This window comes from Paenibacillus sp. ALE2 (assembly GCF_054113385.1).
This window is the reverse complement of sequence record NZ_CM134213.1, coordinates 3,848,255-3,905,925: the sequence shown is the minus strand read 5'-3', so window position 1 is coordinate 3,905,925 and position 57,671 is coordinate 3,848,255. Positions and strand designations below refer to the sequence as shown.

Below are 57,671 nucleotides of genomic sequence, written 5' to 3'. Positions count from 1 at the left end.
TACGCCCAATAATATCCTCAGGTGTATAAAACTTCGCAATTCCTGATACCACCTGCCGCTGCTCATAACCGAGATCGAGCTGGAGCTTTAACAGTTTATCGGCCTTCTTCACAGGCTCACAGGCGACAACCTGAGCAACGCGCAGTTCTACCTTGGCAAAATCCTCAATGCCAATCTCTTCTTTCGACTCTGGTGCTTCCTGGCTCGCCTCAGATGCATTCTGCGGTTGAGCTTGTGTCGCAGCTTTCTCCGGTTTCTTACCCCCAGTCATTGCTTCTACGATAAAAGCAACCTCTTGCTCAGAGTCCAGACGAGGGAAGATCGGATTACCTTTGACCAACTGCGTTCCTTCTGGAATACGTCCAAATTGCTTGCCGCTATCCCATGTAGTCAGCTCCCCTTGACGAATACCGAGTTGTTCCCAAATTTGATGAGGTGCACGCGTCAAGAAAGGCTGAAGTAAAATGGAAGCAATACGCAAGCTTTCTACCAAATGCACCATAACAGATGCCAATTCGCGACGTTTTGCCTCATCCTTAGCCAGATTCCAAGGTTGCGTCTCGTCAATATACTTGTTGCTACGGCTAATAAATTGGCTAATTGCCGTTAAAGCCACGGAAAATTCCATGTTTTCCATAGCTTCTTCAACTTTACTATAAGTCGATGTTGCCATATCTACCAAAGCTGCGTCGAATGAGGTTACATTGGCTTCATAAGCGGGAACTTTGCCGTCAAAATATTTGTCTACCATTGCTACCGTACGATTCAACAAGTTGCCCAGATCATTGGCTAAATCCGAATTTACACGATCTACAAAACTTTCAGGTGTGAATGTTCCATCCGCTCCAAATGGCACCTCGCGCAGCAAGTAGTACCGAAGTTGATCCAGACCATAACGGTCAATCAACGTTACCGGGTCTACCACATTGCCTTTAGATTTCGACATTTTGCCATCTTTCATGAGTAACCAACCATGTGCAAATACTTTTTTAGGCAACGGAAGGTCCAGTGCCATCAGCATGATTGGCCAATATATCGTGTGGAATCGTACAATCTCTTTACCTACGATATGCACATTTGCTGGCCAAAACTTATCGTACAGCTCAGTATTAGAAGAGCCATACCCCAAGGCAGTGATGTAGTTGGAAAGTGCGTCAATCCACACGTATACGACATGCTTCGGGTCCCCCTTGACCTTAACACCCCAGTCAAAAGTTGTACGGGAAACAGCCAGATCCTCTAACCCCGGCTTGATGAAGTTGTTAATCATTTCTTTTTTCCGGGATTCCGGTTGGATAAACTGCGGGTTCTCTTCATAAAATTGCAGCAACCGATCAGCATACTTGCTCATGCGGAAAAAGTAACTCTCTTCCTTGACCAGTTCTACAGGGTGTCCACTATCCGGGCTCTTACCTCCAGTTACATTACCTTCAGCGTCCTTCACAACATCAACGAGCTGAGTTTCTGTGTAGTAAGTCTCGTCAGGAATGCTGTACCAACCTTCGTATTCTCCCTTATAAATATCGCCTTGTTTTAATAAACGATCAAAGATTTCCTGTACGACAGTCTTATGACGTTCCTCCGTAGTACGGATAAAATCGTCATTGGAAATGTCGAGCTTCCGCCACAGGTCTTGAATACCTGCCACAATGTCATCTACGAAACGTTGCGGCGTTTTGCCAGCTGCACTTGCCTTTTGCTCAATCTTCTGGCCATGCTCATCCGTTCCTGTCAAATAACGAACCTCATAGCCCCGTAGCCTCTTGTAGCGAGCCATCGCATCACCCGCTACCGTCGTGTAGGCATGGCCTATATGGAGCTTGTCACTGGGATAATAGATCGGTGTTGTAATGTAAAATGTGTTCTCACTAGACATGTATATTCCTCCTGTTTTGTTCACGACAGCAAAAGATTTGCTATCATGATAGGTACTCCAATTCATGAATTCGACACAAATTGGGCACAAAAAAGACCCTCGTCCCTATGGGACGAGAGTCACCTCACGCGTTACCACCCAAATTCCCTGTACCCTCGCAGAATACAGGCTTCACCGGTCACATCTGACCGCCCATTAACGCTGGATCACGCCTCCTCCTTACGATTGCCTCCTGAACATAGCTTCACTGTGGCAAATACGCTCGAAAAAGGTTCCTCCAGGACCATATTCAGGCTTCACTCCAGACCGGTTTTCAGCTAACTCCGGCTCTCTGTACTGGACGACTTACCTTACTCATCCCTTCACAGGAAAACAATATTAACCAAAATATAACCAAATCGGCATGGCGCTGTCAAGTCAGACCCTTCTCAGTATGGGTAGCCAAACGATCTTTGTCAGACTGATCTAACCCCTTTTTTGCAGGAGGGACCAAATCTACACCGCCGGGATGAAATGGATGGCATTTAGCTATACGCTTTGCAGCTAGCCATGAGCCTCTGAGCGCACCATGCACTTCTACCGCTTCCAGCGCATACGCCGAACACGTCGGATAGAACCTGCAGGTAGCCGGCTTTAATGGTGAAATGTAAGCACGATAAAACTGAATCGGAGCCTGTACCACTCTGCGTGTGGTGATTTTCATTTCAGTAGCCCCCGTGGCTGTGAATGTGACTGCTCGTCTGTTTGAAACCCCCATCCGAATTACTCTCAGTATGCCCATTCTTCTGCTGACAGTCTTTGCAATAACCAAAAATTTCAAACTTATGCTCGACGATTTGGAATTGATCTGTTGTATCTGTCATTTGCATTGGACAAAAAGAAATCGGCAATGTTTTCTGACAGCTCAAGCAAATCATATGGTGGTGGTGATGATGTTCATTACAGCTCACCTTGAACTTCATCCCATCCTCAAAAGATACCTGCTCCAGTACACCCAATTCCTGCATTACACGCAGATTGCGATATACTGTATCAAAGCTAAGTCCGCTGTACTTCTTACCCATATATTCATAAACGTCTTTAGGGGACAGATACCCTTCATTCTCGGAAAATAACGTGGCCAACGTCTTGCGTTGATCTGTAATACGCAGCCCCTGAGCGGACATCGTTGCGATAATCTCATCCTTTGTCAGCATGCGTTTCACCCTCCCCTGTCTATAGTTTCAGGTTTTCTGATGCAGGCTTAGGCTTGCATCTATTCATTATACCACGATTAAAGTCAATATTATAAGAGATATTCACGCTACTCATAAGAAAAAGACGTTCTCCAGTGCTGCAACCAAGTTCGCAACGGGAGAACGCCTATATCCTGCAAGTGACATCGACTTTTAAAACGGTGAATGATGAGACTCAAGTGGTCTATACCGGTAAACAGCACCGATTATTTAAAATTAGTTTTTAATAGCTGGTAAAGGCATAACTACTACGGAAACCGGCAGATTACTACCAGCAGCTGCAGTGAAATACATCTCTACACTTTCCTCAATATGACCTGTACGATACAGTACACTCATTTCATTCGGAGCCCATACAGCACCATTTGTCGGTATGCCCACAACCTGATTGTTCACCATCGCATAGCCGGAATATTCGCCTCCACGCGGGTTGAACGCAATCAGTGAATACGGCGCTACATGGTCCAACTTAACCTTATATACAACACCAAAGTTACCAGCATTGGAAGCAGAGGAGCCGTCCAGACCGTCGGTACCAATCAGGTTCGGGTCTACCTTATTATCACCAAGAACGATACGTTGAGCTGTTTTACCAACTTCTTCGGTAAAATTGAGCGAGATATCCGAATTCGCGTATGTTCCACGGTTATGAATACCGTCCTTAGGCAGTTTTGCCAGTGTAGGCAGTACAGTCATTGGATCTGCATTTGCATCCACCATAATGACCGTATATTGGATTGGCTGATCCGTGTATAGATCGGACAAGAGAGAAATGACTTGTTTTTGTTTCATTTTTTTCTCATTCAAATCCTGCAAAATAATACGGCTTTCGCCTGGATTCAGAACCGTACTAGAACGTTTGCTTCCATCTATCATAGACTGAAAATATTTTTGAATTGAAACTTTTCCCGCAGCTGTAGCAAATTCAGATGGTCCAGCAAAACCTGAATTTTCGACATTAATATTGGTAGGCGTGATATTGTTGTTGGTCGCAATCACATACATCTTTACATCTCTACCCGTTTCATTCACATGATGGACAAGAATACGGGTACTGCCTGATCCGGTTTCCTGATATACGATACCATCCTGGAACACACGTTCCGGGCTGTTGGCACGAATCAGAAGACGTGGCGAAGATGTACTAGTCAAAGGAATGGTAGGCATTGTAGGCACCTGACTGCCATCTACACTGTATTTATCGCCATATGGCGTGAAAATTTTATTGAAATCATCTTCGTTGTACAGCAGTTCATTCGTAATTTTAATTGTTTCACTTTTGGTACCTGTTGCGCCATGCTTATCAGTCACGGTCAGTGTAATGGTTACATCACCTGGCTGGAAGAAGGCAAGTTTCTTGTTCTCCCAATCACGCTTAGTGATCGCATTCTCATCGTCAGTACTCAGGTCGGTAATGGTAATTTTTTCACCCATCTTGTACTCTTTTTTATCCGTTGTAAACAGAGCTACCGGCGGCTGGTTTGGCGGTCTTACTGTAATTGTTACTGAGTAAGGATCACTCCAGTTCCCAGCAGAGTCAAGAACGGAATAGGTAACTACATATGTACCCGGCTCCTGAAATACGTCCTGCTTACCTTCCCAACGTTGGTTCACAATCGGAAGACCTGTAGGAGAAGATTCCTTGGTCAAATACGTAACTTGAGTTTCACCCGCATAGATATCTTTTTGTTGAACCGTGAAAGAAGCTTTTGGCTTCTGATTCAAATCCATGATAACTTGTTTAGTTGTATTATTCACAGTATAAGGAATATTTAAGGCCTGCGTAATCGAGGTCAACGGTACCATAAATACGTTCTTTTGTTGGAAAGCCGGTCCCTTCATTTGTCTAGCTTCACCGTTAACCGTATAAACTTTGCTGTCTGTTTTGAAGCGTAGGACATTTGTTCCTTGGGTGATTACGGTTTCTTTGGTGGCAGTGTCATAACTAAACTGCAATCCGACACGGCTGACAAGAGAACGGATAGCTACATAGGAAACTCCGTCTTTGACTGTCATCGGCTGAGTTGCCGTATATACCTGTCCGTTTTGTTCCATTTTAGCACTGTTCAAATACAAAATCAGTTGATTCGCATTCATGGATGTTGGAGCTCCACCAGGATTGGTGATCGTTCCGTCTCCACCGTATACATCATTGGTTACGTTCGATCCGTTAGTGGTATCTGTAGGCAGCCCAGTCAATGGATCATTGGATACACCCGTGTTATCAGGTGTTACCGTATTAGCTGGTGTGCTTGTTCCATTTTGATCTCCGATACTATTCTGAACGCCGGAATCAGCAACATTGGTCGTCTGCTGGGCGCTAACCGAATCGGTGGATTGAACGCTTGTTGATGCTGCTTCTGCTCCTACAGGGGCTACTACAGCCACCTGAGCTACCGCCAAGGCGGTGAGCATGGTCCATTTCTTGAAATTCATTGTCTGTCTCCTTCTATCCCCAAATTATTATCATTCCCGTGAAAAGTCATACTATTAGACGCGACAGTTGTCAAAAAGTTTCTGGAAATTTTGACGATCATGAAAAAAAGGTAACTTTCTCCTGTGACTGCAATAAACGAAAAGAATTATCCCTTAATACATTAAAAATCTACTAAATAAATAGGCTATTAGATTTAAAGATTTGGCTTCCGATCTTGCTAATTTATTTCGTCATAAAAAGTCCTCTATTGGAATAATCTCTTTTTATTAAGCTAATTTTTGTTCATAGGTGCTTTATTTAAAACTCTCATCTTATCAACTTGTAACTATAGAGTATGGCATTTATGAATGACTGGAATATGAAAATTAACCATAAACAAAGTGAAACAATTACTTTATCGTTAGGTAGTAGTCCTCTCTTTGTGAAAAGAAAAGGTGCCCCAAGTCATCAAATCGACTTTGGGCACCCAATAAAAATGGTCATTAATCAAGGCCAAGTTAGAGAATAAGTTCCGTTATTATTATAAGTTTGAACACGAACTGTATGATAACCATATAAACCACTTACATGAAAACTAGATCCTTCACTAGGATTTCTATCACGCTGGTAGACATGTCTACCGTTACTATCATAAATATCAATACTATACAAATCTGAACTACTTGAGGCCGTATAAATCTGTACATCCAAAGACCCATTTAAATAAATAGATGCAGAAGTTTGACCCAGTTGATATGACCTTGATCCTTGAGGTGTAACTACACTTTCATTTGTTAATGTTTGTTCAATAACCGATTGTGAACTCGTGTTTGAGTTCATATTTTCTTTAGCATAGGTTAGTTGAGTAGGTACAAAACTTAAAGATAAAGTGAGAGCTGAGAGAGCAGTTAAACCTAGCAGCTTAGATTTTACCATGTTTCTTGTCTCCTTTTCTTTTATTATAATTTACAAATTCATAGTACAATAATTAGGTGAAAAAGTAAACATTTTTTTCCTTATTATTATATATATTGTTGTTTTATAATAAAAAATTCATAAAATATTGAAAATTTCAATAAAACAAGACTATTATGATTCTCTTCAGTTTCAGTAGCATAAATTTTATATTTATTTACTGTATATACTTCGACCGAAAGTTCGTGCTGTGAAATCTAAGTACATATTTTAGTAAATTTTCATTGTATCTATCAATGTTAATCAGGTACTGAAAATTACCTTTAAATACAAGAACTTAGATAACAATGAAACGTTTTTCTGAAAACTAAGAAGTGAGCAGAGCAAGAACAAGCCGATTCAAGTCGCAGCCTAAAAAAGTTTTTTTATCTTAAATATTTCAAGACAAATTAAAACAGCGTGCACCGTTTAATACTGGTGCACGCTGTATACTCATTTTTTGCTTTGCAAAACTTACTACAACATTATGATGGACGGCAAGCAGTATTCGTTCCTGCAGTCTCCAGACGACCCTCTTCAATGAGCCGGTAAGCACGTTGAACTTCTTCATCTGTAGGAGATGGAACTCCCTCCAGCGGATACGCCTTGCCGAGCATTTCCCATTTGTAAACACCCATTTGATGGTAAGGTAAAATTTCGAATTTCTCGACTCCGTTCAACGTTCCAATGAACCGTCCCAAATTGAGTAGATCTTGCTCGTCGTCATGGATACCCGGTACAAATACGTGTCTAATCCACATTTTGCGCCCTTGCTCAGACAACCAGCGGGCCGTACTTAGCATACGATCGTTGGATTTGCCTGTAAGCTTAATATGCTTGTCGTTATCAATGTGCTTAATATCTAGTAGTACCAAATCCGTTACGTCCAGTAGATCATGGATACGACCTGCATCATTAAAGCCGTTACTGTCCAATGTCGTGTGCAAATTCCAGCGACGTTTCACTTCTTTAAACAGCTCTGCTACAAAATGAGCTTGTAATGTCGGTTCTCCACCGGAAACTGTTAATCCGCCTCCCGAAGAACGGTAATAGGCTAAATATGGTTCAATCTCAGCCAATACTTCTTCTAACGTCATCGGATTACCTTCATTTAAGGCCCAAGTGTCCGGATTATGGCAATATTGACATTTCAACAAGCATCCTTGCATAAAGAGCACGAAGCGGATGCCGGGACCATCTACGGTCCCGAAGGTTTCCAATGAGTGTATGTGACCTTTCAACATGTTGCATCATCCTTCCCGCATCCGCTATGCGTGCGTCAGTGTATTATTTGATACGTAAAACTTATTTACATTGTACCGTGGAAAGTACGGTTAATAACATCCAATTGTTGCTCACGAGTCAGCTTGATAAAGTTAACGGCATAACCGGAAACACGAATCGTAAGTTGTGGATAGTTTTCTGGGTGTTCCATTGCATCCAACAGTTGTTCACGAGCAAACACATTGACATTCAGATGATGTGCGTGGCTTCCAAAGTAGCCATCCATCATCGAAACAAGGTTTGTTTTGCGTGTTTCTTCTTCTTTACCCAGTGCTTTAGGCACGATGGAGAAGGTATTCGAGATACCATCTAAGCTGTGTTCATAAGGCAATTTGGCTACGGAACTCAGAGATGCCAGAGCACCTTTTTTATCACGACCATGCATTGGGTTCGCACCTGGTGCGAACGGTTCGCCTGCTTTACGTCCATCAGGTGTTGTACCTGTTTTCTTACCGTATACCACGTTGGAAGTAATGGTCAGTACAGATTGAGTAGGAACCGCATTACGATAAGCTTTATGTTTGCGGATCATGCTCATGAAGCTTTCTACCAGTTCTACAGCGATAGTATCTACGCGGTCATCATTGTTACCGTAGCAAGGATATTCGCCTTCGATTTCAAAGTCAACAGCAATTCCTTTTTCGTTGCGAATTGGTTTAACTTTTGCATATTTAATGGCGCTCAAGGAGTCGGTAGCAACTGACAGACCCGCAATACCACAAGCCATGGTACGAAGAATATCACGGTCATGCAACGCCATTTCAATGCGTTCGTAGCTATATTTATCATGCATATAGTGAATAACATTCAAAGTGTTCATGTACAGTTTTGCCAGCCATTCCATCATAGGTTTGAAACGGCTCAACACTTCTTCGTAATCCAGCACTTCACTTGTAATGGCTGGGAACTCAGGTCCTACTTGAACGCCGGATTTTTCATCCTTACCGCCGTTAATGGCATACAGTAGAGCTTTTGCCAAGTTGGCACGAGCGCCAAAGAATTGCATTTGTTTACCGATTCTCATAGCGGATACACAACAAGCAATACCATAATCATCGCCGTAGATTGGACGCATCAAATCGTCATTTTCATATTGAATGGAGCTAGTTTCAATAGAAACTTTTGCACAATATTTTTTAAAGCCCTCAGGCAGTTTTTCTGACCACAGTACAGTCAAGTTAGGTTCTGGAGCAGGTCCTAAGTTGTACAGTGTGTGTAAGAAGCGGAAGCTGTTTTTGGTAACACGAGTTTCTCCAGTGACAGACATACCACCAATGGATTCTGTTACCCAAGTTGGGTCACCACTGAACAGTTCGTTGTAGTCAGGTGTACGCAGGAACTTAACAATACGCAGTTTCATAACAAAATGATCGACCAGTTCCTGAGCTTGTTCTTCGTTCATCGCACCTTCCTCAAGATCACGTTGAGTATAAATATCAAGGAATGAAGATACACGTCCCAAGGACATTGCTGCACCATTTTGTTCTTTAATCGCTGCAAGATATCCAAAATATACCCATTGGAAAGCTTCTTTTGCATTGTTAGCTGGTTTAGAAATATCAAAACCGTGCTCAGCAGCCATTTGTTTCAATTCATTCAAAGCACGAATTTGTTCAGAAATTTCTTCACGCAGACGGATTACGTCTTCTTCCATGGAATCAACTTCAAGGCTTTTCAATTGAAGTTTTTTATCTTGGATCAAGAAGTCTGCACCATACAGAGCTACGCGACGATAGTCACCGATTATACGACCACGACCGTATGCATCTGGCAGACCAGTAATGATGCCAGCTTTACGAGCTGCTCTCATTTCATCTGTATAAGCGTCAAATACACCTTGGTTGTGTGTTTTACGAATATGAGTGAAAATGTCAACAATGCTTTGTGGCACTTCAAAACCATAGGCTTTACAAGCATCGATCATCATCCGAATTCCACCAAACGGCTGCAAAGAACGTTTGAATGGAGCATCTGTTTGTACGCCGACAACTTGTTCTTTGTCCTTGTCCAAATAGCCTGGTTTATGTGAAATAATGGTGGATGGCGTATTTACGTCTACATCAAGAACGCCGCCGTTTGCCAACTCTTTTTTAGTAAGATCAGATACAATTTCCCACAATGCAGTTGTATTGGCGGTAGGACCAACCAAAAATTCTTCATTGCCCACATAAGGTGAGATATTTGTTTCAATAAAATCGTTGACGTTAACTTCTTTAGTCCATTTTCCTTTTTTAAAACCTCTCCAGCCAGATTGTTGCTCTTGTAATTCTCTCTCAATCACCGACATGTAAATCCCTCCAAATTGTTTGGTCTTCCGGACTTGTGATTTTTTTCACGTTTAAACTATTTCTTGAGCCCGGCCTTTTCACCGATGCCTTACGCTCAGTGTCGGGACCTTTCTTACACTCTTATTGTAGAATAATGATAGAGTGTAGTATGTGACAAAAATCACAATATGAGTGATTTTTGTCACTTTATTTTCCCTAGCTTCACGCATATACCTCTAGCCTTGCCGTTCACCTCCCTTCCCAAACCAAGAGGCTCTCTATATAGAGAGCCTGCATTGGTATTGTATAGGAAAATGCTTAGTTACAAGCCTCTTCATACTATTATATTATTGATCAAAGCGTCCGTAGAAGGCATTACGGTATACATCAGCCAATTCAGTAACCAGCGGCAGCTTTGGATTTGCAGTTGTACATTGATCCTCAAAAGCGCGGTCAGCCAAATAATCTACACGTGATTCAAAGTCTTTTGGATCGAAACCAAGTTGTTGGAACGATTCCTCGATACCGAGTGTTTTGTTCAACTTACGGATCGCGTCAATTAAGCTGTTAACCCCTTCTTCAGTGGTACGTGCAGGCAGTCCCAGTATGCGTGCGATTTCTGCATAGCGCTCATCTGCAACAAAGTGCGAATATTTAGGGAACGATGCAAATTTTGTCGGTTTTTTCGCATTGTAGCGAATAACGTGCGGCAGCAAGATAGCATTCGTGCGGCCATGCGCTGTATGGTATTGTCCGCCCCATTTATGTGCGAGACTATGGTTAATCCCCAAGAATGCATTAGCAAACGCCATACCTGCAAGTGTAGAAGCATTATGCATTTTTTCGCGAGCCAGCTTATCAGCAGTCAGAGCCGATTGCTCCAGGTATTGGAATACCAGTTGAATAGCTTTAATTGCCAGACCATCTGTATAATCATTGGCCATTACAGACACATAAGCCTCGATAGCATGGGTCAGAACGTCCATACCTGTATCGGCTACAGCAGTTTTAGGCAGCGAATATACAAACACAGGGTCAATAATTGCCACATCAGGAGTCAACTCATAGTCAGCCAGCGGGTACTTCGTGTTGCCCAGGTTTTTGTCCGTAATAACTGCAAACGATGTAACTTCCGAACCTGTACCCGAAGTTGTAGGGATAGCCACAAATTGTGCTTTTTGACCCAGACGTGGGTACTTGTAAATCCGTTTACGGATATCCATGAATTTTTGTTTCAAGTTATTGAAATCAGTATCCGGATATTCATAGAACATCCACATGCCTTTAGCAGCATCCATTGGCGAACCGCCGCCGAGTGCGATGATGCAATCCGGTTGGAAACGTCTCATCATTTCAGTACCGCGCTCTACCGTAACTGTCGATGGATCTGGCTCTACTTCGGAGAACACTTCAATAGCAACCGGTGTTTGACGCTGGTGCAAATAATGGATGACACGGTCCACATATCCGAGTTTCACCATCATAGGGTCAGTGATAATGGCTACACGTGTGATATCAGGCATTTTAGCAAGATACTGTGTCGAATTTTTTTCAAAATAGATTTTGGAAGGTACTTTGAACCATTGCATATTCACCGTCCGTTTCGCCACCCTTTTCACATTAATCAAGTTAACTGCAGATACGTTCGACGAAGTCGAGTTACGACCGTACGAACCGCAACCAAGTGTCAACGAAGGAAGGTTGGTGTTGTAAATATCACCGATTGCGCCATGTGTGGAAGGTGCATTTACAATGATACGTCCTGTTTGCAAACGGTCTGCGAAGCGAGCAATAACATCCTCATCTTGCGAATGGATAGCTGACGAGTGACCCATACCGCCGAACTCTACGACTTCAGCAGCACGTTGGATACCTTGCTCTGCATTTTTTACTTTGTAGCAAGCCAATACCGGACTCAATTTTTCCGCAGATAATGGGAATTTGGTTCCTACTCCTTCAATTTCAGCGACCAAAATTTTGGTTCCTGCCGGTACTGTAATACCGCTCATTTCAGCGATTTTTACAGCAGACTGGCCGACAATGGCCGGGTTCACTGCACATTTTTCTACATTCATAGCTCCTTGAGTGAGCTTAGCTGCCTCTTCTTTATTTACAAAGTAGCAACCATTAGCAATCATCAATTTCTTCACTTGCTCGAAGATAGGCTCTTCAATAATTACAGCTTGTTCCGAAGCACAAATCATACCGTTATCAAAAGATTTAGAAAGGATAAGGTCGTTCACGGCCTGTTTGATATCGGCTGTTTTCTCAATAAAGCAAGGTACGTTACCAGGACCTACGCCAAGTGCAGGTTTACCACAGCTATAAGCTGCCTTAACCATGCCTGATCCACCAGTTGCCAAAATCAACGCTACATCAGAGTGGTTCATCAGTACATTTGTTTTATCCATCGAAGGTGCTTCAATCCATTGAATACAATCCGCTGGAGCACCATGTTTAACAGCTGCTTCAAGCAAGACGCGGGCTGCTTCCGCACTACACGATTGAGCAGATGGATGGAAGCCGAAAATGATTGGGTTACGTGTTTTAATGGCAATTAACGCTTTGAACATCGTAGTCGAAGTTGGGTTTGTTACTGGAGTAATCCCCATGATAATACCGACTGGTTCAGCTATCTTTTGAAAACTATCAAAGTCATTGTCTTCAATGACACCGACGGTTTTCTCATTTTTGATGCTATGGTAGACATATTCTGTTGCAAACATGTTTTTGGTGATTTTGTCCTCGTACACACCGCGTCCTGTTTCTTCAACAGCCAACTTCGCGAGGTGCATGTGCTTATCCATCCCTGCGAGTGCCATAGCTTGTACGATTTCGTCAATCTGCTCCTGATTCATACTCATGAAAGCTTGCTGTGCCCGGTTCGCCCGGTCAATCAGCGTTTGAATATACTGCTCTGCGCTTTGCTCTTTTTGGATAACCTCGTTTTTAACAGCCATTTCCCTCATCCTCCTGTTATCTCGTGTACTATCTCTTGTTCACGCACTGATCGTAACACAGCTTTCTAAGATATTTTGTGATTTTTTTCACAATCTATTTAAAATTTTATTTTATGAAGTGAATTAAATCACAAAGTTTGGAATTCTGCCACTTTTACCCCCTCATCTTGCCCCAAAAACGCATTGCACAGGTATATAATGAATTTGAATTGATCAAGTTGCAGATAAAATAACATAGGATACAAAGGGGAAATGGACGATGAGAAACCCTACAAATGTAATGGAAGCCCGCGGCAACACCTGTTGCTTCTCGGAGGCCAGCTTCAACCGGCTGCAAGTGATGATGAAAGATCGAGTTATGCCAGAAAGTTCGCATCTGTTCTGGGAAGGAGATACAGCGGATAAGCTGTTTTATATTAAGCGCGGACGCGTAAAAGTGACCAAAACTACGGATGAGGGTAAGGAACTTATTCTATATATGTATCAAAGCGGCGATCTTGTTGGTCAAGCTGATCCTTTCTTCGGCACTAAGCATTCCTTTTCTGCTGAGGTTCTGGAGGACAGTGATATTGGCGTAATCGATCATACAGATTTGGAGTTGCTTATTTGTCAGCATTGTGATTTTGCGATTGACTTTATGAAATGGATGGGATCGCATCACCGCATTACCCAGACCAAGTTCCGCGATTTGATGATGTACGGCAAGCCTGGCGCTCTATGTTCCACACTCATCCGACTATGCAACACCTATGGTGAGCCTCACGGCGACTATATTCTGATTCATAAAAAGATTACTCATACTGACTTATCAAATATGATCGGTGCTACCCGGGAAAGTGTAAATCGGATGCTCAGTGATCTGCGTAAGAAAAATGCAGTCGAATACGATAATGGTATGATTGTTGTCAAGGATTTGGAAATGCTGCAAGGTGTATGTCATTGTGAATTGTGCCCACGTGAGATTTGCCGGATATAATAAATTTTTTTAATGTAAAAGGGAGTGCTGTAAGCCATTATTAGCTTATAACACTCCCTAATTTTATTCCACTCCCCATTTTTTAGAGAACGGACGGGACAGTAACAAAGCACATAACTCGACCTTCTTCTGCCTACCCACTTTAAAACTGCAAACATAGATAACTTAAATTTCCCATCTCATAGCTTCTATGGATGACCTTAGCTTTGTTTGCAGGGTCGCCACTACCCATTGCAATAAACAACGGTACAAAGTGTTCTGCTCTAGGTACAGCCTGACGAGCATACGGCGCTTCGCTTTCATAGTGATCTAAAGCTTCTATATCTCCGCTTTGCACTTTTTCGATAATCCAGTCATCAAAATCAATTGCCCAACGTTCCGTTTTCGTTTCTCCCCATTTGACAATACGCAGATTATGGACAGTCACGCCACTGCCAATGACCAGAATATCTTGTTCTCCCAACTCACGCAGCACTTCACCAATGGCAAATTGTGCTTTGGGCGAGAGGTACGGATTTACGGAAATCTGAACTACCGGAATGTCTGCCTCAGGATACATACGATGCAACAATGTCCAGGAACCATGATCCAGTCCCCTCACCCGATCAGTTTGTACATCGATGCCGTTTTGTTCATATAACTTTTTCAACTTATTAGCTAGTTCAACAGAACCATGTGCTGGATATTTCACTTCGTACAGTTCCGGTGGAAAGCCTCCAAAATCATAAATTGTATCGTATATGTCATCCATTGAACTAATCGTTAACATTTGTGTCTCCCAGTGAGCTGTAAAGATAACAATCGCCTTAGGACAACTGCTCTAAAAATGCAGTATAGTCCGTCTGTTCAATAGCAAGCATAGGTGATCCGTGGGCTAAAAATAAAGATGGTATCATTAAAATCTCCTTATCGTATACAGTTTATTTTATTCATATAGTAACTTTATGTAAGTTATAATACATAAGTAATAGAGTAATGTCAATCTCGATGCCAGCATATACTCAAAGATCAGCAATTTCTTTAAATAAAGATTGATATAGGTATAAAGTCATAGTAATATGTAACTAATAAATTTTAAAATACTACTATATTCCGATACAAAGGACTGGTTTCTATGGAGATACATACTTCGAATTACCCAAAATGCGGTTCCATTTTCCGTCAAAATCTTAGAAACCTGTGTAGCACTTGTATTCAAGAAGAAAATATATTCTTTGACCGCTGTTCTAACTATCTATGGAGGCATCCTTCTACTCATACCCGCCAACTCAGTGATGTGACTGGCACACCTATGGATTTGCTCACAGATTGGGTAAGAGCAGGCAAATTTCCCTCCACATACAGTCAGCTTGATTATCCTTGCGAGTCTTGCCGTTCTCCCATTTATGCAGGAAGACTTTGCCACTCGTGCTTAGGCACATTTCGTACAGCCGCACTGGATATTCAATCCCGTGTCCCCCGCCGTACAACAGCCGGAGTATTCTCAGTAGCAGGCCGTGCTAAAAGCTATTAAGCCGTACTGCCTATCACAAAATAAAAAAACAGCCTTTTTCCTAGGAAAAGGCTGTTTTGCTATGAAAAACACTTAATGAGTTTGGTGATCATCTAATCCATTCCTCAGCCCAAAATTGAATCTGCTCCATAACCGGCTGAAGTGCACGACCTTTGGTGGTTAGCTCATATTCAATGCGGACAGGAGTTTCCGGATATACATGGCGTGTAAGAATCCCTTCATTTTCCAGATCCTTCATCCGCTCTGATAACATTTTGTCACTCATTGTGGGAATCAGATTGGAAATATCCTTAAACCGCTTGGGACCGCTCATCATGGATTGAATAATCAATCCATTCCAGCGCTTACCTAGACATGAAAAGGCGGTTTCAAAGCGCGGACACATTTTTGTAAATTGCGGTTGACTCTCCAAATTTTTCACCTTCTTTTGCATTTCGGTTTGATAAAGCTTTCCTTTTGTTAGTATATATCATTTTAGCATACTTTATCCCGAAAGAAAACACTTTCTTAAATTTAATTACCTGTGATGATAAAGTTGCCATGACCAAAACTGATTATACAACAAACCAATGCGGCAGGTATATGTCTAATTCGTTAAATACAAAAAGGCGGAATCCCAGAGGTTCCGCCTGTAAATCTGTTCTTTATAGAATTTATCATAATATGATAATTGTAACTATACCAACACTCCACCAAGAGGCCTTACTGGTTCACTCCTACCATATATTGGTTTTTTATTACTTGTCGGAGAAGCCCAACGGATGCTGTTAGCAATGACCTTCAAAATATCAGGTTGGTAATAAGTTGGATAGGTTTCATGCCCTGGTCTGAAATAAAATATTTTACCACTGCCTCGATGGAAGGTGCATCCAGTTCTAAATACTTCGCCGCCTTCAAAGTTACTGATAAAGACCAGTTCATCCGGCGCAGGAATATCAAAGAACTCTCCATACATCTCTTCCTGCTCTAAGAGAATTTTGGCGTCTATCCCTTCTGCAATGGGATGTGACGGATTTACTGACCAAATAATCTCCTGCTCTCCTGCAACTCTCCATTTTAAATCACAACTGGTGCCCATCAGAGCTTTAAATGGCTTAGAAAAATGGCCTGAGTGCAGTACGATGAGGCCCATCCCTTCCTGCACACGCTTGACGACACGCGCTGTAACTTCATCGCTCACCTGATCGTGGGCTTTATGTCCCCACCACAGCAGCACATCTGTGGAATTGAGGATTTCTTCTCCCAAACCATGCTCGGCATTATCACGCAGAGTAGCTGTTCGAATGGCAAAACCTTCATCTGCCAAGCCGTCAGCCAATGCTTGGTGTATGCCGTTAGGATAAATCCGTTTGGCTTCTTCATTTAACTTCTCGTTCAGAAATTCATTCCAAATGGTGACGTTAATCATCACAGTTCCCCCTATTAGGTTAGACCCACCACATCTCGCTAAGCGGTTCTTCAATCAGGACCTGGCGAAGATTATGGACAGCCTTAGTAAAGCCTTCTTCTACAGACATCAGACCGTCTTCATGCTCAATACTCACTACATAATCGTATCCCACCAGACGCAGAGCACTGATAATATCTGCCCAGGTTTTTACATCATGACCATAGCCCACAGTACGGAACTGCCATGCACGATCTAACATATTCGTATACTCCTGCATATCAGTAAGTCCGTATTTATTAACATTGATCGGATCAATCGTCGTATCCTTGGCATGGAAATGGTGGATGGCTCCCTCTCGGCCCAAAATTTGAACCGCCTGTACGGGATCAATTCCCTGCCACCACATATGGCTCGGGTCCAAATTAGCACCAATGACCTCTCCTGCCGCTTCACGCAAACGAAGTAAGGTTGCTGGTGTATGCACGGAGAAGCCCCCGTGTAACTCCAGCCCTATTTTAACATGGTGATCTGCTGCAAATTTACCTGTCTCGGTCCAGTAAGGAATAATTTTATTTTCCCATTGCCACTTCAATACTTCTTGAAAATCATTAGGCCACGGAGCTACGGGCCAGTTTGGATACTTCGCGTCCTCGTGATCCCCCGGACAGCCTGAGAAAGTGTTCACAACAGGAACTTCCAGCTTTTCCGCCAATCGGACTGTTTTCAAAAATGCATCATGATCTGCCTGTGCCAAATGCTTTTGCGGGTGAAGAGGATTGCCATGACAGCTAAGCGCGCTAATCGTTAGTCCGCGAGATTCTACTGCCTTTTTAAAATTTTTGAGCGCCGTATCGTTCTCCAGCAGCTCATCAGGCTTGCAATGCTTATCTCCCGGGTTGCCACCTGTTCCAATTTCTACAGCATCCAATCCCTGAGAAGCCACATAATCCAGCGCCTCCTCCAGCGAACGTCCACCAAACAGCACCATAAATACTCCAAGTTTCAAAAGAAATCCCTCCCTGTATCATATGTGAAAAAAGCTGCTTTCATTATAGTGATTGTCTATTCGGGATAATTACAGGCTTAGTCAAAGTAAACTGCTTTTCCCGTGCGGGCCGATTCATAGATGGCTTCCAAAATTTCAGTAACAACCAGTGCCTGCTCCGGCTTCACAAGAAGTTCTTTGTCGTCCAGAATAGATTCGATCCACAGACGGGCTTCACGGTCTGCTTCATTTTCCGTTTCACCGGAGTAAAAGGCAACTCCTCCTGCATTCAGATCTATTTTTGTATCAAACAAACGGCTATTTTTTTCTCCGTTAATGCGCAATCCATCCTGCATATCTGCTCCGCCTTCGGTACCGCATAACAACGTCTTGGCTTCACCAAACTCTACAACATTTAATGCCCAGCTGGATTCCAATACAATTGTAGCTCCATTTTGCATGGTGATGAATCCAAAAGCTGAGTCCTCTACTTTAAATTCATCAGGATTCCACGGTCCAAAAGCGTTTGCTGCATTTTTTCGGTCTCCCAGCTTATGGAAGGTTGAACCTAGTACGCTTTTAGGCTTGTAATTATCCATCAGCCAAAGTGTCAGGTCGAGTGCGTGTGTGCCGATATCAATAAGCGGGCCACCCCCCTGTTTCTCTTCATCCAAGAACACTCCCCAGGTTGGAACCGCACGGCGGCGTAGAGCAATGGCTTTACCCAGATAAATCTCACCAAGCTCTCCTTGCTCGACCAATTGCTTCAGATACAGACTGTCATCACGATAACGATTTTGATAAGCAATGGACAGCTTTTTGCCTGTACGGTTGGCCGCATCAAGCATTTCCCGTGCCTGCTCAGCAGTTTTAGCCATCGGCTTTTCACATAGCACATGCTTACCTGCCTCCAGCGCCGCTACTGTAATTTCTGAGTGCGAGTCGTTAGGGGTACATACATGTACAACTTCAATGTCTTTATTTTCTAGCAACTGACGGTAATCGCTATAAACTTGCGATCCTTCTGCACCATACTTTTCAGCAGCCTCTTCAGCACGTTCTGGTATAATGTCACAGAAAGCAATGATTTCTGCTCTCTTTTGCTTGGCAAGACTCGGCAAGTGTTTGCCGTTGGCAATGCCCCCACAACCGATAATCCCGATCTTTAGTGTTTTAGACATGAATATTTCCTCCTTGAGCTGCGTATTGTTGGAGCCACTTCATACTGGTTTCAATGCTTTCGATTGGAGGATTTGAGCTGAAATCCTGTTCCACGACAACCCAATCCACACCTGCTTCAATAGCGGCGTCTGTAATAGCCTGAAGCTGCACTTCTCCTTTGCCTAACTCTACAGTAATTGCTTTCTGCTGCTCGTCACGTGCCATATCCTTTAAGTGAATGATAGGTAGGCGTCCACGATATCGTCCGATGTATTCCACTGGATCATAGCCTCCATAGTATACCCAACAAGTATCCATTTCGACCTGTAACAAATCATCGGGAACCGCATCATATAGAGCATCGAATACCGGGCGATCATTGATTTTCTCTGTTAGTTCAAAATCATGATTGTGATAGGCGAGTATCAACCCATGCTCCTTTACTTTTTCACCAATATGATTCAGATTAACAAAAAGGTCATCCCACTCCCGCTCTTCTTCGGTTAAATAAGGAACAATGAGGTATTTATTGCCCAATTCTTTGTGATATGCAATTTCCTCATCCAAATGATGCAGCAAGCGGCTGTATTGTATATGGGTTCCGACAACCTCCAGATTCAGCTCATCCAAAAGCGCTCTGACATCCTTGGCACTACGTCCGAAAAAGTTATGAAACTCAACCCCTTTGTAGCCCAGCTCAGCTACCTTGCGCAATGTACCTTCAAAATCCTGTTCAAGCTCTTCCCTAACTGTGTATAATTGCAATCCTACTTTAGTCATTCTCCTTCACCTCTTTGTCAGGATGAATTTCCGTTATATCTGTTCCATTACACCTGCTTGCCCGCCTCTGGTATCGCACATCTGCAGTGCCTGGCAGCCAGGTACCGGCAGATAAAATGCAAGCTCCATCTCAGGCCGAAGCATCGATCCATCCACTTTGTATACGTTTTCAACACTCAATTTATCGACCCTCTCCTTGGCCCTTCCATTCAATAGATCACCAAAGGTCACTACTTCAAAGGGCGGGTTGGTTTGGAGAATTTTAAGATATACCAAGCTAGTGTTACCACAGCTGATAATCCCGGCCTTGATTCGTTTTACGTCTTCACACTCCTTGGCCTCTAACATGTACTTTCTCATCTAACATGTAAGCTTTACAGTTCACATGGTATTCTATTTTGCTTTCGTTTAAAATGAATAATATGATTAAAACATGAACAATCTGGTCAATATTTGAAACATCCATATGCCCAAAGGAGTCATCATCATGTCTATCATTGAGCCTTGCCAGGTTCTTACCGCAGGCTATTCCTTCCACCGTAAGCCCTTTTATTCGAACCAGCCTGATGGAATCAAAAATTATTTATTCCGTCTGCAAACAGATGGACGCTGTCAAGCACGCATTGACGGGAAAATGACACGGATTGAGGCAGGTGATCTGCTGCTGTTCAATCCAACCGAGCCTTATGAACTGGATATTCACAGTGAGTTGAATCCCATGGGAGAACAGGTTGTTGAAAGTGGGGATTATCACATTTTTTTCGGTGGTCCGTGGGTAGATGAGTGGTGGAATCATCACAAACGTCCCAACCGAATTAAGGTTCAACTCACAGAAGCCCTGCTTGGTCTATTTCGTCAGCTCGTGTTGGAGCAGCGACGTATTTCTAATCCTTACCCGGAAATATCAAGCTATTACATACGCATTTTATGTTTGGAGTTTGACCGTATACTATCCGAGCAACCCATTGCTACTCATCATAACTATCTTGCTTATCAGATAAAAAATTATATTGAAGAAAATGCATCATCTAATTTTAAGCTGGATGATGTCTCTTCACATGTTGGAATCAGCGTATCACGAGCGGTACACCTTTTTAAAGAAACGTTCGATACGAGCATTATGCAGTACACACTGGACATCAGGCTCAACATGGCAAGGGAGCGTATCATTTTCAGTCCCATGTCACTGGAACAAGCCGCCGAATCGTCAGGATTTGCTAACTACACATACTTTCATCGTGTATTTCGTTCCCGCTTTGGTATGTCGCCCAAGGAATTCAGGTTGATTCACCGCGAGCAATTGTAGGAAAAAGAGAGCGTTCAGGGGAACGCTCTCTTTTTTTATAACAATATACCGATACTACTCACATACCACAATCTGTTTTTACGGAGCAATTGTCAGCATCACTACCGACATCGGCGGCAGCGTAACATCCAAATGCTGATCTTGCAGTTGATAAGATGTAAAAGCTTCCTTTTTCACACGCTCTGGCTGATCAAATGTATTATGTGCCTGCATATCGTCACTGGCTAAGACAACACCAATGATCTCCTTAACCTCTTCGAGTCCTCTTAGCTCAAGGCTCAAATTTGTCGATTCACCTGGATGGACGTTGCATAAGCTTATATGAATAAAGCCATCTTGTGCCTTAGAGGCGGACACACTTACTTGTGGGATGGAATCTCCATCATACTCATAGTTGCCTACCTTCGCATGAATAGCCAGTGCTTGTGCATCCTGATGCACTTTGAACATTTCAAATACATGGTATGTCGGGGTCAACAGCATAGCAGGGCCTTCTGTCAAAACCATCGCTTGCAAAACGTTGACCATTTGAGCAATGTTGGTCATTTGCACACGATCATGATGATTATGGAATATGTGCAGGTGTAGTCCGGCTACCAGCGCATCCCGCATCGTATTTTGCTGATAAAGGAAGCCAGGATTGGTACCCGGCTCGGTCAGGAACCAAGTTCCCCATTCATCGACGATCAGCCCGACCCGTTTGTCAGGATCATATTGGTCCATAATGGCAGAGTGACGAGTAATCAGTTCATCCATATGCAATGATTTTTTCATCGTCTCAAACCATTCTGCTTCATCAAAACCAACTGCGTGTCGTTTCCCTTCCCAACTCCCCGGAATTGTGTAGTTGTGTAGACTCAAACCGTCCATCAGATGCCCGGCTTCGCGCATCAGCACTTCGGTCCAACGGTAATCATCCACATTCGCCCCACCAGCTATTCGATAAATGCGATTCTCTCCATAGTTACGGACATATGTCTGATAGCGGCGATACAAGTCGGCATAATATTCAGGGCGCATGTTACCGCCACAGCCCCAGTTTTCGTTACCTACTCCAAAATATTTGAGCTTCCAAGGTTTTTCACGACCGTTTTCCTGACGCCATGCAGCCATAGGGGACTCCCCGTCAAAGGTCATGTACTCTACCCACTCCGACATTTCCTGCACTGTACCACTGCCTACATTCCCACAAATATACGGCTCTGCATTCAATAGCTCACACAGCTGGAAAAACTCATGTGTACCAAAATGGTTATTTTCAACCACACCGCCCCAGTGCGTATTTACCATTCTTTTGCGGTTTTCTTTCGGTCCAATCCCATCTTTCCAATGATATTCATCCGCAAAACAGCCCCCAGGCCAGCGCAGCACAGGAATGTTCAGCTGTTTCAGCGCTTCTACCACATCATTTCGAATTCCGTCAGTGTGAGGGATTGGAGAGTCCTGTCCCACCCATAAGCCTTCATAAATGCATCGTCCAAGATGCTCAGCAAATTGCCCATAAATATTTTTATTAATTATGCCCTGTTCCCAATCGGTATTTACAATAACAGAACCCTTCACAACAAACCCTCCCAAAACATTAAGATTGTTGGAATACCACATAATGATTACGCTTTCATAACGGTATAAATTACACTCTCACTACCGTTACTTTTTGGACTCTAATGTTACACGTTGTCATGCCTAAAAACCTGTTAATTAATATAAATATTAATAATTAAATAAAAACATTTTACGTGTTTAATATATTTTATTGTCTACAATTTGTCAATTGCTAACAACAAAGTCCAAGCAAACTAAAAAGGTCCGCCATTAAGGCAGACCAGGGGATGACTACTTTAGCCTGTAATCTCAGGTTTAACTGAGTCTGGGCTTTACATTTTTCAAGCTGATCCTTGCCAACGTGAACCATGGTAGCTGGGACAATTTTGAGCTGCTGCCAGGGCACGTATACGAACAATACTTCCGCTACTGCCACATGTATGCCCCGACATTAACTCATTGCATTGTGCGCAGGCCAACAGTCTGGCTTCGTACACTTCATCGTTTACACATTCCATTTTGGGTCTCATATTGTTTAGTATTCTGGTAATTTGCTCTTCCGATAAAGCGATATCTCTTTCACAGCCTTTACAAGTGCTTGGCACAGGTATATCTTCCATCGTCAGCTTACCCTCCCGATCAACAATATCCTCAGTAAATAGTTTATTTACACGATGTTATGATGATTTTGCCAGATGTTTTATTTTAGCTGGACTTATTTTCGTTCCGACGGGAGCTGGGCAGCCGCCTCGGATACGACCATCGCCAAGTCCTCATTTCCGAACATGGACAGCACACCTAATACCGTATCCAGCGGAATATCACCTGCTTCTTCGCGCGATACAGTCAGTTTGCGTATTCGTAGCAGACGCTCGTTGCTATCCTGCTGTGGATACGCTACACGATATAATTCCTCTGGCTCCAAGCCGTTATTAATGCACCATTGAGCAAACACAAGGATCATCATATCTTCTTCTTGCTTATAATTTTCAATGATGGCTTCTTCTAACTGTTTTCCGCGGTTGTCTTCCATTGATACATTTCTCCTTCAACCTATAACTCTTGATGTCTCGATCGTCATGGTTCCTTATTAATTACGCAAACGACTAATCAGTTCTTCTGCCAGCATATGGCTTTCCAGGACTTTTCCAGCTTGTATCGCACACTTCTCCGGACGATGAATATGCTCCAGAAAATGATTCACCACCCCGGTAAATCCCCGTCTTTCTAATATTGTATCCCAACTTCCAAAAGTTTGAGTTTGTGATAAATTATTTTTTTGCATGAAAACAGCCTGTTCCATATTCGTTACCTCAACAGACCGTCCTGCCCCGTGAAGCTCCAGCTTCTCTATGTCAGCCCCTGCCTGTCTGCTCATACTGTATGTACCGGCAGCATCCCCCAAACGCAAAGTCCCAAATGCAGCGTCCATGTAACCTTCACTCGTTGTATTCAGACTACTATGCAGTTGCTCATAATCATCGCCACCCAGCCATAATAGCAAGTCAAGCATGTGAATTAAATCATCATAAACCGTCTGTGCCGCCGGTCTACGATCATATCCAGTTCGGTGTTTAATCGCCGCACATTGACTGAAACCACCCACTTCCTCTAGCCAAGCTTTTGCAGCCACATAGTGCGGAGCAAAACGCCGATTAAAACCTACCGCCAGCAGTACAGCCTGTGCCTCCGCGAAAGCAGTCATTTCCAGATTCTGACGAACATCATAGGACAATGGTTTATCCACGTACACCGCTATCCCTTTTTCAATACACGCCATGACTAGGTCAAAATGTGCTTCGGTGGCCGCATGTATAAATACAGCTTCCGGCTCCCATGCCAGCATTTCCTTCACATCCGTCGTTCCTCTAGGTAGTCTATACTGCTCCATAGTAGAACTAACCGGCTCCTGTGAACGGTTCATGACACCTACGATGTCTACGCCTTGGTGTGCAGACAGTAACGGCAGGTACACTTTACGAGCGATACCACCCAATCCTGCAATCGCTACTCTTGTCTTGATTTGCTTGTCCATATCGTTCCACCTCTAATCACTCATTTCATCTGTTGTCTAGTTTACATGGAAGTCCGCTGACAAGCAAAGAAAAGAGGCTACTCCCGATCCAGATGGACCTGACGGAACAGCCTCTAAGACTTGAGTATCCAGCTTCAGCCAGATTACTTCAATATAAGTTAGCTTATGCGTGCAATGCTTCCTTTTTTGTTTTCTCACTTTTTATTTTTTTAACACGCATCCCAATGGCTACAACCAAAACTACAACCAAGGCTTCGAAACCATATTTAACGACTCCATTTGCGAACCAATGTGCAATTAATGGCTCAGCCACCACCATTTTAGCAGCGGTATACGCTAATACTGCGGCTCCAATTGTAATCACTACCGGGTAACGTTCTGTCAGTTTCAGAATAATCGTGCTTCCCCATACCATGATCGGAACGGAGATTGCCAGACCGAGAATAACAAGTAGCATATCCCCATGAGCGGCTCCCGCAACAGCAAGCACATTATCGAGTCCCATCATTGTATCCGCAATAATAATGGTGCGAATCGCTGCCCACATCTGATTTGTAGCTGAAATTTCATGTTTTTTCTCTTCGACCAACAACTTATAGGCGATATAGATAAGGGCGAGACCCCCAACCAAACGCAATCCATATATTTGCAGTAAGTATGTGACCAGCACGGTAGCAATCACACGAATGATGACTGCTCCGACCGTTCCCCAGATAATGACCTTCTTTTGATTGGCCTTATCAACATTCCGCGCCGCCAAGCCGATTACGATCGCATTATCACCAGCTAGTACCAGATCAATGATAATGATGGACAATAATGCGGTTAAAAACTCAATTGACAAAAAATCCATACGTTTCTCCCACCTTCTTTATTTATTTGTTATACTGTACATAGTTCAGCGCTTTATACTAAAAAAGCGCCATTTCGCAGAATCCGGAAACGGCGCTTGACCCCATTTTGGCATCAAAAAAAGACCATTTACCCGGATTCCTAAAATCCTGGCAAAGGTCTCGCTTACAACATTACGTTGCCAATAAAGCCGGGGATTAAGAATCCCGTAATGACGACTTTACTCGCTGAGCTACTCCCCTTTGGGAACTATTCTGTTAGTGGCAGTATAGCATACATTTTTGGGAATGTGAACCCTATTTTTTTCTGTATAAGCAATAAGCCGAACAGGGATATTGAAAGAGGTATGTAAATGAAAAAATGGTTACTCCCCGCGGCTTATGTTTCGCTGCTCTGCATCGCGTTTATCTACAGATATGATTGGCTCGCATGGGCAGACAAGCAAACCTCCTTTCCGGTTCTGCTGCTGCTCGCATTTTTATTCGCGTTAATTCCGTTTATCCCTTACAAGCTGATTATCGCTTCCATTGCTTATGCAGCAGGCGCCTGGCAAGGTGCTCTGATTTGCTGGCTTGGCACTACTTTCGCTGCGTTGGTCGTATACAGTGCCGTACGTACCCTGTTTCGTGACAAAGGACGTGCTTATTTGGAGCGTGTTCCTGCACTGGAGCGCTTCAATCAGGTCATGGAGAAAGAGCCTTTTACTGCTGTGCTACTGGCTCGCCTGATTCCAGTCATTCCTCAGGCAGCTGTAAATGTATATGCCGGAGTAGCAGGGTTTCCTTTCTGGAGCTTTATGCTAGGCACAGCGATCGGCAAGCTTCCAGCAATTGCAGTGTATGCTTATGCAGGCGGTACCTTTGCGGAACATCCAATCACGGGTTTGTTTATTTTACTGCTATATACTGCACTGGTAGGTGGCGGATTTGTACTTTACCGAAAAAGAGTTAGGCGCGCCAACAAAACATGATAGCAATGAGTTTGTACCGGTTCTGTAGAATGTTTGATTGCTTTTTTTGGGACACACTACAGCTACGCAGCTGAGTACTTTCTGATGTTTCGTTGGATTTTGCAAAAATCCCGTATATAATTTAATTGTAAGCTATTTAAATAACAACTAATTAAACATTCTCAGATTGGAGTGATAAAATATGAGCACCAACAATCCAAACACGGTAGAAAAGGCAACTTTTGCGGGCGGCTGCTTCTGGTGCATGGTCTCCCCTTTTGAGGAAATGCCCGGTATTTTGAAGGTTAGATCTGGATATACAGGGGGACATACCGAAAATCCTACCTATGAAGAGGTATGCTCTGAAACAACGGGACATGTGGAAGCCGTGCAGATTACATTCGACCCCCAAGTGTTCCCGTATGAAAAACTGTTGGAGTTATTTTGGCAACAGATTGATCCAACGGATGAAGGTGGACAATTTCACGATAGAGGTTCATCCTACCAAACGGCTATTTTCTATCATAATGATGAACAACGCATCAAGGCAGAGGCTTCCAAAGAAGCTCTCGCTCAAAGTGGCCGTTTTGACAAGCCCATTGCAACATCTATTCTGCCTGCCGCAACTTTTTATGAAGCAGAAGAATATCATCAGGACTATCATAAGAAAAACCCCGCTCACTACAAACGCTACCGCAAAGGGTCGGGACGTGAAGATTTTATTGAGCAAAATTGGGCTGCCAAGATTGATAAGTCCGGGCTCAAAGATCGGCTGACGCCTATTCAATACGAAGTAACACAAAAAAACGCGACCGAGCGCCCATTTCAAAATGAGTTTTGGGATCATGAAGCTGAAGGCATTTACGTGGATATCGTATCAGGAGAGCCTTTGTTTAGTTCACTGGACAAATATGATGCGGGTTGCGGCTGGCCTAGCTTTACCCGTCCGTTGCGCAGTTACAATGTCAAAGAAAAGACCGATCTCAGCCATTTCATGATTCGTACCGAGGTGCGAAGTCGCGAAGCAGACTCCCATTTAGGGCACGTATTCGATGATGGTCCAGGTCCAGAGGGTTTGCGTTATTGTATCAATTCTGCCGCGCTCCGCTTTGTGCCTCAGGAAGACTTGGAGCGTGAAGGATATGGAGCATATAAGTCATTATTTGAAAAGTAAGCAGCCGTAAAATCATTAAGGCTGACCCGGAATCATCTTTATTAGATGGTCACGGGTCAGCCTTTTTTGGATATGGCAGCACATCTTTACGATCTAGCTCATCACCCACCCAAGCCAAATGGCTAGCGGTACCAGCAATAGCTGAGCTAATAAAGTTCCTGCCAAACGCGAGATGATCATCCAACCGTACACACTATTCATCCGAATTAGGGGTAGCTCCCCTCGTAGCGTTTTTTCTGACAACACCGCCAATCTTGGATCAATTAACAAGGTCAACAATACCGTTGCGACGCCATTGATTAAGCCTGACGACATTGACATTGCCGTACCTTGGGCGGGCCATAGAAATGACGCATACAAGGCAGATACCACTCCAGTTGTATAAATTGCGGTAACGGCAATATTTAAAATAATTAGACGCTTGGGGATCACTCCACTGATCAGGGAGGTAAGCATGGACCAGCTAGGGCGCTTTATGTAGTAGCCTGCATGCTTCCAGCGATTTCGACTCATTAAATGACGTATTAAAGCTGGAATAGATCCAGTATGCTCCAAATGCACAATCCATCTGGCTGACATGCGCACCACTGTTGGATACAGTAATATAGCAAACATAGTTCCAACGGTGGCGGCCAGCAGTACCCCGTGCATATACAGTTCCAGTCTCGTATCCGTTCCGCCCAATTGTGCTGACTCTTTAGCCTGATCGACCATCCCTCCAAGTAAAGGCCCCTGCGCCATATTGGAGGTGCGTGAAACCAACAGCAGCATTCCGGCCACGGTTAAGGCCAATCCAATCCGACGTGCTCGCAAACCACCAAGCCGAAGAGCATAAGACAAACTATCGGTAGTATGAATGATGATGGTTAGTAAAAAAACGAAACCCCAGGCAAGCAAATGTTCCACTCCTTTTTCTGGTATTCTGCACACCATTATACGCCTTTTCTCAAGATATATTTTACAATACATTCATTACTTTAATTTTTGTTTGTCTAAGCCAACAACGGGTAATACATAGTACAACACCTGCTAAAAAGGAGTGTGCAACAATGCCTTGGAACAAACATGATTACCCGCCATCCATGAAAAATCTGGAACCCCGGGTGCGAGAAAAAGCCGTTGATATCGCTAACGCTCTACTCCGCGAGGGCTATGAAGAAGGGCGTGCTATTGCGATTGCCACTGCTCAAGCTGAGGAATGGAACGATAATCATCCTGTAGAAGAAAATAAGAAGCAGTAGAAAAAATACAAAAACAGCATTCAAGTTACAATGGGTATGACCAAAATTTTGCTTTTTCTAATTCTAAAGAGTCCTTCATGTGTTGCTGAACGTGAATTGCCGAGCGATCAAAGAAGAGGGAGATGAAGCTGAATACAGCGAAAGGGTGTTACGTAAGAAGATTTCTCTCCTGACGTAACACCCTTTCCTTATTGACGAAGGCTGTGGACGACCGGCACTGTTTTGGTAACTACCTTTTTAGCGGGAATAGCCGCTGGCAGTACCTTTTTCACAGGTCGGTGCAATTGGAACGTGGTCGTCCATGTAATTATTTTTCCGGCAAGCCACACAGCCAGTATTGTAAACATTGTTTCCTTTACAGGCAGATACAACAGCGATAATCCTAGCACGATGATGTCACTGACAATAAACACGTTGCCGATTTTCCATCCGCGCCACTCGCTCACCAGCAGAGACAAAATATCATCGCCCCCGGTTGCTCCACCGAATCGCAGTACGATTCCGGCTCCTAAACCTGTGAGCACCCCACAAAGTAGAGCTGCTATTAGCAGATTTCCATGCAGGTCTATAACCAGAGTCGAGTATTTCTCAAATCCTGCATAAAACAGTGAAAAGGCGACGGCTCCGATTAATGATAGCATCATAAATCTTTTGCCCTTCAGTACCCATGCCAGCAATATGACAGGAACATCAAGCATCAGCATACTCCATGCTGGAGATATGCCAAACGCATAATGCCCCAGCAGAGCTAAGCCTGCAAATCCGCCCTCTGACAAATGATTCTGGGCGTTAATGTGATAGTACGTAAAAGCTAAAATGCATGTTCCGAGCAACATGACAGCAATCTGTCTCAGTGCTCCATTGTTCACGATAGATTCGTAAGTTTTCCTCATACAGGCTCCCTCGGTTTCTCGTAAGTTTGATGTGGATGAACCCACTCTTACGGAAGCAACCTGGTAAGATGTGCCTGGAGGACTTGGTCCTTCGCATGTACAATCCCCTCTTCCGCAGAGTTGGCTTTCGCAACTTGACGTTACTCCGCGGAAAAGCTAAGTATAAGACAGATCAAATCGTTTCCAAATCGTCCTTTGGGGAAGTATCCTTCGGGGACACATGGTATCCTGATCCTTTCTTTTGTGGAATAAAACTCCGACATTTCTGTGGTGCATATAATTCTATAATTTATTATACCACACCTTGTCACCTGCTAAACAGCTTGCTTTTTTGCTGCACCATATTTTATTTTATGTGTGAGCATGCTTTATTGTATGTGCGAGTTGACGCATTATACCAAAGGTTTGGCGAGTACACATTCAATGACCTGAGTGTGTTTTATTTTCACTTGGAGTTATTACCCTTAGTTTGGCTGTTCTGCGCTGATTGGCCATAAATACGCCCCCGAGTATAAGAACCAGACCGGTCAGCACGTTCCAGCCGATATGCTCATTCAGAAGTAAAAAGCCCCATACGATGGCACTCACGGGTACAAAATACGTTACCGAAGAAGCGAATTCCGCACTCCCCCGCAAAATCATATAGTTGAACAAGATATATGCTACCCCTGAACCCAAAACTCCTAGTCCTATTAGGGAACCTAATACTCCTGGAACAGAAACGATCGACAAATCTGGTCTCTCTACAATTACCATCATAATACCACCCCCTGCTGCCGCACCAAACAGTGTCGCAAAGGTCGCCTGATACATGGAAAGATTGGAAAGAAAACGTTTGGAGAGCTGTGTTCCAAATCCGTAGCAGAGAGTCGCAAGCAGCATACATCCAAAACCTACCGGATCAACAGAAATAATAGAGGCAGGATTAATACCCAATAAAATAATAATTCCTATAAAAGCGAGCCCCATTCCTAACCACTGCAGGCGATGAAATATAGCTCCGAAGAAGACAAGACCCACCAACATAGTCCATATTGGCGTGGTGGCATTCAATACAGAAGCCATGCTGCTAGCTATTCTGGTCTCACTAAAACCAATCAATGTCCATGGTAAAACCATGTTGACACATGCTACCAGAATAACCGATTTCCACGGAATGCTTTTGATTTTAAACGGCTTGCGTATAAGAAGCATTAATAAGATGATAAAAATAAGACCAAAACTGGATCGCAGAAATACAATGGTCCACGGTCCTACTTGATGTAGCAATAACACCTTAATAAACATAAAAGAACCGCCCCAAATAAGGCTCAACAATAATAAAGCTACATATAACGAACGTGACAATATGTAAACCTTCTTTCTCGACTTTCTTAAGTTAAAAGTAGAAAACGACCGCTATCAGAACGCTATCCCTTCTATGTAAGTTTTTTATCCATTAGCTTAACACAAATTTTGTTTGACTGTCATCGGTCATATACGAAAGAATCTTTACCACAATGGCACATGGAATTAGGACTTCCTGACACTTTTCCAATAATTGATGATTGCTTTGGCAACAGAAAAATCCCTATGATGAGGTATATCCAGAACGTATGTTCTATATACTTATTATATATTGTACTTTCACTCCGCGTAAAGGAGATATTTATGACAAACAAAAAGGTACTTGCTAACAAGCATAAAGCTCCTCTGCCTTCTGAAGAAGACGCAGGACTGATCAAAATGTGTGTACTTCTAACACTTGTACTGGATGTGCTGGAGCGAGACATTCGTATTATGAATATCTCTCCTCTAAAAATGCCCGATTTGTATATTCGTAGCCTGACTGGAGTACAACAGCGCGTAACTGTTCAATTAGCAGACACAAAAGCACGAATGAAAAGACAGGGAGTGAAAATATACAGCGAAATCCGAAATCATGAAGGCGTAGAGGTTTTGTATGTATGCCGCGGTTACCAAAGACGATTTTTCATGCTTTCATCCTTTGCCCGCAGTGAGGTTCGGCGTAAACTCGGATACTACCTGGGAATTGATCTGACCCAAGACTATGACCCCTTATAATTTCGCCTTGCCTACTTGCCTGAACAAAGAGAAAATTTTAAAGCCCATTGGTTACATGCAAATAATTTGGCTCGTATTTTCAAAAAGGAGGAATCTAAAATATGAAAAAAGAGCAGAGCCGCATAAAATGCTGGCTCTACTCATAATTACAACAGGCTGCTGGGATCAGGACAGCTTAAAGGATGCCAGATTGGCAAATGCATCGATTTATGATCTTACTCCTAAGGGCCTACTCCAGCAAACACTAGAAGTTGTAGATGAATCTCAAACCAATGAAGGTAAAGTACCAATGAAGTTTATTCAGGCACCGAGAATTCTGTCCGACAGATGTACCGGAGCCTGACTATCCAACTTCCCATTCAAGGTAGCCATTGTAATGGAATAGCGTTGGAATAAGGAGTATCCCCGTGTCCGTTTTCATCCGCAGGTCACTGTCAATATTGTTGGAAACGGTGTTCTAAACTAGATCGTCCATGTTGCTTAGTTGTTGGATTGATCAGTCGTTGGTTCAGGATCGATAACCTCATCAGGCTGAGTTTTTGGAGCACCACTCTGGTTCTCTGATTCAGAAGGTGTCTCCGGCACGTTTTCAATAGAAGGTTGCGAAGTATCTGTTGATGGCACATCGTTATTCTCATCAGGCGGTTCGATCTCTGCGTCTGTGTCAGGAACAGAAGGAACTGTTTCCTCTGGTGGAACCTCCTCTTGATCTGTTGCTGGTACCTTGATCTCAGGGACATCTTCTTTCTTGATATCTGGTTTGGACGGAACTACTGGTCTAGCAGAACGTGGAAGCTGTTCTCTTCCGACTTCGGTCGGCACGTACTTTTGGTTAAACCAGTCAGTCACGAGGTGACCTGATTGGCGGGAATAGCGCCCTGGCAGCTTACCTGTAAGACTAGATACCGTAACTTTCACAACGCCTTCCGGCTGTATAAAATGCTTATTCTTAAAAAGCTCAGGCTGGTCCTTGACCGCCTCATTCATGATCAACGCCCACACCGACTGTGCTCTGGTGTGACCTTCTTGAGATAATGTATTAACCTGTTGACGATAACCAGCCCATACGCCTAGCGTAACGTCAGGTGTGTATCCCATAAACCACACATCACCAAAGTTCTGTGTCGTACCCGTTTTACCCGCAATATCAATGGTACCGTAGCTCTTAAAAGCTTTTTGCAGACGTTTGCCAGTTCCTCTTGGGTCTGATATAACGGTTCTGAGCATATCCGTCATCAAAAATGCGGTTTGCTGCGAATATACACGTTTCGTCTGTGGTTTAAATTCATATACAATCTTACCGTTGGCATCTGTAATTTTACTGATCAAGTGAGGGGCATTATACACGCCCATATTGGGAATTGTTCCGTATGCTGCGGTCAGTTCCTCGACAGATACCCCCTTACTAAGTCCACCTAGAACTCCTGTTTGAGCATGTTCATCCTGCGGCTGAATCGTCGTAATTCCAAGAGAACGCACAAAATTCCAAGCGTTTGGAATTTTAACTTCATATAAAAACAGCCTCAGTGCAGGGATGTTAATTGACCGATTGAGTGCTTCACGGGCTGTCATAAGCCCCTCATACCTTCTGTTATAATTTTTAGGAATATGATAACCCTTTCGTCCGTCTTTCAATATGATTTGTGAATCATCAATAAGACCGGCGGGCTGAGTGTAGCCCTTCTCCAAAGCAGGTAAGTAAGCAGCAATAGGCTTCATGGCAGAACCGGGCTGACGTGTCATTTGAGTTGCATAGTTCATTTGCTCGGTATTAAAATCCCGGCCCTCGATCATACCGAGGATAGCCCCTGTTTTATGATCAATCATGATTGCCGCAATCTGTTCTAGTCCCTTCTTCTTACTGTATGGAGAAAAATTTTGTGGATTAGCTGCAATCTGTCGCATATTGCTATAAATTTTTTTATTTATCGTTGTATAAATTCGATAGCCGGACCGTTGCAACTCTTCTCGCGTATTTTGAAGAAGTTCAGCATGCTCAGGCTTAGAAATCTCGGCTGCTGTGAGATTCGGATTTTGCTGGAGTGCTAACAGCTGTGCGGCCTCCCGCTCTGTTTCCAGCATCAAATAAGGGAATGTGTTATAGCTTTTTTCGCGATGGGGTGCAAGAGTCGCTCTCACATCAAATTGAAGCGCATCATTATATTCGGACAGTGTGAGCTTGCCTGTTTCCAGCATTCTTCCCAACACAACACGTTGGCGCTCCATCGCTTTGTTGAAACCTTCTTCATCAAAATTCCCTTTACCATCAAAAGCGGAATAAACAGATGGCAGCTGTGGAAGACCTGCCAAATAAGCCGCTTGAGCAATATGAAGCTTATGTAGATCACTTACATTAAAAATTCCTAACGAAGCAGACTTGATTCCATACAAATTGTAACCAGCGGAACCATTACCAAAAGGCATTTTATTTAAGTAAGCCGTTAATATTTTGTCTTTGCCCATAAAACGCTCCATACGTAGTGCCAGCAGCATTTCCTTCACCTTTCGGCTGTCCGTTTTATCCAGACTGAGGAAAACTCTTCGAGCTACCTGCTGCGTCAGTGTACTGCCGCCAGTTTGGCGGTTTTCATTCAAAAGTTTCTGTTTGACAGCACGAGCCGTCCCCTTTAAATCTACACCATGGTGCTCATAAAATTGGCTATCTTCTGTTGAAATGAGGGCATCCACAATGGACTGAGGGACATCCTTCAGGTCAACGAGCTGTCGGTCCTCTTCCATGCGCATTCTTCCAACCGGAGTTACCTGATCATTAAAAAATACAAAACTGGTCAGAGCATTCTCATTTACCTTTTCATATATCAATTGACGTGATCGTACAGGTTCATCATGAACCAGTGCCGCCACATAACCGGAAATAAGACCTCCGGCAAACAGCACTCCAAGTACACCCGCAAGCGAGAACCACTTGATATTAATCAGCAAAACTCTGCCAAAAATGCGCCACCTACTGCGTTTTTGAGATGATGGTCGACGTTTTGGGTTCATAAAAATGGTTTTCTCCCCTCAATATTCATTCATTTCCACTTGTTTTTGTTCAAGATAATATGATACGCCATGCTAGGTTTCCCGTAAACTGTAATGTTCCAAAAAATACATTTGTATTAAGAACACTTGTTCTATATATAATACTACTATAAGGGTATATGTTCAAGAATATTCTGGAATATGATTAATCACATGCCAGGAAAGGAGGTCAACATTGTGAAGGAGCGTGGAAGTAGAACCATATTTCTAGCGGACTGCCAAAGCTTTTACACCAGCGTCGAAAAAGCGGATAATCCCGCATACCAACATAAGTCGCTCGTTGTGGCCGGTGGCCCTGCACTTCGTTCAGACATTATTTTAGCCACGTGTCCACTGGCCAAAAAACATGGTATATCCACTGCAGAACGTCTGGGGGAAGCTGTAAAAAATGTCCTGACCTTATCATTGTACGCCTGCGCATGCAGCATTATATCGATGTCTCATTAAAAATAACAGAAATCTATAATGAGTATACGGATTTGGTTGAGGTTTTCAGCATTGATGACAATTTCTGGATATGAGCGGAAGTCTCTCCCTGTTCGGAGATCCGTTGAGTATTGCAAGTGAAATTCAGCGGAAAGTGCTGGCACAAACAGGAGTATGGATTCGAACCGAAGGAAAAGTATAAAACACAGCTAAAATACCAAATAGCATTGTAGTATTAACAAAGTCCAGCAATAATTTTCTAGACTTTAATTCAAAGATTAACAGTTTTTTAGTTTTACCTGTTCCCAAGAACCCTTCAGACCAATATGTAGTGGGATCTGACCTTGCTCTAGTAATTCTAAATTACATCAGTATATCCCTTCAATTTATTTATAATGCCCCCCGATTTTTAGGGATCTCTCCAGTGCCTGACCAGCTTGGGTCAAAGAGGACGCTCTTACGATAGCTGCGCTACCATAGCGTTCTTTAATTTTATCTGTTGCTTCTTCCAAGGAGCGGATACGCTCATGATCCTCAAAGAAGGAAAGTTGATAAGTTTGGTCGTCAACCAACCCACTTAAAGTGACACCTAAGCGTCGTATCGGCATACCGTTCCAAAAATTATAAAATATTTTTTTTGCTGCGTTGTACACTTTATTCGTATTGTTAGTCGGATCTGTAAGCTTCATTTGCCTGGAAAATCCGGTGGGAGCCTCATATGGGCTACATGTACAACTAACGGTCACGACAGAGCCCATGCACCCCTTACGACGACTGTCTCGACAAACTTCTTCCGAGAGTTCAAGCAGGATGGTCTCTACTTCATTTGGTTCCAAATAATCTTGGGGTAGGGTCATCATATGACTTATCGACTTTTGTGGAGAACTGAAGGTATACGGAGCTACAGGACTCTCATCTAGACCATTGGCTGTTTTCCACATGACCTCCGCCTGTATATCCGACTGTTTTCCAAAACGAGCGCGAAATTTAGACTTAAGGTCTGGTAGAGACGTTCTAGCAATATCACCAATGGTTGTCATACCAAGCCGCTCAAAATGGGACGACATCCGCGAACCTACCCCAAACATTTTATTAACTGGCTGTGGCCAGAGCAGCTGCTTTAATTCTGTCCTGGGCAACGTGAATATACCGCTTTTAATTTTTTTAGCCCAAATATCGGTTGCGCTTTTGGCAAGAACCTTATTGGAACTGATTCCTATTCGTACCCAAACCCCGGTTTGTAAAAGAACCTTCTTTTGGATTTCTCTTGCAACGGTTAAAGAATCTCCAAAAATTTTAAAACTACCCGAAATGTCCAGAAACTGCTCATCGATACTAAACACCTCTACCAGGTCGGTGTATTCCTTGTATATATCCGTAATTGCTAAAGAGACATCGATATAGTGTTTCATACGGGGACGGACGATCACAAGCTCAGGACACTTCTTGAGGGCTTCACCGAGCCGTTCTGCTGTAGACACCCCGAAACTTTTGGCCATAGGACATGCTGCTAAAATAATTCCAGACCTGCGTGCAGGATCGCCTGCTACCGCAAGCGGTTTATTTTTATACTCTGGGTAGGAAGCTTTTTCTACACTCGCATAAAAACTCTGGCAATCCGCCAAAAGAATTGTCCGCTCAGTTGTTTTAGTCATGCTGCACCCTCCAAAAAAACGATCATATACGTACGAACATGTATTCTTATTTATTATAATGCCAAACATTAGTTCTGTATTCAGGTAATTTATAGGATTATGTAAATTAATCATCAAAGATTGGGTATCTGGTACGAGCGTGGATCATCACATTATTTCTGTGATCATAAAGGCCAAGAAAGCTTAATGTGCTCGTGGGGGATGAGGATCGGAACGGAATTCTGGTTGGCTGGGCTTCATCTTTTAAATGTCAACAAAAATAAAGAACCAATGTATAACATTTTATCTTGTCTTGAAAAAGCGGAAACTTGGTATACACATTTGAATTCAATTATAAAAAGGCTTTCTTCAACGATGTCGTAGGTACATTTCCGCTGTATGGACTGAATTCCATGACATTTATAGTTCCCAATGTACTTTTAATTTCTTGAAAAGCTCTAGTAAGCTGTGCTTTGTTAGTAATATCCGCAGCAAAACCTTGAGCCTCAATTTAGTTAATTGCTCAGTATACTGGTCTAGTTTCTCTTATGTTCTTGAAATCATAGCGAAATCCGTGTTTACCAAACGTCTTAGCCAGTGAAAAGTCCAATCCGGGATCTGCTCCAACTATGACCAATGATATCAATGCAAATTCACTTCTTCTCTTTTTAAATTCTTATGAGCTAATTTACTAGCGTATTTATAAATTAGAAAAGCGGACGAGCAGCACTTCGTCCGCTCTATTGTAAGTCCTGTCTTTCAGATAAGTGCTTTTGATGATGTTTGTGTCTATTGAGTTATCCTCGAAAATACGACTTAAAAGGTAGATGTATCAATAACAAATCGATATCGTACATCATTTCGGATAAGTCGCTCAAAAGCTTCGTTGATTTGATTGGTGTGAATTACCTCAATTTCAGGGACAATACCATGCTCTGCGGAGAAATCAAGCATTTCTTGGGTTTCAAGAAGATCGCCTCCAGGCGTTGCTGCAATTCTGCGACGACCCATAAGCAAACTGAGCGTATTAAATTGGTTCGGCTTACCGGAATCGCCAATGATAACAAACGTACCATTTATATTAAGCATGGATACGTAAGCATCTAAATTAAGACTTGCAGAGGTCGTGTTGAAAATCACATCAAATTGACTAGCTAGCGTCGAGAATGTGTCAGGATCGTTCGTTGCATAGTAATGATCGGCGCCAAAACTTAGCGCATCGCTTTTCTTATCCATTGTCTGACTCAAGGCCGTAACTTCAGCTCCTAATGCATGGGCATATTTGATAGCTAGGTGGCCGATACCTCCAATACCGACGATAGCGACTTTTTTGCCTGGACCTACTCCCCAATGTTTCAAAGGATAGTAAGCCGTAGCTCCTGCACAGAGTAGTGGACTGGCAACATCTAAGCCCAAACTATCTGGGATCTGAAGTACGTAATTTTGCTTCACTACAATTTTTTGACTGTAACTACCGTAAGTAATATTTCCATCGTAGTCTACGGAATTATACATCATGACCATGCCCTTTTTACAGAACATATTCTCACCACGTAGGCAATTCTCGCACTCTCCACAAGAGTTCACGAGAGGCCCTACTCCAACCTGGTTACCCACTACAAACTTAGTTACTTCCGTTCCAACCGCTTCTACAATTCCTGTCATTTCATGACCGGGAACCATTGGGAATTGAGAGTAACCTCCATCATTATGGACCATATGAACATCGGTGTGGCATACACCACTATACTTAATATCGATTAGAACATCATCTGGGCGCAATTCCCTCCGTTCAATCATCGTCCGTTCAAATGGCGCATTCGCACTGGGAACACTCAATGCATGAACTTTACACATACTTGTTATACCCCTTTCATTTTTCATATTATATATTTCAGATATCAGCTAAATTGTTGTATTTGAATTGTATTCGTATCCCTATCTCATCCCCCTTCATACACTATTTCCAGCCTACACTTAGGTACAGCGTGATAACGCATCTAAGGTTGTCTTAATGGATACTTATAGTTTAAAACTCCAGATCTATGGTTAACATAGCCTGATTACAGACAAAGTTGTCCCTATTACTGATTATTAGGAAAGAAAATGAATACAAAAAGCCCCTCAACTTCAGGAAAGCAGAGGGGCCATCGTAAACCTTATTATTGCTCCGTACTTATTTATTCATATAAGGGCTAATAACCTTTTGGCAGTAATCCCAAACTTTTATTTCGTTTTCTACAGAATAATATCGATCCCGTGGTTTTTCCTCCCTCATGTTACCAAAGAATTTCCCATTGACCTTTTCTACTTCTTGTGATGTGGCCAAATATACGGTTGTAGCAGCTCCTTTTTCTGGCGTATTCATGAATGGAAGTGCCAACTTAAACACTATATTATTAATAAAACCTTTATCGTTGTCTTGTCCAAATCTAGTCGCAACAGCACCAGGATGTAACACGTTCGCAGTTATATTTTTCAGTCCCCTTCTCATTAGTTCAGCTGACCAGTGTCTTGTGATCCAAATCGTATACAATTTGGAGGATGCATACGCACCGGACGAGGTGTAGTCCTTTTCCAACTGTAAATCGCTGAAATCTGGTTTTTTGGCAATCCTATGTGTTGCGGAAGAGGTATTAATGATCCTTGCTGAGGGGCTTTTTGAAAGAACATCTAATAATAACTCTGTTAAGAGCAATGGTGAAAATACATTAAGGGTCAGTGTCTTTTCAAGTCCCTCCTTGGTTAGCTCCCTATCTTTACTGAATATAGCACCAGCATTGTTAATCAGGACATCCAACCGATCGTATTTCTGTTATAAGCTGCAGCCATGCGTTTGACCTCAGCAAGAGAAAACAAATCACCTGTTATAATGTCCACCTTATTGTTGCCTGTTTTAGCAATTATCTCTTCACATACTTTCTGTGCTTTGTTTTGATTCCGTCCATGAATGATCACGGTGTGTCCCTGCTTTGCCATGGTTTTCGCCGCAACTTTTCCGATTCCATCAGTAGCTCCAGTAATAAGGATGATTTTTGTAATCATCGTAATTCTCCTTTTCATTTAAGTAATATATTTATACTGCAACCCATTCGATTAGGTACATATCCAGGTTACTGATGATATTGTCCAGATTACTGATAAATAGTTCTGTAATTCAAACAAGTTTATCGTGGATTAGACTATGTCTTACTTGAAATTCAAAGGATATGATAAGAAGAGCTTTCTATTTGCGAGGAATTGTTTTGTTCATAAGGAGGGCAAATCATGTTAACGGTTGAATCAATATCTGACTTACATGAATTACTCGGATACAATAAACCTAAACATCCATTAATTACTGCGATGAATTTTGAAAATGCTAATCCATCGGAAACCATGTTTAACAGTGACGTCATGTTGAATTTTTATGTGATATCTCTAAAAAGTGGTACTCAATGTGATTTTAAATACGGCAGAAAAAACTATGATTTTCGTGAAGGCAGCCTTGTTTTCACAGCTCCTGGTCAAATCATGATTTCTGAGGGCAATTATACACCTGAATATTCGGATGGCTGGATGCTTTGTGTTCATCCTGACATGATCAGAGGAACCACACTATGGTCAAAAATATCCGAGTACAGCTTTTTTGAATACGAAGCAAATGAAGCCTTGCAGCTCTCTGAACAAGAAAGAGAGACGATTGAACGTATAGTGAAGAACATTGAGAATGAATACAGTAAAAATATAGACCTTTACACGAAAGAACTCGTTGTGTCCAATTTGGAATTACTCTTAAACTACGCTAAACGCTTTTATGGCAGGCAATTTATCACTAGAGCAGTGGTTTATAAAGACGCCGTCACCAAGTTCGAAGAGCTTTTAAATGAACTGTGTACTGTGGATATTATTGAAAGATCAGGTACACCAAGTGTAAAAGGTCTTGCTCAAGCAATGGGGTATTCACCTAATTATCTTTCGGACATGCTAAAAAAAGAAACCGGTAGAACAGCTCAGGATTTTATCAAATCCAGGGTGCTGGAACTTGCAGAAAACTTGCTTTTAACGACTAAAGAGCCTATTCATCAAATTGCTGAGAAGCTTGGATTTGAACAGCCTTCTAGCTTCACAAAATTTATAAAAACGCACTTAGGTTTGAGTCCAATGGATTTCAGAAGACAGCATTTGGTATGAATAAAATTAAAAAAGGGTTTGTCTTTATGTTTATTTTGAGACAAGCCTTTTTCCTAATGTTCATCCTATCCATTGAAATAGAATAAAAACATTATGTTGACACCTTTTGGGCCTCTCAAAACTGTAAAACATCATTGCATTTATTAATTATTATAAAATACAACTAAATAAGCTTGTCCGAATAACACACCTATCTTAACCACCTGTAATCAGGAAGTTGCGCAACGAAATTTCTGCCATGTACAAAGCTGTTCTGTCACATATATTAATGCACCACATTTTTGACTGTAGTAAAGTACAGCAAACGGATAATCTTTCTATTATTTATAAAAATGCTTTTACAGCGAGAGGAATTTGGGGCCTTGCGAATGAATGGGTAATTCGTGGAAAGAAAGAACCCCCGAAGATATGGAGATGCTATTTCAATCTCAAAAGCTACTCACCTGAAAACTACTTCCTTTGAAAGTGGTTACGCGTCCTATGACCGCTGTTAAACACAAAATTCCAAAAAAACTCTATGCAAATGGTTAAACCATTCACATAGAGTTTTCTCATTATCCGTTTACTTCCGAAAGCTAATATTTTTAATATTTCTCAATATTTCCGCCTCGGTCAGCCGCAATCTGTAGCTTGCAGCGCTGGACGAGAACGGGTACGCTACAAGCTATCTCAAAAGGTACGGGGGTGTAATCAGCGCATTCCGCTAAATTCAATTGCTAAATCTCAGAGCTTGACCAGACTAATCAATCCCACTCCGACCATGATTACCGTAATGCCGGCCAGTAGACGAAGCCATTCCCCGGGACTCTTCTTTTCCCTGAAAATCAGAATACTGCCAACGCAGGAGATGGCGATACTCGCCTGAGAGATCGGAAAACTGGCAGCGACTCCAATAAGCCCATTCGAAATGAATAGCGCCAAATTTGCCACGCTCCACGACAAACCCGTAGACAAATTGCGCAGCACCTGAACCAGATGAAGCTTCTGCCCTCCCTTACAGTTCATTAAAAGCGCAGAACACAGCATGCCAAGTGATTGCGGTAAGATGACCGACAGACCGGAAACATGAAAGATTTGATTAATAATAACATACAAGGTTAAGGCTATACCCGAACAAACCAACATGACAAGAATTTGAAGGGGCAAAGGCTTGGACAAACCACTTGATTTGCCCTGATAGCTCGTCAGCAAGATGCCAGACAAAATAAATATAAGCGCTGCTAATCCAATACCAAATTGGTACCCAGTCGTCCATTCGCCCAAGATTAGTGCTGCAAAAAGCGTCGTTCCCATAAGTTGTAGCCCACAAATAATAGGAATGGCCGTTGAAACGCTTACTTTCTGGAAAGCTTGAAATTGAAGCAACTGTCCTACGGACCAAAACACACCTGAGACAAAGCTCACAATAAATGGTGTGATTTGAAAGTTAACAGGTGAGTACGAATACAGGCACAGTGCGAACAATACGGCACCGATGACCGTCCCCGTCAGTTGCTCGCGAGGACTGGCTTTTGTCATTTGCGCCAGTATGGGCATGAATCCCCAGCCTATGGCTGGAATAAAGGCAATGAGTGTATCCACATGCAGTTCCCCTCTCGTAAAGTGAGTCCTTCCGTGCAATCCTTTAAAATACCATGCAAGAAAAACCAACAGCTTTACGATATCAAAATACACCCACCTCAATCACCAGTATTTTTAGAAGATATATATAGCAAAATCAAAGAATATTTTCACGATAAGCGCTGGGAGAAATGCCCATCATTTTTTTAAACGCCCGTGAAAAGGTCAGTTGATCCGAGTAACCGACCGAATTGGAGATTACTTGAATAGAGTAACTGGTATCCTGTAACAGCTCGCATGCCTTTTTAATCCGAATGTTCATTAAATATTGCTTTGGTGTTTCGCCTATTTCCTGCTTAAAAACAGAGGTTAAGTAATTTGGGTGAAGGCCGAGATACTCTGCCACCTCATTGATTTGAATGCCACCGTTGTAGTTTTTCTCCATATAGTTGATAGCTTGAACTGAGTAGGGAAGCTCTTGTTTCACAGGCGTCGTTTCACCCGATTCATGCACCAGCTTGGCGAGAATATGGCACAAATACCCCTGAATAGCCAAGGATGAAGAAAGCGTATTATTCCCTATACGAAGCATTTCAAGAATGGTCGAATGAAAAAAAGTGATGTCTCCGATACTTACCACATACGGATTATCCTGAACAAGAGAGATGTTCTGCAAGTACATTTCGGATTTGATCCCCATAAACCCCACCCAGCTGTACTCCCATGGCTCGTACTCATCAGCTTGATAATAAGCGGCCTTATTGGCAGGGATTAAAAAAGCCTGTCCTTTCTCTATGTTATATGTTTCCTTATCTAATACCAGTTTGCCTCTCCCCTTTAATACAAAGTGGATAAGATTGAAATCCCTGGCGATAGGCCCAAAGTCCTGGTTGGGAGAACAAGGCTCGGAACCACAATTATATAGGATTAAATCTGTAATATTTTTATGTTTTGAACTGGTACGTGTATCTACAAATTGAATCATATTCTCACTCATTCCTAACCTCCACGTTTCAGAATTTAAAAGTTAACCAAGGGCGGTGTTCCCGTAACAAATATAGCATAAATTAAGAATTATGTTATAAGAGCTAAAAAGAAACTTCAACCTGTGAATATTTGCGACAATCTTTGTTTTTGCTATCATCTGCTTTAGAAAAATCATGTACTCCTCCTGCAGCTTTTGTTATTCTGTATCTCAAGATAACGCTTACAAGTTTGCGTTAAACGTATCATTACAGCTGTTATGATCGTCAATTTTTGAAAGGGGTTAAAACATGCTTACTTCTGCATCTGCAAAAAATAATGACAAAGTCAGTTTAAAAACGCTGATCTCTTACTCACTGAGTAGTTATGGGATGAATGTTATTTACAATTTAACCGCCGTTTATCTTATGTTCTTCTATACTGACAGCTTTGGATTGAATGCGCTTGCAGTCGGGACATTACTGATGGTGGCACGGGTGATTGACGCGGTAGTTGATATCTTTATCGGCATTGCAGTCGACAACACGAATACGCGTTGGGGGAAGTTTAGGCCTTACATGTTCATCGGGGCTTTCTTGGTAACACTCACCACCTTCGCACTCTTCCTCAGTCCGGACCTTTCTTCCGCCGGGAAGCTGGTTTATGCCTATGTTACCTATATCGCTTGGAGCATTAGCTATTCCATATTGGATATTCCGTATTGGTCACTGTCCGCCGCTATAACCAAAGATGCTGCAGAACGAACCAAGGTCGTGACTGTTCCTCGTACGGTTGCAAGTGCCGGCTTGTGGACGGTCAATGTCGTAGCGCTTCCCCTCGTCCATTTCTTCAACGGCTGGGCTGGAGCGGTTGCTGTACTTTGTGGCCTGTTCTTCGTCTGCATGATGTTTACGGTGTTTGGCGTAAAAGAAAAACACGTAGTGCCTCGCCATGAAAAACAAACGTTAAAAGGAGTACTCCGCCTATTCTTCATTGAAAACCGACCTTTGCGGCTGTTGATCATCTCGTTTTTTATTATCGAAATGACTGCCAACATTCGTAATGCCTTTACTTTGTATTATTTCAAATACAACCTAGGTGCCGAAGCATTCATTCCACTGTTTATGGGACTAACCGTGGGATTTCAAATCGCAGGTAATGTCGCAGTTCCGTTCATTGCCAAGTGGATCGGCAAAAAAGGCACTAGCATAGCAGGGGTGCTAATCACCTCCATATCCATGATAGCTCTTTTCTTCTGCGGCAACTCTATTGTACTTGTCTTTATTCTCAGCTGTATCATTTCTTTCGGTGTGGGGCTGAACTATGTTGTCATGTCCACAATGCTAGCAGATTGCGTCGATTATGGAGAGTGGAAAACTGGAAACAGATCAGAGGGGATGGTTTTCTCAGCTAACGTTTTCCGGGCCAAATTGGCGGCCGCAATCGGCAGCGCCGTGGGTGGTTATGCGCTGGCGTTAGCGGGTTATCAGCCTAATATCGTCCAAACAAATACAACCCTTATTTGGCTCACACTACTATTTACAATTATTCCGGGGGTTCTGACATTTCTCTCCGTATTTCCAATGAAGAATTATGAGCTGACGGAAACAATGAACAGTAAAATTGTCCAGGAGGTTCGGGCAAGACGGGAACAAGGTGAACCATCCGTACAGTAACCGGATTCTGGTCCTTCGCGTGATGCGCTTACTGGAGCAGTCACCGTGCTAACCTTTACAATTTTCTGGGCTAGGGAGCGTTCTCTGCACCGAACAACGGTACGTCCAGGTGTACAGGCCATGGAACGGTTTATCAAGATTGGTGGTTATTACGAATAGAATTTCACACTAAAAGACTACTGCCTATTGCCCGGGGAATGAAAAACAAAAGCCTTAATAAAGCCAAAAAGGATCGCCTAACATCAGGCAATCCTTTTTTTATCTATGCTTCACATAAAACATGGAAAGTGCTTTGAAGCACCCGTTCGAACAGCATCAACGGAACATTCCCCATAGCTTGATCAGATGGAACGTATTAGACGGATCAATTTTTTGTGCCAATACGAAGGCAGTCAGTTGCTCCTCCTGTGTAGCCGTCAATCGCTCGTTTAAAATAGCAGAAGTGGTCTTCACAAGATGACGCACCTTAGCTTTGTTTTGCAGATCTGCTTTGGTCACGCCCTCGATCTGCTGCTTAACCCGCTCCTTGAGCGCACGATTTTTCATTTTTAACTTAATCCGCTCCACCAATTGCGGACTAATTCCATATTGCTGATAGCTCAATGTTGCCACACCTCCCATATCATTCGGTCATTCCCAAATATATGACGGTCAGCCTGTCCATTGTACCTATCTGTTAGAAACGTTTAGAACATCCTCACCATTCATGGTGGGTCAGTCGATAAGATCCCCTTGGAAAATCTGCTCTTTTTGCAAATAACCGCGAAGTGCTTCATACTGCGGAGATGTCCAAAAAGAGGAGTCCTTGATTAGATCAGTTGCATCCTCACGTGCCTTTTCCAGCACCTCAAAGTCCGCTACCATATCTGCTAACCGAAACTCGGGCAACCCGCTCTGCTTGGTGCCAAAGAAATCCCCCGGCCCTCTCAAATCCAGATCGCGTCTAGCAACCTCAAAACCATCGTCCGTATCGGTCATTACCTTCATCCGCTCTTGACCAACCTCCGACTTAGGATCAGCGATCAGTACACAGTATGAGGCATGTGCGCCCCTTCCGACACGTCCACGTAACTGATGTAGCTGGGACAATCCAAAGCGATCTGCATCCATAATAATCATTAGCGTCGCATTGGGCACATCTACCCCCACCTCTACAACCGTGGTTGAAACGAGTAGCTGAACCTCATTTGCATAGAAGGAACGCATAACTTCTTCCTTTTCTGCAGGAGTCATTCGTCCGTGCAACAGCCCAACGCGATAATGTGGAAAAGCCTGCTGCATTTGGATATGCAGATCGATGGCATTCTGTACATCCAGCTTCTCTGACTCTTCAATCAACGGGCAGATTAGATAAGCCTGCCGTCCCTGATCTACCTCACGAGAAATAAAACCGAGCACTCGATCCATCAGTTCGTGCTTCACCCAATACGTAGAAATTGGAATCCGTCCCTTTGGCCGCTCTGATATTGTAGAAACATCCATATCACCAAAAGCAGTAATCGCCAGCGTACGCGGGATCGGTGTGGCGGTCATGGTCAGCACATCGGGGTTGTAGCCCTTGCGGCGCAGTACACTACGCTGGTTGACTCCGAACCTGTGCTGCTCATCCGTTACAACTAGTCCAAGCTGGCGGAAATACACATCCTCCTGAATAAGGGCATGCGTGCCCACCACAATATCCAGCAGACCCATTTGAAGAGCGGCAAGCAACTCCTTACGCTTCTTCCCAGTTGTACTTCCTGTCAGTAACCCCACGCTGATTCCAAAGGGTTCAAACAGCTTGTGAAGCGACCGCATATGCTGCTCGGCCAATATTTCGGTTGGCACCATCAGTGCCCCCTGAAAACCGGAACGTACTGTTGCGAATAAACCGATGGCGGCAACCACAGTTTTCCCCGACCCAACATCCCCTTGGAGCAGACGGTTCATACAATAAGGTGAGCGTAGATCATACAGTATTTCAAGCTCAACCTTCTTCTGTGCATCCGTTAATTCAAAAGGCAAAGCCCTCACAAATTCACGGATCGTGGCGTTATCCACCGTATGCACCACCCCGTCCGCTCGACCACGATTTAACGCTCGGAATGCCTGCATTTTCAGCTGGAATAAAAAGAGTTCCTCATACACCATCCGTCGCCGAGCCTCTTGTCCCTCTCGATTGTCCTGAGGTTGGTGTATACCTGCAATGGCCTGCTTGCGCGGCATCATACTATACTTGCGTACCAGCAGATCTGGCAATATCTCGGGAATCATTTCACCAAACTGCTGGAGCGTCTGATTCATTATTTTTCGCATCCAGCTCTGCGTAATCTTGCCACCTATAGAGTACACCGGTTGAAGTGTCCCCGAACGAGCCACTCCTTTATCAGGGAACTCAGAGTCTGCAACAGTCATCTGCATTCGCTTAAGATCCCATTTCCCAGTCACCACAATTTCACGACCTGATGTTAGCTGATCCTTCAAAAAATGCCGATTAAACCATGTTGCAGTAAACATCCAATCCTCAGCCATCAATTTACAAGTTAACCTTGATTTGCGTCCGTAACGCTGAAGCACCGGAATGCCCATAATTTTCGCCTGTACTGTAATCTTATCTCCGTCCTTCACTTCGCTTAGCGATCGCAGTCGGTAATCTTCATACCGAAACGGATAATATTCCAGCATATCTTGCACGTTAGAAATGCCAAAAGCGTGAAGCTCTCCTTCTTTGAGAGCACTCACGCCGTGTATTTGTTTTAATGGTATTTGATCCAATTGCAGCATATTACCTCTCATCTCCGGCCGGCCATGCAAAAATACCAATCGTTCCTGGTCCCACATGAGTTCCGATCACAGCGCCAAGTTCAGTATATATTTGATCGCCCAGTTCAAAATGCTCTGCCAGCTGAGCCACAAACGCTTCTGCCGCCGAGCGATCTGCCGTATGACCCACAGCAATATTAATTTTTTGGCCTTTTAAATCCCGCTCCAGCAGTTCAATAATTCGTGCTGTCGCTTTTTTATGCCCTCTCGCCTTATCAGCCGAATAAATAATACCTTCTTTGTCAATCGAAAGAATTGGCTTAATGTTAAGCAACGTACCAACCATAGCCGCTGCCTTGCCAATTCGTCCGCCTTTTTGCAAGTATTCCAGTGTATCCACCAGGAAATACAAACAACGACGTTCTCCAAGACGTTCCACACCCTGAATAATTTCAGCCGGGGATTGCCCGGCAGCTGCCAGCTCTGCGGCGTAAACCACGAGCATACCGTATCCGTACGAGGCCGACTTGGAATCCATAACGGTCACTCTATCTTCATGCTTCTCCAACATGGATTTACCCAGCAGAGCGGACTGGTACGTTCCGCTCACACCGGAGGATAAATGGATAGAGATAACCTGGCTCTCGGGGTATTGCTCCAGCAGCTCCGTGTACGTCTCCAAAAAACGGGCTGGTGATGGCTGTGACGTTGTAGGTAGTTCATCAGCCCGTACCAGTTCGCTGTAAAACTGTGCAGCTGACATCTCAATACCGTCCAGGTAAGCTGTGCTTCCGAACATCACCGTCAATGGTACAATGACTATGCCGAGACGATCTGCTATTTCCTGTGGAATATCAGCCGTGCTATCTGTCAAAATGATAGTTCTCATCAGTCAGACCTCCTTTGTAGTGGACTACCATGGGTGTGCCAAAGCACATCAGGTTTCCACTGAGAACAGATAAGGATAAATCGGCTGACCACCTTCATGAACTTCCACTTCAACATCCGAATAATTTTCTTCAAGCCACGCAACAAGCTGATTTGTCTCTTCTTGTTTTGCGTCCGAACCTGTAAGAATCGTAACAATTTCATCGCCATTCACCAGCATTTTCGCCAGCAAAAGGCGGGATGTTGCCATTAATTGCTCCTCAGTCGCCACGATCTTAGAATCCTGAATACCAATGTAGTGGCCCGCTGTAATATGCAGATCATCAAGTGTCGTATCCCGAACCGCATAGGTCACTTGTCCAGACTTCACACGGGTAACTGCGTCCCGCATATTATCTTGGTTTACCTCAAAGGCTTCTTCCTCTTGGTAAGCAAATGCTGCTGCAATGCCCTGAGGAATTGTTTTGCTTGGAATCACCGACACCAAACGTTCCACCTCTAGCAATTCACGCGCTTGTTCAGCAGCCAAGATTATATTGGAATTATTCGGCAGAATAAAAATATGTTGAGCCGCAATCGAGCGAGCCGCATTCACGAAGTCTTCTGTGCTCGGATTCATCGTCTGACCACCCGAAAGGACAACATCAACACCCAAGCTTTTGAAAATATCAGCAATCCCTTCACCAGAAGCCACAGCTATAAAGCCAAAAGGTGCTAGCTCATGAGCTGGAGGCTCAGATGGCTCCTCCTCACGTGCAGGCTCTGTTGGTATTTCTGCAAACCATTCAGGCTCAGGAGCACCATCCATACCTGCAGACAGCAAATCACGATGCTGCTCGCGCATATTCAAAATTCGAATCTGTGTAATTTCCCCGTAACGCAGCGCAAGATTCAAGACTTCACCTGGAGCCTTCGAATGCACATGAACCTTGATGACATCATCATCCGAAATAACGATAATCGAATCACCATCTACTGACAACGCTTTCCGGAAAGCTTCCTCATCAAAATTTGTACCTTGCGCTTCGCCCAATTGTCGATTAATAAAAAACTCCATATCATACAAAAATTCAATATTCTCCGTTTCGAGCTTCGCCTGCGCAGAAATCGGCGCATCTGGAGAAGGAGCAACAGGCGCAGCTGTAGGTCTCTCCAATACATAAGGAGCAAAAACCGGGCGTACACTATCGCCTTTTGAAGTTGGAGATGTCACCAATCCGCTTCCAAGATGCTGCATAAATCCTTCATAAATATACACAAGTCCTTGTCCACCCGAGTCTACAACCCCTACTTGCTTCAGTACAGGGAGCATGTCCTGCGTCATGGCGAGCGTTTCCTTTGCTTTGGCAAGCACTTCTTCCATCAGTTCTGTGATGTCGTTCGTCCGGCGCGAGAAAAACACAGCATGTCTGGCCGCTTCCTTCGCCACGGTAAGAATTGTACCCTCCACCGGCTTGACCACCGCCTTGTAGGCCGCATCCACCCCGCTCTGCAATGCCGATGCGAACTGAAGGGTATTCAATTCCTCGTATGGGGCAGCGTAACGGCTGAAGCCACGGAACAACTGAGACAGGATAACCCCTGAATTGCCGCGGGCCCCCATCAGCAAGCCTTTGGATAAGATGCCGGACATGACACCGATGGAGGAAGAATCTCCCCTCTTTAATTCCGTTACGCCCGCGCTCATCGTCAGATTCATATTGGTTCCCGTATCACCATCTGGCACCGGGAATACATTTAGTGAATTGACATGCTCCGCATGCTGCTGTAATTGTTCCGCCCCGGCTAAAACCATCGCGGTAAAGTCTGTTCCATTCAAAGAACGATTACTCAAGAGAATTCCCCTTCCTAGCTTAATACAATTGTTTTACAATCCATCTTCACAACACATGTTCAAGGTTCAATTGAATTATACTAAAGCCAGACGACGAATACGAATGTCACCCTTTCGTAAGCTTCCGTAACCATCCTCTGGTTTCTTTCCACAGCTCATATAATATGAAAAACCAGTCAACTGCCCAACAAAAAATCATTGGCCGGAATGATGATTATGGTCCCGCCTCTGAACTGCCCGGCATGACTGGAATAAGAATTCACATTCCATTAAAAAACAAAATAGTCGCAGCAATAGCTATCCCATATTGTACTATAATGCGAAAGAGAAATAAATAAAGTTTTTGAATCAGTTGACGGAGCTTTTTTGACTATGATATTATATTTAAGTATTGTTTTGTTCAGGTTAGTGACTTATAAAGTCCGGCTGACCCAGTCGGCCTGAAGAGCGACCCATTCCATATGGAGTTTGGTTATTTTCAGAATAGGAGGTGGAATCATGTCTCGTAAATGTTCTGTAACAGGCAAAAAGCCTGGCAGCGGTAACCACGTATCTCACGCTAACAACCGTAATCGCCGTACTTGGGGCGTCAACGTACAAAAAGTTCGCATTCTCGTTAACGGTAAACCGAAACGCGTTTATGTCAGCACTCGTGCATTGAAAGCCGGTAAAGTGACTCGCGTGTAGTCGTAAAAAAATATCGTTATAAACAAAAGGCACCTCGTTTTAAACGGGTGCTTTTTTGATTATTCGAATAATATCCCACTGATTCAGGAGGACAAAATGTCAGGCAACTTCCCGCGCATTCTTGTCTTTTATTGCCGAGCTATCAATCTGCTGTGCCCGGGAAGCGTGCCTCCTGTGTACCTTTCGCCTTCATCCTACATCCTGTGTCAACGTTACTTTGATTTCAGTTCTTCTGGAATGTATTCAAAATGGCTTTGACGAATCCACCCAGAAATTTTGGCAGCTTGATTGTGTAAAACTTCATGCCTCACCCTCCCCATCATCCTCCTGCATCCGTTCTCTGTAGTTTATGCAACCTGTCAAGGGTTGTTGCCCCACAAAAAAAGGCTACATGAGAATCCCGCTCATGTAACCATATTTATGCACAACCATCCCAGGCTATACCATCAGACAAGTCCGCGAACATAGAGATATGCTGAGAGTATAAAAATAAACAGAATATAATAAAGCACACTGCAGACCACAAAACCGATACGCAAACCACGCCGTTCATTTTTACGAAAATAAAACAGGACAATAAGAACAGCCAAAAGTGAAAGTATAGCATTCCAAGGCGTCTTCACTAGCGAGAAACAACTGAGTGTCAAACCGGTCAGCATGCTCGCTAAGGTCATCCACAGTGCTTCAGTTAGCTTCACTTGGACAAATGAGCGACACTATCCCGAATAGCAGCAATAGCCGCTGCACGGTCTGCTCTGCCGTACACTGCACTGCCTGCCACTAACACGTTAGCACCCGCTTCAAATACGGCTGGTGCCGTCTCCTCCGCAATACCTCCGTCCACCTCGATATGTACGTCTGGACGACCCAGTTCGTTCAACCAAGCACGGATTTGTCTGATTTTATTCAACGTCTCTGGAATGAAGGACTGGCCCCCAAAACCAGGGTTAACCGTCATCACAAGAATCATATCTACATTGGGCAGCACTTCCTTGATCGCGTATGGTGAAGTCCCCGGATTGAGAGCCACTCCCGCCAGAGCGCCTTGCTGCTTGATCATGTGAAGGACACCATGCAAATGAACACAGGCCTCCGCATGGACCGTGATGATATTAGCTCCTGCCTTTACAAAATCACTAATATAACGTTCAGGCTGCTCAATCATCAGATGAACGTCCAGTGGGAGAGTTGTATGCGGCCGAATAGCCTGAACGATAGGGGGGCCCAGTGTAATATTGGATACAAAATGACCATCCATAACATCCACATGAATCCAGTCTGCCCCCGCTGCTTGGACTTCCGTGACTTCACTGCCCAAACGAGCAAAATCAGCGGATAAAATCGACGGTGCTATTTTTAACATATGCTCAATACCTCCGTTTTTTTTCTTTTAATTCCTGATAAAACTGCAGATAGCTATCATAGCGTCCCTGTGAAATATGTCCCTCTTCCAAGGCCTCTCTTACTTTACAGCCAGGTTCGTGAATATGCGTACAACCCCGAAATTTGCATCCTTCCGCATATTGTTGGAATTCTCGAAAACAAGGCGATAACTCATCCACACCCAGCTCTAAAAAATCCAGTTGGCTAAACCCCGGTGTATCTGCTACAAACCCGCCGTTGTCTAAAGGAATTAGCTCCACATGGCGAGTCGTATGTCTTCCTCGTCCCAGCTTATTGCTTATGGCGCTCGTCTCCAGCGTTAAGCCAGGCTCCAAAGCATTAAGCATGGAGGACTTCCCTACACCTGACTGACCGGAAAACACGCTGATTTGGCCGGCCAACAGCTTCTTGAGCTCAGCCGTACCCTCTCCAGTACGGGCGCTGGTTACCAGCACCTCGTAACCAATCTTCCGATACATTTCCTGAACCATCAGCACCTTATCATCCTCTGAAGGGCTGCCTTCATACAAATCGCGCTTGGTCAGACAGATAATCGTATCCAGCCCGGCGTGCTCAATATGGACTAAAAATTTGTCCAGTAAAGGCAGGTTTAAATCCGGCTCACGCAGGGAAAACAGCAGCACGGCCAGCGTGGTATTAGCTACTGGAGGGCGAATTAGCTCCGTCGTACGCTTTCTAATCTCCTTGACCATACCTTCCCCGTTTTCAGTCAGTTCGTAAACGACTCGATCACCGACAAGGGGCGTAATCTCTTTTTTCTTGAAAAGGCCACGTGCTCTGCATTGTACCGTAGCTTCGCCGGATACCGGACGCCCATCCTGATCCAGGCTGGAGACATAATAATATCCGCTAAGCGCCTTGACGATCAGACCTTCAGGCATGTGTAAGATGTCCTCCTTCATAATGTTCAAGTTTCATTGTGTGGAACAGGTTAAGCTTCTTTCTCTAGTAAGTTTACTGATGCTGCACAGCCTCGATCACTTTGTCCTTCTTTTTGCGGGAACCGTGACCGGGGTTGTTTTTTTTGCTAACCGCCAACTCACTGCGCGTAACTCCTGAGGAATCGGTTCCTGGGGCAAAAGCAGAAGGATCACCATCGCCTTCTGTCCCCTCCTGGTTGTTAGAGTCGCCTCCACCATTACCACTATCGTTAGAAGATTCCCCGCTGTTTCCTTCCTCACCGTTTCCACTTCCATTCGGCGAGGAAGTACCACCAGATGTATCAGTCGGTGATGTTCCTGCAGGTGGAGCAATTTGAGGCATCGTCACCGTTCCATTTTTTGCATCAATATAAGAAACAGGATACGTGTCAACAAAAGCACCATCTCTAAATACGGAGACGACACTGTCTTTGTTAGGGGCCATCAGCAGGTTGATCGTAAACACCTGTGTCGTATTAATCGTACGGCTGCCCCACTCCTGATTTTCTCCACGTGCATCTGTATAAGTGATGCGAATTTTACTGTTTTTGCCCTCTTCCTTCGGCGCCACAGGTACATTAAACGGTAACGTAATCGCTTCTGGCGGGTAACCCGTACTTACATAAAACGTAATTTCCGTATTTGGGGGCAGATCACTGCCCGCCTCTGACGGCCATTGTTTGGTTACTTTTCCTTTATCCTGCTCATAGCTAAATTCCTCTTTAATTGAGCCAACCTTCAGCCCCGCCTTTTTGACCTCATTTTCCGCCTGGCTCTGCGTCATCCCTACCAGATTCGGCATTTTAACAGTCGCAGCGCCTTTGCTGACGGTGAGCACTACCTGAACCGAATCCTTATCAAATGGCTCATTTGCAGCAGGTGTCTGACTAATGACGGTTCCTTCAGCCTGATCACTGAACTGCTCATTTTGCTGAATCTGCGTTTCCTTAATCTGCTGGGCGGTCAGTAGCTTGACAGCATTCTCGTAGCTTTGCCCTTTGACATCTGGCATCGGGGTGAGCGGCTTGGCAATCCCGACTTTCAGACTAATCTCCGTTCCTTCCTTGACTAAAGAACCTTCAGGGTAGCTTTGATAAAAAACAACTCCCGGTGCAATCCCCTCTTTATATTCATGCTGGATTGGATCATCAATGACTAGTCCTGCTTTACTTAGAGTGACCTTCGCTTGGTCTTCTGTTTGTGTCAGTACACTTGGTACTTTCACCTCAGGTACGACAAGCACACTTTGCACATAGTACACCACGCCGCCCATGCACAAAAGTAGTACCAACACTAGTGTTACCCAGAAGATCGTTTTTTTTCTATTTTTCTTGGACGTTTGCTTGTTCGGAAGCTGTTCAGACTCCCGAGGTTGGACAGGCACATCGTCACCACTGGAAGACACACCTAATTGTTGAGGCTTAATAGCTGGGATAACCCGCGTTTGGTCCTCATCATCCAAATGTGTAAACTCCAGCTTGGATTCATTGCGCCGCCCAGGTAGCAGACAAGTCTCCAAATCCCTTAGCATTTCGTCTGCTGATTGGTAACGTTCCTCCGGATTTTTACGCATCGATTTCAGAATGACATTTTCTACACTTTGCGGAATCAACGGATTAATTTTACGCGGTTCCTCAAATTCCTCTTGCAAATGTTTGAGTGCCACACTAATTGGGCTTTCTCCCAGAAAAGGAAGCTGTGCCGTTAGCATTTGATATAAGACAATACCTAAAGAATATAAGTCCGATTTTTCGCCGGTAATGACACCCTTTGCATGCTCAGGTGAAAAATAATGAACAGAACCCACAACAGAACCTGTCTGAGTAATTGTCGTTGACGTAACAGCTCGAGCAATCCCAAAATCGGTTACCTTAACCCGTCCATTACGTCCAATTAAGATATTATGAGGCTTAATGTCCCGGTGAATAATCTGATTTTGGTGGGCATGTTCCAGCGCATCACAAATCTGGGAAGCAATCCGCACTGCTTCATCCACTTGTAATGGCGCACGTTCTTTAATAATCTCATTCAAATTTTTGCCTTCAACGCACTCCATTACAATATAATGGATTTCATCCTCTTGGCCGACATCATAAATACTGACCACGTTCGAATGAGAAAGCGAGGCCGCTGACTGTGCCTCACGCCGAAACCGGCGAATAAATTCCTCATCATGAACAAATTGCTGACGCAACACTTTTACCGCGACATTGCGATTCAGCAAAATGTCTTGAGCCTTATACACCAGCGCCATACCGCCGCCACCGATGCGCTCAATAATTTCGTACCTTCCCCCAAGCAGGTGCCCGATCATGCTTCACACCCCTTTTCACTCAATGAAACCGTGTTGTCGGGCAATTCAAACAAAGCTACAGTAATGTTATCGTCTCCACCGGCAAGCAGCGCCAGATGTAGCAAACGATCCGCACGTTCCTCCAAAGGATTTTCTGCGGCACCTACTACCTTACTGATCTGTTCTTCTGTTACCAAATTGCTTAATCCGTCACTGCATAGTAATAGTACATCGCCTTTTTCCAGCGTAATGGTGTCAATGTCCACCTTTACCTCGGAATCAGTGCCCAATGCCCGTGTCAGCACATTGCGACGGGGATGGTTCTCCCGCTCTTCCTTACTGATCTGACCGTTTTTGAACAACTCATTAACCAAAGTATGGTCTTCTGTAAGCTGACGTACCGTTCCTTTGGATATGACATAGGCGCGACTGTCACCAATATGTCCGATAATTCCAGATGCATCATTGAGCAACACGGCAACAACCGTCGTTCCCATATTATGATACTGGTCATCGCGCGCAGCCGTTTGGAAGATGACTTCATTGGCATGCAAAATAGCGTCGCTGAGCGCCGCCGTCAAAGAATGTGCGGATAATCCGCTCTCCAGCGTCGCCAAATCAGCGGCAAGTGTCTCTACCGCAAGGCGGCTGGCCGTATCACCGGCCAGATGCCCTCCCATACCATCGGCAACAATTCCAAGAATATAGCCTTGCTCCAAGTGCCTGATCCAGGCAGAATCCTCATTTACCGAACGCACACGTCCGACATGGCTGACATGAACTGTTTTGATCAAATGGTTTCACCCCAACTCCATATGCTTTGCACGCAACTGACCGCAGGCAGCGGCAATATCGTGACCCTGTTCACGCCGGATCGTCACATTGACGCCTTTTTCGGCAAGAATACGTTGAAAATTAAAAATATCGCTGCGCGATGTGCGCACATACTTGCGCTCAGGCACATGGTTGACTGGAATCAAATTGACGTGACACAGCATGTCCTTCAACACATCCGCAAGCTCTTCAGCATGTTCTGCCTGGTCGTTTACTCCACCGATCAAGGCATATTCGAACGAAATTCTCCGCCCCGTCTTAGCAAGATAATAACGAAGAGAATCCATAACATCCTTAAAAGGATAACGGCGATTTACAGGCATCAGCTTCGAACGCAACGCATCATTGGGCGCATGAATGGATATTGCCAGATTAATCTGTGTATCCTCGTCAGCAAATTTATAAATATTGGGCACAATGCCGCTGGTTGACACCGTAATATGACGTTGACCAATATTCAGGCCCTTTTCATGAATCATTGTACGCAAAAACGTCATTGTCGCTTCATAGTTCTCAAAAGGCTCACCCGAGCCCATAATCACAATACTGCTCACTCGTTCATTCGTTTTATCCAGAATTTTCTGAGCCTGCACCACCTGTGCCGTAATTTCGCCAGCCGTCAGGTTTCTTTTGAGACCCCCAAGCGTCGAGGCACAAAAAGTACAGCCAATCCGGCAACCCACTTGAGTCGTTACACAAATACTGTTTCCGTAATTATGTCTCATGATAACCGTCT

At 43.7% G+C, this 57,671-nt stretch carries 48 protein-coding genes and 2 pseudogenes (2 of these 50 running past the window's edge); 10 read left to right on the top strand and 40 right to left on the bottom strand.

The window, feature by feature from the left end; translation table 11 throughout:
* The 8 genes from metG to adhE form a co-directional block, all read right to left on the bottom strand.
* Nucleotides 1-1,876, bottom strand: partial view of a methionine--tRNA ligase gene (gene metG / locus ACXHJ1_RS16945; RefSeq protein WP_457904945.1) — the 5' portion only. Its footprint begins 143 nt before the window's first position; 1,876 of the gene's 2,019 nt are visible here — the first part of the coding sequence; the start codon lies at nucleotides 1,874-1,876; the stop codon falls past the left edge of the window.
* 412 nt (nucleotides 1,877-2,288) lie between these two features.
* Nucleotides 2,289-2,579, bottom strand: coding sequence for a membrane protein insertion efficiency factor YidD (gene yidD / locus ACXHJ1_RS16940; protein ID WP_045244441.1), 291 nt, complete (start codon nucleotides 2,577-2,579; stop codon nucleotides 2,289-2,291).
* Nucleotide 2,580: 1 nt separating this feature from the next.
* Nucleotides 2,581-3,072, bottom strand: coding sequence for a Fur family transcriptional regulator (locus ACXHJ1_RS16935; RefSeq protein WP_107733380.1), 492 nt, complete (start codon nucleotides 3,070-3,072; stop codon nucleotides 2,581-2,583).
* Between the two features lie 255 nt (nucleotides 3,073-3,327).
* On the bottom strand, nucleotides 3,328-5,547 hold the full coding sequence (locus ACXHJ1_RS16930; RefSeq protein WP_457904944.1) for a copper amine oxidase N-terminal domain-containing protein: 2,220 nt from the start codon (nucleotides 5,545-5,547) through the stop codon (nucleotides 3,328-3,330).
* Between the two features lie 487 nt (nucleotides 5,548-6,034).
* Nucleotides 6,035-6,463, bottom strand: a complete 429-nt coding sequence (locus tag ACXHJ1_RS16925) for a hypothetical protein (protein WP_017427487.1) — start codon at nucleotides 6,461-6,463, stop codon at nucleotides 6,035-6,037.
* 503 nt (nucleotides 6,464-6,966) lie between these two features.
* On the bottom strand, nucleotides 6,967-7,725 hold the full coding sequence (gene pflA / locus ACXHJ1_RS16920; protein WP_013371803.1) for a pyruvate formate-lyase-activating protein: 759 nt from the start codon (nucleotides 7,723-7,725) through the stop codon (nucleotides 6,967-6,969).
* Between the two features lie 65 nt (nucleotides 7,726-7,790).
* Nucleotides 7,791-10,052, bottom strand: a complete 2,262-nt coding sequence (gene pflB, locus ACXHJ1_RS16915) for a formate C-acetyltransferase (protein WP_016822312.1) — start codon at nucleotides 10,050-10,052, stop codon at nucleotides 7,791-7,793.
* A gap of 327 nt (nucleotides 10,053-10,379) precedes the next feature.
* The gene (adhE, locus tag ACXHJ1_RS16910; RefSeq protein ID WP_017427486.1) at nucleotides 10,380-12,992 is read right to left on the bottom strand and encodes a bifunctional acetaldehyde-CoA/alcohol dehydrogenase; all 2,613 of its coding nucleotides are present in this window, start codon (nucleotides 12,990-12,992) and stop codon (nucleotides 10,380-10,382) included.
* Between the two features lie 259 nt (nucleotides 12,993-13,251).
* Between adhE and ACXHJ1_RS16905 the strand changes: the two genes are divergently transcribed.
* Nucleotides 13,252-13,968, top strand: coding sequence for a Crp/Fnr family transcriptional regulator (locus ACXHJ1_RS16905; RefSeq protein WP_014599995.1), 717 nt, complete (start codon nucleotides 13,252-13,254; stop codon nucleotides 13,966-13,968).
* A 142-nt stretch (nucleotides 13,969-14,110) separates the two neighbouring features.
* On the opposite strand, the pseudogene ACXHJ1_RS16900 reads toward ACXHJ1_RS16905, so the two are convergent.
* From ACXHJ1_RS16900 to ACXHJ1_RS16870, 7 genes and pseudogenes are all read right to left on the bottom strand, one after another.
* Nucleotides 14,111-14,864: pseudogene (locus tag ACXHJ1_RS16900) on the bottom strand (DODA-type extradiol aromatic ring-opening family dioxygenase).
* Between the two features lie 705 nt (nucleotides 14,865-15,569).
* Nucleotides 15,570-15,914: a winged helix-turn-helix transcriptional regulator gene (locus ACXHJ1_RS16895; protein ID WP_013371810.1), complete on the bottom strand. Its 345-nt coding sequence runs from the start codon at nucleotides 15,912-15,914 to the stop codon at nucleotides 15,570-15,572.
* A gap of 243 nt (nucleotides 15,915-16,157) precedes the next feature.
* Nucleotides 16,158-16,889, bottom strand: a complete 732-nt coding sequence (locus tag ACXHJ1_RS16890) for a ThuA domain-containing protein (protein WP_031461699.1) — start codon at nucleotides 16,887-16,889, stop codon at nucleotides 16,158-16,160.
* 19 nt (nucleotides 16,890-16,908) lie between these two features.
* A complete protein-coding gene (locus ACXHJ1_RS16885) occupies nucleotides 16,909-17,877 on the bottom strand; it encodes a sugar phosphate isomerase/epimerase family protein (protein WP_016822316.1) in 969 nt (322 codons plus the stop codon).
* Nucleotides 17,878-17,954: 77 nt separating this feature from the next.
* A complete protein-coding gene (locus ACXHJ1_RS16880) occupies nucleotides 17,955-19,037 on the bottom strand; it encodes a Gfo/Idh/MocA family protein (RefSeq protein ID WP_016822317.1) in 1,083 nt (360 codons plus the stop codon).
* Complete coding sequence (locus ACXHJ1_RS16875; RefSeq protein WP_031461700.1) at nucleotides 19,030-19,797, bottom strand: sugar phosphate isomerase/epimerase family protein; 768 nt, start codon at nucleotides 19,795-19,797, stop codon at nucleotides 19,030-19,032. Before ACXHJ1_RS16875 ends, ACXHJ1_RS16880 begins: the two co-directional genes overlap by 8 nt.
* A gap of 33 nt (nucleotides 19,798-19,830) precedes the next feature.
* Complete coding sequence (locus ACXHJ1_RS16870) at nucleotides 19,831-20,145, bottom strand: hypothetical protein (RefSeq protein WP_457904943.1); 315 nt, start codon at nucleotides 20,143-20,145, stop codon at nucleotides 19,831-19,833.
* A 139-nt stretch (nucleotides 20,146-20,284) separates the two neighbouring features.
* On the opposite strand from ACXHJ1_RS16870, the gene ACXHJ1_RS16865 reads away from it, so the two are divergent.
* Nucleotides 20,285-21,103: an AraC family transcriptional regulator gene (locus tag ACXHJ1_RS16865; protein WP_013371816.1), complete on the top strand. Its 819-nt coding sequence runs from the start codon at nucleotides 20,285-20,287 to the stop codon at nucleotides 21,101-21,103.
* A 78-nt stretch (nucleotides 21,104-21,181) separates the two neighbouring features.
* Here ACXHJ1_RS16865 and ACXHJ1_RS16860 read toward each other — a convergent pair whose 3' ends face one another.
* From ACXHJ1_RS16860 to ACXHJ1_RS16840, 5 genes are all read right to left on the bottom strand, one after another.
* Nucleotides 21,182-22,666, bottom strand: coding sequence for an alpha-N-arabinofuranosidase (locus ACXHJ1_RS16860; protein ID WP_457904942.1), 1,485 nt, complete (start codon nucleotides 22,664-22,666; stop codon nucleotides 21,182-21,184).
* A 323-nt stretch (nucleotides 22,667-22,989) separates the two neighbouring features.
* Complete coding sequence (locus ACXHJ1_RS16855) at nucleotides 22,990-23,268, bottom strand: hypothetical protein (protein ID WP_019687924.1); 279 nt, start codon at nucleotides 23,266-23,268, stop codon at nucleotides 22,990-22,992.
* A gap of 95 nt (nucleotides 23,269-23,363) precedes the next feature.
* Nucleotides 23,364-23,681: a hypothetical protein gene (locus ACXHJ1_RS16850; RefSeq protein WP_016822322.1), complete on the bottom strand. Its 318-nt coding sequence runs from the start codon at nucleotides 23,679-23,681 to the stop codon at nucleotides 23,364-23,366.
* A 57-nt stretch (nucleotides 23,682-23,738) separates the two neighbouring features.
* Complete coding sequence (locus ACXHJ1_RS16845; protein WP_457904941.1) at nucleotides 23,739-24,683, bottom strand: Gfo/Idh/MocA family protein; 945 nt, start codon at nucleotides 24,681-24,683, stop codon at nucleotides 23,739-23,741.
* Nucleotides 24,684-24,846: 163 nt separating this feature from the next.
* On the bottom strand, nucleotides 24,847-25,536 hold the full coding sequence (locus ACXHJ1_RS16840) for a TerC family protein (RefSeq protein ID WP_025365176.1): 690 nt from the start codon (nucleotides 25,534-25,536) through the stop codon (nucleotides 24,847-24,849).
* Nucleotides 25,537-25,887: 351 nt separating this feature from the next.
* Between ACXHJ1_RS16840 and ACXHJ1_RS16835 the strand changes: the two genes are divergently transcribed.
* Both ACXHJ1_RS16835 and msrA read left to right on the top strand, forming a co-directional pair.
* Nucleotides 25,888-26,505 (top strand): TVP38/TMEM64 family protein, encoded by a 618-nt coding sequence (locus tag ACXHJ1_RS16835; protein ID WP_025365177.1) that lies wholly within the window; start codon nucleotides 25,888-25,890, stop codon nucleotides 26,503-26,505.
* 181 nt (nucleotides 26,506-26,686) lie between these two features.
* Nucleotides 26,687-27,658 carry a peptide-methionine (S)-S-oxide reductase MsrA gene (gene msrA / locus ACXHJ1_RS16830; protein WP_016822326.1) on the top strand — a complete coding sequence of 324 codons (972 nt, stop codon included), beginning with the start codon at nucleotides 26,687-26,689 and terminating at the stop codon, nucleotides 27,656-27,658.
* Nucleotides 27,659-27,751: 93 nt separating this feature from the next.
* On the opposite strand, the gene ACXHJ1_RS16825 is transcribed toward msrA, so the two are convergent.
* The gene (locus ACXHJ1_RS16825) at nucleotides 27,752-28,555 is read right to left on the bottom strand and encodes a lipid II flippase Amj family protein (RefSeq protein WP_017427474.1); all 804 of its coding nucleotides are present in this window, start codon (nucleotides 28,553-28,555) and stop codon (nucleotides 27,752-27,754) included.
* Between the two features lie 152 nt (nucleotides 28,556-28,707).
* Between ACXHJ1_RS16825 and ACXHJ1_RS16820 the strand changes: the two genes are divergently transcribed.
* Complete coding sequence (locus ACXHJ1_RS16820) at nucleotides 28,708-28,899, top strand: DUF2188 domain-containing protein (RefSeq protein WP_090890085.1); 192 nt, start codon at nucleotides 28,708-28,710, stop codon at nucleotides 28,897-28,899.
* Between the two features lie 188 nt (nucleotides 28,900-29,087).
* On the opposite strand, the gene ACXHJ1_RS16815 is transcribed toward ACXHJ1_RS16820, so the two are convergent.
* Together ACXHJ1_RS16815 and ACXHJ1_RS16810 are read right to left on the bottom strand one after the other, a co-directional pair.
* Nucleotides 29,088-29,792 carry a YitT family protein gene (locus ACXHJ1_RS16815; RefSeq protein ID WP_457904940.1) on the bottom strand — a complete coding sequence of 235 codons (705 nt, stop codon included), beginning with the start codon at nucleotides 29,790-29,792 and terminating at the stop codon, nucleotides 29,088-29,090.
* A gap of 420 nt (nucleotides 29,793-30,212) precedes the next feature.
* Nucleotides 30,213-31,139, bottom strand: coding sequence for a DMT family transporter (locus ACXHJ1_RS16810; protein ID WP_016822329.1), 927 nt, complete (start codon nucleotides 31,137-31,139; stop codon nucleotides 30,213-30,215).
* 303 nt (nucleotides 31,140-31,442) lie between these two features.
* Here ACXHJ1_RS16810 and ACXHJ1_RS16805 point away from each other — a divergent pair, with 303 nt between their 5' ends.
* Nucleotides 31,443-31,856, top strand: coding sequence for a hypothetical protein (locus ACXHJ1_RS16805; protein ID WP_025365180.1), 414 nt, complete (start codon nucleotides 31,443-31,445; stop codon nucleotides 31,854-31,856).
* A gap of 480 nt (nucleotides 31,857-32,336) precedes the next feature.
* On the opposite strand, the gene ACXHJ1_RS16800 is transcribed toward ACXHJ1_RS16805, so the two are convergent.
* Nucleotides 32,337-34,862 carry a transglycosylase domain-containing protein gene (locus ACXHJ1_RS16800; protein ID WP_045244433.1) on the bottom strand — a complete coding sequence of 842 codons (2,526 nt, stop codon included), beginning with the start codon at nucleotides 34,860-34,862 and terminating at the stop codon, nucleotides 32,337-32,339.
* Between the two features lie 192 nt (nucleotides 34,863-35,054).
* On the opposite strand from ACXHJ1_RS16800, the pseudogene ACXHJ1_RS16795 reads away from it, so the two are divergent.
* Nucleotides 35,055-35,511 (top strand): annotated as a pseudogene (locus tag ACXHJ1_RS16795) (Y-family DNA polymerase); the annotation flags it as partial.
* 202 nt (nucleotides 35,512-35,713) lie between these two features.
* Here the strand turns inward: ACXHJ1_RS16795 and ACXHJ1_RS16790 are convergent.
* The 4 genes from ACXHJ1_RS16790 to ACXHJ1_RS16775 form a co-directional block, all read right to left on the bottom strand.
* Nucleotides 35,714-36,982, bottom strand: a complete 1,269-nt coding sequence (locus ACXHJ1_RS16790; protein WP_107733373.1) for a DNA polymerase IV — start codon at nucleotides 36,980-36,982, stop codon at nucleotides 35,714-35,716.
* A gap of 795 nt (nucleotides 36,983-37,777) precedes the next feature.
* Entirely contained in the window at nucleotides 37,778-38,818 is a 1,041-nt protein-coding gene (locus ACXHJ1_RS16785) for an NAD(P)-dependent alcohol dehydrogenase (protein WP_457904939.1), read from the bottom strand.
* Between the two features lie 319 nt (nucleotides 38,819-39,137).
* Complete coding sequence (locus ACXHJ1_RS16780; RefSeq protein WP_457904938.1) at nucleotides 39,138-39,761, bottom strand: SDR family NAD(P)-dependent oxidoreductase; 624 nt, start codon at nucleotides 39,759-39,761, stop codon at nucleotides 39,138-39,140.
* Nucleotides 39,749-40,006, bottom strand: a complete 258-nt coding sequence (locus ACXHJ1_RS16775; protein WP_457904937.1) for an SDR family NAD(P)-dependent oxidoreductase — start codon at nucleotides 40,004-40,006, stop codon at nucleotides 39,749-39,751. The genes ACXHJ1_RS16780 and ACXHJ1_RS16775 overlap by 13 nt, the downstream gene beginning before the upstream one ends.
* A 222-nt stretch (nucleotides 40,007-40,228) precedes the next feature.
* Between ACXHJ1_RS16775 and ACXHJ1_RS16770 the strand changes: the two genes are divergently transcribed.
* The gene (locus ACXHJ1_RS16770) at nucleotides 40,229-41,134 is read left to right on the top strand and encodes a helix-turn-helix domain-containing protein (RefSeq protein ID WP_457904936.1); all 906 of its coding nucleotides are present in this window, start codon (nucleotides 40,229-40,231) and stop codon (nucleotides 41,132-41,134) included.
* A 723-nt stretch (nucleotides 41,135-41,857) separates the two neighbouring features.
* Here the strand turns inward: ACXHJ1_RS16770 and ACXHJ1_RS16765 are convergent.
* Nucleotides 41,858-42,715: a GRP family sugar transporter gene (locus ACXHJ1_RS16765; protein ID WP_029515122.1), complete on the bottom strand. Its 858-nt coding sequence runs from the start codon at nucleotides 42,713-42,715 to the stop codon at nucleotides 41,858-41,860.
* Between the two features lie 136 nt (nucleotides 42,716-42,851).
* A complete protein-coding gene (locus ACXHJ1_RS16760; RefSeq protein WP_107733369.1) occupies nucleotides 42,852-43,691 on the bottom strand; it encodes an AraC family transcriptional regulator in 840 nt (279 codons plus the stop codon).
* A gap of 277 nt (nucleotides 43,692-43,968) precedes the next feature.
* Here ACXHJ1_RS16760 and ACXHJ1_RS16755 point away from each other — a divergent pair, with 277 nt between their 5' ends.
* Nucleotides 43,969-45,333, top strand: coding sequence for an MFS transporter (locus ACXHJ1_RS16755; RefSeq protein WP_025365191.1), 1,365 nt, complete (start codon nucleotides 43,969-43,971; stop codon nucleotides 45,331-45,333).
* Between the two features lie 315 nt (nucleotides 45,334-45,648).
* On the opposite strand, the gene ACXHJ1_RS16750 is transcribed toward ACXHJ1_RS16755, so the two are convergent.
* From ACXHJ1_RS16750 to ACXHJ1_RS16735, 4 genes are all read right to left on the bottom strand, one after another.
* Nucleotides 45,649-45,936, bottom strand: coding sequence for a stage VI sporulation protein F (locus tag ACXHJ1_RS16750; RefSeq protein ID WP_016822341.1), 288 nt, complete (start codon nucleotides 45,934-45,936; stop codon nucleotides 45,649-45,651).
* 111 nt (nucleotides 45,937-46,047) lie between these two features.
* A complete protein-coding gene (gene recG / locus ACXHJ1_RS16745) occupies nucleotides 46,048-48,096 on the bottom strand; it encodes an ATP-dependent DNA helicase RecG (protein ID WP_025365192.1) in 2,049 nt (682 codons plus the stop codon).
* A 1-nt stretch (nucleotide 48,097) separates the two neighbouring features.
* Nucleotides 48,098-48,964, bottom strand: coding sequence for a DegV family protein (locus tag ACXHJ1_RS16740; protein WP_016822343.1), 867 nt, complete (start codon nucleotides 48,962-48,964; stop codon nucleotides 48,098-48,100).
* 48 nt (nucleotides 48,965-49,012) lie between these two features.
* Nucleotides 49,013-50,797 carry a DAK2 domain-containing protein gene (locus ACXHJ1_RS16735; RefSeq protein WP_447249058.1) on the bottom strand — a complete coding sequence of 595 codons (1,785 nt, stop codon included), beginning with the start codon at nucleotides 50,795-50,797 and terminating at the stop codon, nucleotides 49,013-49,015.
* Between the two features lie 498 nt (nucleotides 50,798-51,295).
* Between ACXHJ1_RS16735 and rpmB the strand changes: the two genes are divergently transcribed.
* A complete protein-coding gene (gene rpmB / locus ACXHJ1_RS16730) occupies nucleotides 51,296-51,484 on the top strand; it encodes a 50S ribosomal protein L28 (RefSeq protein ID WP_013310881.1) in 189 nt (62 codons plus the stop codon).
* Between the two features lie 223 nt (nucleotides 51,485-51,707).
* On the opposite strand, the gene spoVM is transcribed toward rpmB, so the two are convergent.
* From spoVM to rlmN, 6 genes are all read right to left on the bottom strand, one after another.
* A complete protein-coding gene (spoVM, locus tag ACXHJ1_RS16725) occupies nucleotides 51,708-51,788 on the bottom strand; it encodes a stage V sporulation protein SpoVM (RefSeq protein ID WP_010345573.1) in 81 nt (26 codons plus the stop codon).
* A gap of 390 nt (nucleotides 51,789-52,178) precedes the next feature.
* Complete coding sequence (gene rpe / locus ACXHJ1_RS16720) at nucleotides 52,179-52,847, bottom strand: ribulose-phosphate 3-epimerase (RefSeq protein WP_457904935.1); 669 nt, start codon at nucleotides 52,845-52,847, stop codon at nucleotides 52,179-52,181.
* 4 nt (nucleotides 52,848-52,851) lie between these two features.
* A complete protein-coding gene (rsgA, locus tag ACXHJ1_RS16715; protein ID WP_016822346.1) occupies nucleotides 52,852-53,769 on the bottom strand; it encodes a ribosome small subunit-dependent GTPase A in 918 nt (305 codons plus the stop codon).
* A 73-nt stretch (nucleotides 53,770-53,842) separates the two neighbouring features.
* Complete coding sequence (gene pknB / locus ACXHJ1_RS16710; protein WP_016822347.1) at nucleotides 53,843-56,122, bottom strand: Stk1 family PASTA domain-containing Ser/Thr kinase; 2,280 nt, start codon at nucleotides 56,120-56,122, stop codon at nucleotides 53,843-53,845.
* Entirely contained in the window at nucleotides 56,119-56,895 is a 777-nt protein-coding gene (locus ACXHJ1_RS16705) for a Stp1/IreP family PP2C-type Ser/Thr phosphatase (protein WP_016822348.1), read from the bottom strand. Before ACXHJ1_RS16705 ends, pknB begins: the two co-directional genes overlap by 4 nt.
* Nucleotides 56,896-56,901: 6 nt before the next feature.
* Nucleotides 56,902-57,671, bottom strand: the 3' portion of a protein-coding gene (gene rlmN / locus ACXHJ1_RS16700) for a 23S rRNA (adenine(2503)-C(2))-methyltransferase RlmN (protein WP_025365198.1). It continues 271 nt past the right edge of the window; only the last 770 of its 1,041 coding nucleotides appear in the window; its start codon lies beyond the right edge, outside the window — the gene reads right to left on this strand; its stop codon occupies nucleotides 56,902-56,904.

Excerpts from the sequence above, each read along its gene's own strand:
- yidD (WP_045244441.1), bottom strand. The coding sequence starts at position 2,579 with ATGAAAATCACCACACGCAGAGTGGTACAGGCTCCGATTCAGTTTTAT.
- ACXHJ1_RS16935 (WP_107733380.1), bottom strand. The coding sequence starts at position 3,072 with ATGCTGACAAAGGATGAGATTATCGCAACGATGTCCGCTCAGGGGCTG.
- ACXHJ1_RS16930 (WP_457904944.1), bottom strand. The coding sequence starts at position 5,547 with ATGAATTTCAAGAAATGGACCATGCTCACCGCCTTGGCGGTAGCTCAG.
- ACXHJ1_RS16925 (WP_017427487.1), bottom strand. The coding sequence starts at position 6,463 with ATGGTAAAATCTAAGCTGCTAGGTTTAACTGCTCTCTCAGCTCTCACT.
- pflA (WP_013371803.1), bottom strand. The coding sequence starts at position 7,725 with ATGTTGAAAGGTCACATACACTCATTGGAAACCTTCGGGACCGTAGAT.
- pflB (WP_016822312.1), bottom strand. The coding sequence starts at position 10,052 with ATGTCGGTGATTGAGAGAGAATTACAAGAGCAACAATCTGGCTGGAGA.
- adhE (WP_017427486.1), bottom strand. The coding sequence starts at position 12,992 with ATGGCTGTTAAAAACGAGGTTATCCAAAAAGAGCAAAGCGCAGAGCAG.
- ACXHJ1_RS16905 (WP_014599995.1), top strand. The coding sequence starts at position 13,252 with ATGAGAAACCCTACAAATGTAATGGAAGCCCGCGGCAACACCTGTTGC.
- ACXHJ1_RS16895 (WP_013371810.1), bottom strand. The coding sequence starts at position 15,914 with ATGCAAAAGAAGGTGAAAAATTTGGAGAGTCAACCGCAATTTACAAAA.
- ACXHJ1_RS16890 (WP_031461699.1), bottom strand. The coding sequence starts at position 16,889 with ATGATTAACGTCACCATTTGGAATGAATTTCTGAACGAGAAGTTAAAT.
- ACXHJ1_RS16880 (WP_016822317.1), bottom strand. The coding sequence starts at position 19,037 with ATGTCTAAAACACTAAAGATCGGGATTATCGGTTGTGGGGGCATTGCC.
- ACXHJ1_RS16875 (WP_031461700.1), bottom strand. The coding sequence starts at position 19,797 with ATGACTAAAGTAGGATTGCAATTATACACAGTTAGGGAAGAGCTTGAA.
- ACXHJ1_RS16870 (WP_457904943.1), bottom strand. The coding sequence starts at position 20,145 with ATGTTAGAGGCCAAGGAGTGTGAAGACGTAAAACGAATCAAGGCCGGG.
- ACXHJ1_RS16865 (WP_013371816.1), top strand. The coding sequence starts at position 20,285 with ATGTCTATCATTGAGCCTTGCCAGGTTCTTACCGCAGGCTATTCCTTC.
- ACXHJ1_RS16855 (WP_019687924.1), bottom strand. The coding sequence starts at position 23,268 with ATGGAAGATATACCTGTGCCAAGCACTTGTAAAGGCTGTGAAAGAGAT.
- ACXHJ1_RS16850 (WP_016822322.1), bottom strand. The coding sequence starts at position 23,681 with ATGGAAGACAACCGCGGAAAACAGTTAGAAGAAGCCATCATTGAAAAT.
- ACXHJ1_RS16845 (WP_457904941.1), bottom strand. The coding sequence starts at position 24,683 with ATGGACAAGCAAATCAAGACAAGAGTAGCGATTGCAGGATTGGGTGGT.
- ACXHJ1_RS16840 (WP_025365176.1), bottom strand. The coding sequence starts at position 25,536 with ATGGATTTTTTGTCAATTGAGTTTTTAACCGCATTATTGTCCATCATT.
- ACXHJ1_RS16835 (WP_025365177.1), top strand. The coding sequence starts at position 25,888 with ATGAAAAAATGGTTACTCCCCGCGGCTTATGTTTCGCTGCTCTGCATC.
- msrA (WP_016822326.1), top strand. The coding sequence starts at position 26,687 with ATGAGCACCAACAATCCAAACACGGTAGAAAAGGCAACTTTTGCGGGC.
- ACXHJ1_RS16820 (WP_090890085.1), top strand. The coding sequence starts at position 28,708 with ATGCCTTGGAACAAACATGATTACCCGCCATCCATGAAAAATCTGGAA.
- ACXHJ1_RS16815 (WP_457904940.1), bottom strand. The coding sequence starts at position 29,792 with ATGAGGAAAACTTACGAATCTATCGTGAACAATGGAGCACTGAGACAG.
- ACXHJ1_RS16805 (WP_025365180.1), top strand. The coding sequence starts at position 31,443 with ATGACAAACAAAAAGGTACTTGCTAACAAGCATAAAGCTCCTCTGCCT.
- ACXHJ1_RS16800 (WP_045244433.1), bottom strand. The coding sequence starts at position 34,862 with ATGAACCCAAAACGTCGACCATCATCTCAAAAACGCAGTAGGTGGCGC.
- ACXHJ1_RS16790 (WP_107733373.1), bottom strand. The coding sequence starts at position 36,982 with ATGACTAAAACAACTGAGCGGACAATTCTTTTGGCGGATTGCCAGAGT.
- ACXHJ1_RS16785 (WP_457904939.1), bottom strand. The coding sequence starts at position 38,818 with ATGTGTAAAGTTCATGCATTGAGTGTTCCCAGTGCGAATGCGCCATTT.
- ACXHJ1_RS16775 (WP_457904937.1), bottom strand. The coding sequence starts at position 40,006 with ATGATTACAAAAATCATCCTTATTACTGGAGCTACTGATGGAATCGGA.
- ACXHJ1_RS16770 (WP_457904936.1), top strand. The coding sequence starts at position 40,229 with ATGTTAACGGTTGAATCAATATCTGACTTACATGAATTACTCGGATAC.
- ACXHJ1_RS16760 (WP_107733369.1), bottom strand. The coding sequence starts at position 43,691 with ATGAGTGAGAATATGATTCAATTTGTAGATACACGTACCAGTTCAAAA.
- ACXHJ1_RS16755 (WP_025365191.1), top strand. The coding sequence starts at position 43,969 with ATGCTTACTTCTGCATCTGCAAAAAATAATGACAAAGTCAGTTTAAAA.
- recG (WP_025365192.1), bottom strand. The coding sequence starts at position 48,096 with ATGCTGCAATTGGATCAAATACCATTAAAACAAATACACGGCGTGAGT.
- ACXHJ1_RS16740 (WP_016822343.1), bottom strand. The coding sequence starts at position 48,964 with ATGAGAACTATCATTTTGACAGATAGCACGGCTGATATTCCACAGGAA.
- rpmB (WP_013310881.1), top strand. The coding sequence starts at position 51,296 with ATGTCTCGTAAATGTTCTGTAACAGGCAAAAAGCCTGGCAGCGGTAAC.
- spoVM (WP_010345573.1), bottom strand. The coding sequence starts at position 51,788 with ATGAAGTTTTACACAATCAAGCTGCCAAAATTTCTGGGTGGATTCGTC.
- rpe (WP_457904935.1), bottom strand. The coding sequence starts at position 52,847 with ATGTTAAAAATAGCACCGTCGATTTTATCCGCTGATTTTGCTCGTTTG.
- rsgA (WP_016822346.1), bottom strand. The coding sequence starts at position 53,769 with ATGCCTGAAGGTCTGATCGTCAAGGCGCTTAGCGGATATTATTATGTC.
- pknB (WP_016822347.1), bottom strand. The coding sequence starts at position 56,122 with ATGATCGGGCACCTGCTTGGGGGAAGGTACGAAATTATTGAGCGCATC.